Below are 57671 nucleotides of genomic sequence, written 5' to 3' on the forward strand. Positions count from 1 at the left end.
CCCGTAATCACTTTTAGAATTTAAAATATAGTCTAGATCATAATTCATTACTGAATATTTGAGGGAATATTCACTCTTGATGTGCTCTAGATTTTTTATGCTTTCGCGAAAGCGTAACACCACACAATACACGCAAACCATTAGCTTACTTGTGATACTTAACACTCACTAACCAAAAGCAAATAACTACAATTAAAGAATATATAAATATTCTCACAAAATATACACAAAGTCATATCACATTAAGTCAATCCACTGTAGATTTATACTAGGAGATCAACAACATCTTCATTAAAATCAAATATGGAACTACCTATTCTTTTAGTGTTTCTAATAATTGGAGCCACTATAATACTCTTTGTTACAGAGTTTTTCCCAATTGATAAGATTGCACTGTTTGTAGTAGTCTCACTACTACTCCTAGGACTCACTACACCAGAAGAAGCAATAAGCGGCTTTTCTAACGCCGCAACTATAACCATTTTATCACTCATGATTCTAGCTGTAGGATTAGAAGAAAATGGGGTCATACAATGGCTTACAGATGGCATTAGAAAACTCAAACTCTTGCCACTTATACTTATCACGCCAGCATTTATGATTGTATCTGCAGGCATATCTGCATTTATAAGCACTACAGCAGTGGTGATTATCTTCATAAAGATTGTTTCTCAACTTGCAGAAAAGTATAACTTTTCATCTTCAAAACTCTTAATGCCTATTTCCTTTGCTGGAATTTTAGGAGGAAGCTGTACGCTTATGGGAACTTCTACTAACCTTATCGTAAACTCCCTCGCCAAGGAAGCTGGAGCAGAAAGCTTAGGCTTTTTTGAGTTTTCCTTTATAGGTCTAGCATTTGTTCTAGTAGGTGTAATTTTTATGACTATTGCCTCGCGCTTTTTACCGAAAGACAAAAGCAAAGACCTACAGGGTGATTACGGAATTGACAAGTATGTATTCTCAATTAAAGTAAAACCAGAAGCTTCCTTTATAGGAAAGAAGATTGCAGACATAGACTTCTTAACCAACCAAAATGGGCATATTCTAAAACTCATTAGAGACCGCCAAGTCATTAATGCGCCAGGAAAATACGTAACCATACAAGAAGACGACGAACTTATTCTGCTCTCAGAAATTTCTGAGATTACTGATCTATCAGCTACCAATGAAATAAGCTTTAATGAGAAACAGGAAGAAAACAACGCCAAAATTGACAACGAAGAACAACAACAATCAGAAAATAAAAAACTCACCTATGTAGAGTTACTTATACTTCCTGGGTCCGAAATGATAGGTAAAACCATTAAAAACCTAAGAAACATGTCGCTTCAGGGCGCATTTCCTATTGCTATTAACAAACGAAAGAACATAAGAAATACTCAAGAAAGATTACTGCGAAAAAATGTTGACAACATAAGAGTAAAACCTGGAGACCGTTTACTGGTAGAAACACAAACCACTGCCATATCTAGATTAAACAGCATACAAAACATCGCTATTTTAAATGAGCATGACTACAAAATAGGAAAGACCACACTACAAAAGAGCATTGCATTAATAATTCTGTTAGGCGTAATAGGCTTAGCGGCTTCTGGAGTTCTCTCTATTTTAGGAGCTTCCCTTACTGGAGTTGCCGCCATGCTCCTCACCAACTCAATTTCACTTGAAAATGTGTATCACAAAATAAACTGGCAAATTATATTTTTACTTGCAGGCATGATTCCTCTGGGAGTTGCTATGACTAACACTGGCGCAGATACATGGCTGTCAGAAAACCTACTCACGCTTCTAGACGGTCAAACACCTACCGTTGTCATCGCCTTGCTTTTTGGCTTCACCATGTTAATAAGTGGTACCATCTCAAATAACGCCACAGCTATAATTATGACTCCTATAGCGCTATCACTAGCTGCCGGATTAAGTCTTCCAGTAAAACCATTTATTCTAGCAGTTATGTTTGCTGCAAATTTTAGTTTTTTCACCCCTGTGGGTTACCAGACCAACACTCTCATTTACGGAACAGGTATCTATAAGTTCAAACATTTTTTAATTATAGGCGGTATGCTCTCCATTATCTTATGGATACTAGCAACATTCATTCTATCAACTATGTTATAATCTCACCTTAATAAATATGTATTTACAAGCAGAAAACACAGGTACGTTTACAAAACTCACACTAAAACTTGAAGGCTGGTGGGATGCCATTATTCTCAAACTACCTAATATCGCAATTGCAATACTGGTAATGGTGCTTTCATATTTTGTAGCAAGAGGTATTAGCAATCTCTTACGCAGAATCTTGAGAAAACAAATGCAAGATAAATCTATGCGCAGGATTATCTCAAAGATAGTTTACGGTATCATTCTTCTCTTTGGATTTTTCTTAGCGCTAGGAGTTCTAGAACTAGATAAAGCGCTTACCTCCATACTTGCGGGTGCTGGCGTAGTTGCGCTAGCAATTGGACTTGCACTGCAAAGCACATTATCAAATACTTTTTCTGGTATTATGCTTTCCTTCTTGCCTCGTATCAAAATAGGAGATTATGTAGAAACGAGTGAACATGGAGGATTTGTTCATGAAATAAGCTTGCGCAACCTTGTTCTTAGAAGACCCGACAACCACTATGTAATAATGCCTAACTCGAAGTTTATAGAAGAACCTTTTGTAAACTACTCTCTAGTAAAACGCGGCAGAATCACCGTGAGTTGTGGCGTAGCCTATGGATCAAACCTACACAAGGTAAAAGAACTAGTTACCAAAGCAATTACTGATAATTTCCCACTAGAACATGGAGAACGCATAGAGTTTTATTTTACAGAATTTGGAGATAGCAGTATCAATTTTATGACCAGATTTTGGATTGATTGCGTTAAAAAAAGTCAGATGTATGCTGCTCAAGATAAAGCCATACTTCTCATCAATGACTTATTTGCTCAAGAGGACATCAACATCCCTTTCCCTATAAGAACTCTAGACATTCCTCAAGCAACCATAAATGCACTTAATAATAAAGTTAGAGATTAAATCTCTAGCTTTCCTTCTTCATTCAAGTCTTGCTGCTCCCCTGTGAGTGCCGCAAAACCTAAAGACACTAGCGAGACAAGCGCACTCTCTTTAGTATCCCAATAATGTACATGGCTCGGTATAACTTCTAGAGCACATATGTTTGGGTCTTCTTTTCCGTCAAACCATGCATCATCTGTTTTTGCATAAAGCTCTTCTATTATCTTTTGATTAGTAGTAATATTTACAGTACCATACACACTTAAAAAACTCACACTTGTTGTATCTCCATAAATTAACTGTACTCTAGCGTCTTTTTCTAGGTGTTTGTTATGAGAACTATATCTATTACTTAAAAACCAGATAGAACCCCTATCATCTACTTTCTTTGTACTCATAGGCACAATATGAAGTGGTAGTTTTTCTAGACCTGTTGCCATCATTGCAAAATCAATAGACTCTGCGAGATCTCGTAGTTTTTCTATAGCCTCTTCGCTATATAAATTTTTGTGACTCAACCCCTGCTAGTTTTAATTGTTATTGTTTTTTATTCGCTTTCGCGAAAACGTGAAATAAATCAGCGATCTTCTCTCAGAGCTTTTATCAACTCTTCCTTATCCATCTTACTTCGACCATCTATTTCCAAATCCTTAGCTTGCTCATAAAGCTCCTTCTTAGAGCGCTCTTCATAAGGTTTTGAGGCGCCTCCCTTTTTACCAGCGTCTGACGTATTTGCAATACGTGCAGCTTTCTCCTTGCTCATTCCCTTACCCTTTAATGCTTCGTATTGCTCCTCATTCATAACCGATGGTCTGTCATTCTTATCCATGATAATTTATTTTTTATCTTAAAATTAATCTTTTAACTCACTAAAACAATTGGTTTTTAGAATAGTATAACTTTTTTAAGAGACTTTATGATTTTAAATATGAGATGGATTTTGGGGTACGAATACCAGTAAATATTAATACGCAGGTATAGTTGAGCGCACATTATTATATGGAAGAATATTATTGAAACCTTAAGCGCATAAAAAAAACCCGATCTAATTAAAGATCGGGTTTCTTGTTGGCCCACTAGGTTTCGAACCTAGACTCTTCTGCACCAAAAACAGACGTGTTGCCAGTTACACCATAGGCCACTATTTTGTGATAGCGAGTGCAAATTTAAACCAAAGTTTTAGAAATCCAAACATTATTTTAAAAAAATCTCATTTTTTTAAAATAAAAATTCTTCTTGAAGCACGCTATACAATACAAGCATTTGAATTTGAATTAAATATGGCATTCCGAGACAGAAAAAATTTTTTTAAGCCCAATAATTAATGACTCTATGACGTTACCACAAATCACACGTATTGCTTAACTTCGTCCCTTTACAAAATATACAATATGACCGACTTCAATTTTGCGAAGTATAATAAGATATTAGGCTGGACAGTATTTGCCATTGCCCTTATTGTTTACTCTCTTACTGTAGAGCCTACAGCGAGTTTCTGGGATGCTGGTGAGTACATTTCTACCTCCTCAAAACTAGAAATAGGTCACCCACCTGGAGCACCCCTATATCAAATTTTAGGAGCTTTTGTTTCTATTTTTGCACCAGATGCAACCTACATAGCACTTGCTGTAAATTATCTTTCGTGCCTCACAAGTGCGTTTACCATACTTTTCATGTTTTGGTCGCTCACTTTATTGATCACGAGATCGCTTACTATTAACGCAGAACTTATTACAAAAACAAAGCAACAAGCAATTCTTGCTAGTGCTGCCATAGGTGCGCTTGCATTTGCTTTTACAGATAGCTTTTGGTTTAATGCCGTAGAAGCAGAGGTATATGCCCCAGCAGCAGTGGTACTCTCTCTTTTATTCTATCTTGGGTTATTATGGGAACGTGACATGCATGAACCTAGAGGTAATCGCTGGCTCATATTGATATCTTTTATTGTAGGTCTATCCTTTGGTATTCACTTTATGGGATTACTTACCATCCCGGCAATTGGCTTACTCTATTTCTTCAAGAACACAGAAAAAGTAACTGCCAAAAATCTCATCATAGCACTGGTTATCGTTGTAGCCATCTTGATGTTTATTTTTAAGCTACTATTACCTTATACATTATCATTATTTGGGTACTTAGAAGTATTCTTCGTAAACTCTATGGGACTACCTTTTAATAGTGGTACCATTATAGCAGGCTTACTTCTTGTAGGGTTATTTGTTTACGGATTTAAGCTTTCGCGAAAGCGTAACAAACCACTCCTTAACACCATGCTACTTTGCATGCTTTACATCTTTATAGGTTTTTCTAGCTGGATGATGTTGCCTATACGTGCAAATGCTGGTACAACTATTAATGAGAACAATCCGTCAAATGCTCGATCATTACTTGCTTATTACAACCGTGAGCAATATGCCGAAACAAAACTCTTTTATGGACCTCAATTTACCTCAGACTATTCTGGGCTAGATCCAGATACACCATATCTCGACAAACCGAAGTTATACGAGAAAGACGAAGCTCTTGGAAAATATGTAGTGGTAAATGAGTGGCGTAATGCAAAGCAAAATCTTGATGATGCGCATAATGCTATCTTACCAAGAATGTGGAGCCCAGAAAATAATGCAAATTACATGCAGTATACGGGTCCTTTAAAATTCAGTATCAAGTATGATCCTGATATGCCAGAGGAAGATCGCCAGTATCTTCAAGATGTTGTAACGCAGTTCAAGATAGATTACAGAGACGGAAAGGTAAATTATGAAGGTTATGATGCCTTTTTAAAGAGCCAGATAGGAAGTTACCTAGATGTAGAAAAACCATCCTTTGGAGCAAACATGAATTACATGTTTAGCTTCCAGTTTGGGTATATGTACTGGCGTTACTTCATGTGGAACTTTGTAGGAAGACAGAACGACATACAAGGTAAAGGCGATGACTTTAACGGAAATTGGATTTCTGGAATAGGCTTTATTGACAGTATGTTCTTAGGACCACAAGACAACCTACCGTCTGATGTTGCCGATAATAAAGCTCGCAACACCTATTTCTTCCTTCCCCTATTACTTGGATTATTAGGCCTACTTTTTCACGCAAGTAAAGACTGGAAACGTTTTGCAGTATTACTAGTCTTCTTCTTATTTACAGGTCTTGCATTAAAGGTATATCTAAATGAACGTGCTTTTGAACCTCGTGAGCGTGATTATGCGCTAGTGGGATCCTTCTATGTCTTTGCGATGTGGATAGGCTTTGGAGTGTATGCGCTATTTGATATTGTAAAAGATTTTATAAAACCTAAAATAGCAATGCCTATTGTGGCTGTTATATGTTTACTAGCTGCTCCTGTATTGCTTGCCTCACAAAACTGGGATGACCATGATCGCTCAGGAAGGAAAACGGCTCTTGCCATGGCAAAGAAGTATCTAGACTCTGTAGATGAGAATGCCATTATATTTACAATAGGTGACAACGATACGTTTGCTCTTTGGTATGCTCAAGAAATTGAAGGATATCGTACTGATGTGCGTATTGTAAATACTAGTTTGATTAATACAGATTGGTACTACGACCAGATGAAGAGAGCGGCATACAAGAGTCCACCGGTACCTAGCTCGCTTACACACGACAAGTATGCGGCAGACAATAGAGAAGCCCTGTTTTATCAAGAAACCAAAGACTCTATTATTCCTATCTCGCAATGGATGAGTTTTGTTGCTAGTGATGATCCTAGAACAAAGGTAGAATATGCAAAAGGACAGTTTTTTAACACCTTCCCTAGTAAAAAGGTGCGCATTCCAGTAAATAAGGAAACCGTACTCAAGAACAAGATTGTCCCTATGGATGATGCAGATAGCATTGTACCATACATAGACATTGAACTTAAAGGGAATGTTCTTTACAAAAATAGGCTGCTTATGCTAGACATTATTGCTAGCAATAACTGGGAACGACCTATTTACTTTACTGGAGGAAGCTTTGGTGATGATGACTACTTATGGATGAAGGACTACCTGCAACTGGATGGCGTAGCTTATAAGCTTATCCCAATAAGAACTCCTATCGATCCTCGTAATCCTTATGATATGGGTCGCGTAGATGCAGATAAGATGTATGACATCGTAAAGAAATGGTATTGGGGCAACAGCGGAAGCCCAGATATCTATCACGATCGTGAGACGCGCACTAATGCGATTACTTATAGAGGTAACATGGCACGTCTAGTGGAGCAACTTCTCGCAGAAAACAAGCCAGAAAAGGCTAAGAAAATCATGGATCTCGCGATGGAAAAAATGCCAGTAGACATCTTTGAGTTTTACACGCTTGTAGAACCATATATCACTGGATATTATGAGATAGGAGAAACGCAACGTGCTCAAGAAATATGGAAAGAAGTTGCTGCTAAGTATCAAGAGCAACTAACTTACTTTAGTAAGGTAGATGAAGAACTTCAATATAAATATTATGAAGATATCTTGACTAATATTGAGAAGTATAGAAGTCTTGTAGACCTTCTTATTATAAATGATGATAGAGAACTGTTTGAAAAAGAAGCAAAAGTCTTTGATAACTACATGCGCACGTTCCCATATTTAATGGGCGATGATGATGAAACAGAAGAAGTTCCTCAAGAATTACTTGAAACACTACCAGAACCATCTATAGAGATTCCAGCCCAAGATAGCGTAAGAGACGAAGTAATAACAGATTTAAACTAATCTCAACGATGCAGGAGAGTATTTTACCATGGGCCTTATTAATAGGCTATATAGTTATCCTACTGCTTATAGACTTTTTTGTGCTACACAAAAAAGGGACAACTATAAGCGTTAAAAAAGCTTCGTACGAGACTATCTTTTTTATCACAAACGCCCTTCTCTTTGGAGGGCTTATTTATTGGTTTTATAGCTCAGGGCTAGTAACAAATCCTTATGATTATTCTGGTACGAAAGCAGTAGTCACCTACTTAACAGGTTATCTGGTGGAACTATCGCTTAGTGTAGATAATCTTTTTGTTATTGCAGTAATCTTCACTTCTTTTAAGATACCAAGCCAGTTCCAGCATAGACTGTTGTTTTTAGGTATTTTAGGCGCCATCATATTTAGAGCATTACTTATCGGAGTAGGTATTACACTTATTAATAAAATACCTGGAATGCACTTCATTTTTGGAGGCATCCTACTCTTTACAGCATTCAAGATGCTTAAAGACGACCAAGAGCCTGTAAAAAATGAAGAGCCTAAAGGTCTTGCCAAGTGGTTTAAATTCTCAAAAATAATAGACGGAGATAATTGGGTAACTACAGTAGATGGAAAGCGCGTTTTTACAGCATTATTTGGAGCACTGGTTACCATAGAGCTTACAGATCTACTTTTTGCCTTAGATAGCATCCCTGCAATACTAGCCATTACAAAAGACCCATTTATCGTATACAGTTCAAATATATTTGCTATCATGGGCTTGAGATCACTCTATTTCTTTTTAGCGAACATGCTAGAGAGATTTAGGTATCTTAAGTATAGTGTTTTTGTAATACTTCTATTTGTCGCAGCCAAACTTATTGTAGGTCATTATTACCCATTCCCAGAATGGTTATCACTCGTTGTCATTTTTGTATGTCTAGGCGCAGGGGTTATATACTCTTTAAATAAAGATCAGACGCGACTATAGATGAGCTTTTTAAAACCATCTCGAGTACCTTCCATAGTTACCTGGTTGTATCCAAGTTGGTATTTGTGGAGCAAACCAAAAGGTAAGAAAACTATCTATCTCACTTTTGACGACGGACCTATTCCTGAGGTGACAGATTTTGTGTTGGATACGCTTTCGCGAAAGCGAGACAAACCCATTCACGCTACTTTTTTTTGCATAGGAGATAATGTGCGTAAGCACCCTGATGTGTTTAAAAGAATCCTTGCTGGAGGTCACTCCGTAGGGAATCACACCTACAATCACCTTCAGGGTTGGAAAACGGATAACGAGACGTATTTAACAAACACACAGCTCGCCGAACTTGAGATGAGCAAGCATATAGAAGGTAATCCTAATACATTATCAAGCCCCCTATTTAGACCACCATATGGAAAAGTAAAGCGTAAGCAGGCATCTGCATTGCGCAAGATGGGATATAAAATCGTAATGTATCGTATAGTTGCTTATGACTGGGAGTCAAGTATTACTCCAGAAGCATGTTTACGCAATGTAATTGATACTGCCCGGGATGGAGATATCATCGTTTTTCACGACAGTGTAAAAGCATTTAACAACTTGCAGTATGCACTTCCTAAAGTTATTGAGTATTTTGAAAATGCTGGATTTAGCTTTGGGAAATTATAGTGATATTATACTGAGTACTCTTCCATAATACCAATGATAGTATTTGCATCTAGCGCTCCGCTTTGACGCCATATCATCTCCCCGTTTTTATAAATAATTAGTGTAGGTAACGCTTTAATGCGCAATGCTTCGGCAAGCTTGTTATTCTTATCTACATCTATCTTAACCACTTTTCCTTTATCACCTATTGCGGCAGCTACTTCCCTAAGAATAGGATGCATTGCCATTGAATTTTCATTCCAGTCTGTATAAAAGTCTAACAGTATCGGAATATTTACGTCTATAAGTTCTCCAAATTTTGACATACCTATGGATTTTATTAATCAATTAAGGATTACGTGCTTAGTAAAGATAGCACTTTCTTGGTATTATGCGTTTGCACTACCTCTTTTCAACTCTATAACAGTTATCTCAGGCCAAATCCCTACCCTTCCAGGAAAAGCAAGATACCCAAAACCACGGTTTACATTTATATACTGCTTTGCATCTTCATAGATACCTGCCCAGTATTTATAGCGCCACTTTACAGGACTCCATTTAAACCAACCTGGTATCTCAATACCAAATTGCATGCCATGCGTATGACCACTAAGCGTTAAGTGAAAATGCTCTGGGTGATCCTTTACCTCAAACTCCCAGTGAGAAGGGTCATGACTCATTAGTACTTTAAACTCCTCCTTATCAAGACCGCTTATTGCTTTATTGAGATCTCCCGCTTTTTTAAATCCGCCTTCACCCCAGTTTTCTACTCCCACAATTGCAAGGCGCTCTCCATCTCTTTCAATAAAGTGGTGCTCATTAAGTAATAGCTTAAAGTCCATCTCTTTTTGGATTTCTTTGAGCCTATTGAGGTTATCAATTTTTGCTTGAGGCGTAGGCCACTCTACATAATCGCCATAGTCATGATTTCCTAAAACAGAAAACTTCCCATCTTTTGCACGCAAACGAGCAAAAGAGTCTTGCCATTGATCCATCTCGCTCGCCTCATTATTTACCATATCACCAGTAAATAAGATAGCATCACTCGCCTGCTCATTGATAAGATCTATGGCATAATTTACCTTCTCCTTATTATCGAAACTTCCACTATGTATGTCACTTATTTGTGTAATCTTATAACCATCAAAGGCAGCTGGAAGATCATCAAACGTGAGCGTATACTTAAGGACTTTAAAGTTATAACGCCCTTTTATAACACCATATAATATAGATGCAAACGGAATTGCTGCTAACCCTAATGCAATCTGACTTACAAATTTACGGCGGGAGGGGATTGCTTTCCCTTCTGAGCTTGTCGAGATTTTATTCACACCACCGCGTATGAGCCTAAAGATATCTTCACCAAACATAGTTGCAATAATTACTAGCTTGCAAACAATGAGAATGATAAATGACACCACAAAAAATTGTGTCAACGCACTCATATTGCGTCGTCCACCAGTTGAGAATTGATAAATCATCCCTCCTATAATAAAAACGGTAATAAGAAAGTATAAAATGGTTCCCCAGCGGCCTTTCACAAGAAATCTAAATGCTTGGTAGGCATATATATCTAAGGCAATCACAAATAGGATAATAAAAATAAATCTGAGCACAGTTTATGAATTTAGGCAAAAATAGAGGGTGAACTATTAGTAGAGTACCGTTTCACGTTTCTTTAACTATAAAGGTATTATTTACATACGCTTTCGCGAAGGCGTACCTATCAAACAGTAACTTCTAGAATTTTTGCATGACTACTTGCAAATGAAAGTTCATTTACAACCGCCGGCAGCACTACTGTTTGTCCTTTTTTAAATGCATACACCTCATCATCACATGAGAACGTTGCACTACCATCTACACACATAAGGATTGTAAAAGAATCCTTATTACTGTAATCCCGTGTTGCTTCTCCTTCTAGGGCTAATAATGTTGTCTGGAAGTATGGTGTTTCCATGATAGACACAGCAGTGTTTACCTCCGTTTTATAAGGAGTATTGTAAGTGTCATATCCTTTTAAGTCTACCACATCGATAGCTTCCTCACTATGGAGATCACGCACTGCTCCAGTTTTTGCATCTATTCTGTTATAATCAAATATGCGGTAAGTAACATCAGATGTTTGCTGGATCTCGGCAAGTAATACTCCTGCACCTATAGCATGTACTCTACCTGTAGGTATATGGAAGATATCGCCCTCTTTTATGTATTCTGTATGTAAAAGATCTACAATATTTCCATCCTTTACAGATTCTTCATATTGTTCTTTTGAAGTATCCTCTTCAAATCCAACGATAATACTCGCATCATGATCTGCTTGCATGATATACCACATCTCATTTTTCCCAAAAGAGTTATGGCGCTCCTTTGCTACTTTATCATCAGGGTGCACCTGTATAGAAAGCGGAGTTTTGGCATCTAGAAATTTAATTAGTAACGGGAAGTTTGTACCAAATCGCTCAAGGACCGATACTCCTAAAAATTGCGCTCCATAAGTGGTAATGAGATCATGTAACGTATTTCCAGCAAGCGCTCCATTTGACACTTGTGTCTCGCTGCCTTCTACATCAGAAACCTCCCAAGATTCACCTATCTGATCCCCACTAAATTCTTTATTGAGCTCTGTGCGCAACTTATCACCACCCCATAGGCGGTATTTAAAGTGTGGAGTAAAAAATAGGGGATATAGTTTCATAGTCTAAATAGGTCACAAATATACAGCTTACCTTAAATTTTTCTATCACTTCTATTTCTTGATTCGCTATCTGTATTTTTGTAAACACTATGCTTGAATTAAAAGATGTACTATTTCATATTTCTAACCGATTTACAATAGGGCCTATCAACCTGTCTATCAGCCAAGGTGATCATATCGCGCTCATAGGAGAAAGTGGTTGTGGTAAGACTACCTTACTTAAAATGATTTATGGACTTTATGACCTAGATGAAGGATTTATCACGTGGAATGAAGAAAAAATCACAGGCCCAGAGGATCATCTCATACCAGGAATGCCTTTTATTAAATATCTTTCTCAGGATTTTGACCTCATGCCTTTCACCTCGGTAGCAGAAAATATTAATAAATATTTAAGCCGACTAGAGCCTGAAGCGAGTAAGGCGCGTACGAATGAACTTATGGAAGTGGTAGAAATGACAGCGTATGCAAACGCACACGTAAAAACACTCTCTGGCGGTCAAAAACAACGAGTAGCACTTGCTCAAACGCTAGCCAAAGAACCAGAATTACTCCTGTTAGACGAGCCGTTCTCACATATAGACAACTTTAGAAAAAACAAATTACGTCGTAGATTATTTAGTTATCTAAAAAAACAACAAATTACCTGCCTAGTTGCAACGCATGATAGTACAGATGTACTAGCTTTTATGGATAAAACCGTAGTGATGAAAGGTGGAAAAGTAATCGCCCATGATGAGACACTAGCATTGTATAAAAACCCTCCTAGCTATTATGTTGGTTCGCTTTTTGGAGATATTAATGAACTACCTAAAACTTGGTTTTTTAAAGATTATCAAGGTGATGCTACCCTCTTACTACATCCTCACGAGATTACTACAGTTCCAGATGGAAAAATAGCAACAGTTACAGATTGCTATTTTATGGGTTCGCACTATTTGGTAACTGCTATGGTAGGAGATAAAATTGTTCTCTTTAATACATCAGTTCCATATCCTATACATACAGATGTTATACTAGGCCTGAAAATTAATACACCGAAGTAATGGTAATATCGCTTTCGCGAAAGCGTACTACGTCACCTTTTTTCTTACTCAGTAATAATTGCCCCATAGGCGATGCAAGGGCTATCGCATAATAAGGTCTTCCTTCTATTTTTATTTCTCCTGCCGAAACTGAGATAAAGAAACGATTTGTAGAGGTATGCACTACACTACCTAGACGCACGTAATCACTCTTTACTTTGATATCAACTTTGGATAAGGCATCTTCTATCTTCCCTATTTCTTTAAGTTGCTCGCCCGCTTGCTCGCGATCAATCTGTAGCATCGCTCGTCCTGTCTCATGCTTATCTCCCGCCGAACTTTTAGTCTCGTCTTCTAGCGATTCCATAATATCTGCAATCACAGTTTCTACTTTATTGCGACGGTTTACAATCCACTGCGTGCACTTTGTAAAGAGTTCTAACTTTATTTCTTGATGATTCATAAATTACCTGCCTATAGTTATGTGACAATAAACTTATTATACGTGTAAACACATAAAAGGTTACAATTGCTAGCTATAAAATTCTAAATTAAATCTGCGAGATTCTTACCTATGGTACTTCCTATAGCAACTCCCATTCCTCCTAGTCGTACTCCGCAATAAGTATGTTGAGATATTTTCTTAACGATGGGCTTTTTTTGAATACCCACACCCATGATACCACTCCATCTGTGATCTATAGTATGAGGGGTATTAGGTAAAATCACCTCAGCGAGCAGTCGTTCTAATTCATTTTGAATAAGTGCTGTTTGAGACATCACCATCGTTTCCTCTCCTTGTATATCTAGATTTCTCCCTCCGCCTAGAAGAATTCTGTTATTTATATTTCTAAAGTAATAGTATCCTTTATCGAGATGAAAAGTGCCTTTCACTTTGAGTTCTGGAATAGGATGTGTGATTAACACCTGTGCTCTCGCTGGTTTTACTTCGCTAAGTCCAAGCGTGCTTGCAAAACCATTAGTAGCAATAAAGAGCTTTTTTGTATAAAATGTATTATGAGCAGCTACAACTGCTACGCTCTCGGCTTCTTCTTTATAAGAGTTTACGGTCATACTATTTAATATGAGTATCCCTTTAGCATGTGCGAGTTTGAGAAGTGCACTCATCATCATTCCCGTGTCTATCTGGCCTTCGCAATTATTAAAAATCACCTTATTTTCTATACCATCAAAACCAAATGCATCATCCTGCAGCGTGTACACTTCTTTATTAAAGATAGGAAATAGCAACTTATTTATGTGAGCTAGATTCTGTACACATTCCTCATACAGCACGGTATCATTTGAAGTGAAAAGCTCATAACCTCCATGCTCTTGATAGTCTATTTGTTCATCTCCAAGCATACTTCTCAACAGTTGTAAACCTTCCACACGTTGTTTAACTAGAGAGATCACCTCTTCTTCTGAGTGTGTTTTGAGATCTTCTAGTAATTCTGAAATACTTCCAAAGCACGCAAAACCAGCATTTTTTGTACTCGCCCCATTAGGAAGTAAACCTTTTTCTAGAATAACTATTTTTGAGTTGGCATCTTTTTCGCGTAAGCGTATTGCACACATTAATCCCACGATACCGCTACCTATAATGGTGTAGTCTACATTATTAAACCACGATTCTCGCTCCCAAAAACTTAGATTCATTAGATATTTTTCATTAAAAATACGTGTTCTATGTTAGTGCCTCAAATTTCTCTCGTCTAACACTCGTATGACAGCGCAGGCAATTAGTACGATCTTACTAGCTTTTATAGCATTTTCACTCCCAGAGCCGAGAATGTATAGCAAGCAATATCATGATGATGGCACCATTAAAGCAGAAGGATGGATCATGGGAGAGCAAAAGGTAAAATACTGGAAATTTTATCACGAGAATGGAACCATCGCCGCCGAGGGACACTATCAAACCAATAAGAAATCAAAATACTGGCATTATTATGATAATCAAGGAAAACTAACCAAGGAAGGGCATTATGAGGACGGAATTGCCCAAAATTGGTGGATTTTTTACGACCTTGCGCGCCAAGAAACTAGAAAAAGCCAGTACGTTGACAATCATTTACATGGTTTCTGTCTCGTATATAAAAACAAAAAACTTTTTAAGGTAGAAAAATACGAGAAGAATCAATTAAAAGGCGCGTGGACAAGCATACGTGATTTCCGCCGCGATAATCCTGATGTATCACTCTACTAGCGTTATGACTCCCCTTATTAAAGTAATAATACCAGCTTACAACGAGCAAGACTCCATTGGTCATGTGCTACGAGACATTCCTCATACAGTGAGCGAAGTAATTGTAGTAAGCAATGCATCTACAGATAATACAGAACAAGTTGCTAGAGATAATGGTGCTACTGTATTAAGAGAAGAACGCAAAGGATATGGATACGCTTGCCTCAAGGGCATGGAATACATTGCAACCACGGGTATTGATGACCCTACCAAACGCCCAGATATCGTTGTCTTTTTAGACGGAGATTATAGTGACTACCCAGAAGAGCTTACTAAGATAGTTGCTCCTATTATCAATGGAGATTACGACATGGTTATAGGTGCTAGAGATAAACGCTTTCGCGAAAGCGGATCAATGACCACTCCTCAGATTTTTGGAAATTGGCTTGCTACTTCATTAATGACGCTATTCTTTGGAGCAAACTTTACAGATCTGGGTCCTTTTAGAGCTATGAAATATGATAGCTTACTCGCCTTACAGATGGAAGATAAAACCTATGGTTGGACGGTTGAAATGCAACTCAAGGTTTTAAAGAAAAAGATGAATTATATAGAAGTCCCGGTAACTTATCGCAATCGCATAGGTGTTTCTAAAGTCTCTGGTACCGTAAAAGGTGCAGTAATGGCTGGAGTTAAAATACTAGGATGGATTTTTAAATACAGTTTTAAGAAATGATATTAGAAACCGTTATTATTGTTATTTACACGATTTCGCTTATTATCATATTTGCGTATAGCTTATCCCAGCTCAACTTACTTTTTAATTACTTGCGCGCACAGCGCAAGAAAGATGACGCTGTCTTATTTAATTTTAAAGATCCTGCACAAATTCCATTTGTAACGATACAGCTTCCAGTATATAATGAACTGTATGTCATGGAGCGTCTATTAGATAATATTGCGCTCTTAGACTACCCTGCAAATAAGCTTGAAATCCAAGTACTAGATGATAGTACAGATGAGTCTTTTGAAACTACAAGAAATCACATAAAACGCCTTAGCGATAAAGGACTAGACATAAAACATGTTACTCGTACAGACCGTTCAGGTTTTAAAGCCGGTGCTTTAAAGGAAGGACTTAAAGTTGCAAAAGGCGAATTTATTGCCATATTTGATGCAGATTTTCTTCCAGAACCTAACTGGCTGCAGCGCACCGTTCCTTATTTTAAGGATCGTAACATAGGCGTTGTACAAACTCGCTGGGGACATATAAATAGAGATTATTCTTTGCTTACAAAAGTGCAGGCTTTTGCACTTGACGCACACTTTACACTAGAACAAGTAGGTAGAAATAGTAAAGGACATTTTATAAACTTTAATGGAACTGCTGGCTTATGGCGCAAGCAATGTATTGAAGATGCTGGAAACTGGGAAGGTGATACCCTTACCGAAGATCTAGACTTGAGCTACCGAGCACAACTCAAAAACTGGAAATTTAAATATCTTGAAGATGTAGAAACTCCTGCAGAGCTTCCAGTAGTAATAAGTGCTGCACGCTCTCAACAGTTTCGATGGAATAAAGGTGGAGCAGAGAACTTCCAGAAAATGTCTAGAAAGGTATTAGCAAGCAAGAGTATTTCTCCAAAAACAAAATTGCATGGCTTACTACACCTTTTAAATAGTACCATGTTTTTAAATGTTCTTATTGTAGCGATATTGAGTATCCCAATGCTCTATATCAAAAACGAATATGCACACCTAAAGCCATACTTTTATGTGATGTCTTTCTTTGTAATAAGTAGTGTGATTTTCTTTATCTGCTACTGGTTTATGTTTAAAAGTATATATGGTGGAGGTTTCAAGCAATTTTTAAAATACACGGGGATGTTCTTTGTATTTTTTAGTATTGCCATGGGATTCTCACTTCATAATTCTATTGCAGTAATAGAAGGTCACCTAGGTAAACGAAGTGATTTTATACGTACGCCTAAGTTTAATATAAGCGAACTCAAAGACTCTTGGAAAGGCAATAAATACCTCAAAAAGAACATATCAATCAATGTAATTTTTGAAGGACTTTTGATGCTGTACTTTGGTTTTGGGATGTACTATGCATCTGTCGTAGGTGATCAAGGTGGTGACTTTGGATTGTTCCCTTTTCACTTTATGTTATTCATGGGATTTGGTTTTGTGTTTTTTAAATCACTTACGAGTAAAGCGTGATAGAACGTCTTTGGAAATATCAAAAAACTCCTATCGCACTAGCGATTGTTTCCTTAGTTACCTATTACGTCTTTGCTTTTCAACTAGAAAGAGCTAACACCGCACTCCTACTAAGTCTGTACAGCATACTTTTTGCTTGCTTTTACTTCATAGTAAGCAAAGGCAAAAATGACTTCTCTTTGCTACTCGTTTTTGCAGTAGCATTAAGACTCATATTTATACCTGTAATCCCAAATCTCTCTCAAGATTTTTATCGCTTTATATGGGACGGACGCATGTTTGTACAAGGTCTTAATCCGTACCTAACGACTCCACAAAGCTATATAGAAGTAGGTAATCTCCAGATTGTAGCGCAAGCAAGACAGCTCTATGAGGGAATGGGAGCACTTAACGGAAGTCACTTTACAAATTACCCGCCCGTAAACCAACTTATATTTGCAATTGCTGGATTATTCTCAGACAATAGCATCATTGGCGCAGCTATCGTTTTTAGAATTACTATTATTCTAGCAGATGTTGGGATTATCATTTACGGCAAAAAATTATTGCAAAAACTAGGATTACCCATCCATAATATCTTCTGGTACGGGCTCAATCCATTTATCATTATTGAGATGACAGGCAATCTGCATTTTGAGTCTGTAATGTTGTTTTTTGTAGTCCTGTCGTTGTATTTGCTGGCTCAAGGTAAGTGGATATTAAGTGCTGTGATGATTGCATTATCTATATCAACTAAGTTATTACCGCTACTCTTTCTGCCACTTTTCATGCAATACTTCTTAACTCGTGGTGATAGAAAAACAACCCACTTTAGAAGCTCTTATCCTTGGAAAGTCCGCTTTCGCGAAATAACAAAAAACCTACCTCGTCTCGTTTATTTCTATTTGATTGTGATTGGAGTAGTCATATTAACCTTCTTACCATTTCTCACAAATGAGTTTGCCGAAAACTTTGGAGCATCCATTGCGTTATGGTTTAAGAAATTTGAATTTAACGCTAGCGTCTACTATATCATTAGATACATAGGTTATCAAACGATAGGCTGGAATATCATAGGAGATGTAGGCCCTTTACTTCCTAAGATTGTGTTAGGTTTTCTGATAGTTATAGCCTTTTTTAGAAATAACAGATCATTACAAGCAACTATTACCGCTATACTTATTGGTATCTCCTTTTACTTTTTAATGTCTACCACAGTTCACCCTTGGTATGTGGCTACTCCTTTACTTTTGTGTGTGTTTACACGCTATCGCTTTCCACTAGTATGGAGTGCAACCGTGATGCTAAGCTATGCCGCATACGGCGCAAATGGATTTAATGAAAACTTATGCCTAGTGGCAATAGAGTATGTTGTGGTAATCGTATTTTTTATCTGGGAAATTTATAGACCTTCTAAGGTTACTGTAATGGCAAAGACCGCCATTGAGAGTTGAACTATTTTCCCACCTTAATCATTTCATACACTTTTCCAGACTTTCTACCTTTATAAGCTCTACTGCCGCTTGCGTTATAATTAAAATCAAAGTCTTGAATATACGTTGCTTGATAGCCATTAAACTTCTCTGCAAGAACAGTTTCACAATCTGAACATAATAACAAGTAGAATCTTTCATCTACCAGTACAGGCTCTTCAGAGTCAAGCATAACTATTTTCCTTTCAGCTCCCCAGAACACCTCAGGAGCGCCCATTTCAAAACTATAAAGTGGTGTGCTACTTTCGAGAACCTCATCGATAAATGCGCTGTAATATTCATTAAACAGGTTGTTTTTAAGAACAGAAAGACTTCCTATGGCCGTACAAATAACAGCGAGGACAATAAGCAGGAAAACATGGTATATATTTCCACGCATCAAAGCACGTATAATATATAGTGCAACTATAAGAACTACCATAAAAGCAATTACGCCAATAGCATTTACAGCTATTGAGTGTGATATAGCTAGGTAAATAAATGCAATAGGAGCAGCTATAAATATTAAAAGCAATAAGCCCACATTGAAATACACGGGAACAATCTCTTTTCTACTTTTTAATTCTTTAAAACGTTTTACGAGATACGTGATATAAAAACCAACATTCATGGCTAGTGGTATCAGTACAGGCATCAAGTATCGAGATTTTTTCTCTGGAATGACAGAAAGTAGTACGACAGCGATAATGGTCCACAAAAATGTAAAACGATATGCTTTTCTATTTGAAACCCTAGTCTTCAGATAAGGATACAATAGACTTATAAAGGCTGGAATTGTCCATAATCCGCTTTGTACAAAGAAGCTCCAGTAGTAGTAAAATGGCCTCACATTATAACTCGTCCAGTTTCCTGTTTCTTTTGATGCTATCGCTGCAAAAGTTTCCGGATCTATAGCACGTACATAACCGTACCAACTAAAACCTAATAATAACCCTCCTAGCAAAACAAGCGTTACTGGCAACCACTTTCTACGTTCTGTTTCTCTTCTATAGATTACGACATAAGCAATCAGAAATGGCAAGAACAGTACGTATAAAGAAACAGGCCCTTTGCTCAATATAGACGCTCCTATACATATAGCAGCGATGAGCCAAGTCGATATATTCCCGCGTGATGTATCTTCACTCAATCCCTTAAAAATGCAATAAATTGCCGTGAGCATAAATGCATGTGCATATATATCCCACGGTGCTTCAAAAACTATAAGAATAACATATAATGACGTTATACTTACGAGTGCATTAATAAGACTATTGCGTTTAGTAAGAGTCAGCTTTCGCGAAAGCGTATATATCATACTCCCCAGCAACATCACCATTAATACGGCTGGAAAACGCATTGCCCAGACACTATTTACACCAAAAATAGCTCCAGAAATTGCCGATAGCCAAGTGGGCAGAGGCGGTTTTTCATAACGTGGCTCACCATTCATGGTGGTGAGTATCCAGTTACCATCTGTAAGCATTTCTCTCGCTGTCACAAAGTTGCGAGCTTCCATGATCGTCACTTCTAGTACATCAAGAAAAGGCAATAACAAAACTCCAACCACGATAATGATTGTGAGAACAGGCCGCTTTTCTATGAGTTTGATCAAGCCTTTTGAGATTTATAATAAAGATAAATATTGCGCGCGTAGATAAACGTTCCCAGCCCATAAGAGAGCACCATTACATAATCTACACGGTATAAGAAATACAGCAACGAGAGTAGTCCTCCCGTAAATGAAAACAACCAGAACCCAAGAGGTAATGTTGCTTCTTTATTCTTTTCCGCATGAAACCACTGGTATACAAAACGAAGTGTAAATAAGACTTGTGCAACGATTCCAAGGGTAAGCAGCCAAGTGCTCATCTCCTCTTTTGAGAATAATGCTGCAAGGTCAAATTTCCCATTATTCCACCCGTATGCAATAATCCCGACAGGAATGGCAATGATTAAAAACTGAGACCATTTGGGTAACAATTTCCACTGCTTTTGGATTTGTAAATTTCTTATGTAAATGATGTATCCCAGCACTTGACCCAGCATAAGCGGGAAGTCCGTACGGAAATATCCGTAAATAAAAAGTACAAAAGATCCAGAAAGACTAAGCCACCAGAACGTAAGCGGTGTTACTACTTTTTTACTCTTTTCTGAAAGTAACCACTGCGATAACATACGCCCTCCAAAGAGAAGCTGCGCAAGTACGGCAAGTAGCGACAGACTATCCACGGCTTGTACTACCTACTTTATAATTGATGTACTTTTTCTTCATCCAGAGATAGGCAAAGCAATCCATAAGTGGACCCAATAATCTATTCCAAACACCAAATTTTGCCTCTCCAGCAATACGCGGGAAGTGTCTTACAGGTACTTGTTTTACTTTCCCATGTTGCAATAAAATCATTGCAGGAAGAAAACGGTGTAGACCTTTAAACATAGGTATGCGCTGGGCGTACTCCGTTTTTATAATTTTAAGCGGACAACCAGTGTCATCCATCCCATCATGTGTAAACGAACGGCGTATTCCATTTGCGATCTTAGAAGACATGTTTTTTACAAACTTATCCTTACGATCTGCACGCACGCCAGTCACAAGATCATAGGGTCCTATTTCTTTAATAAGCACATTAAAATCTTCTGGAGACGTCTGTAAGTCACTATCTATATAACCTACGAGTTCTGTATCTGCGTGATCAAATCCGGCTTTAATTGCGGCACTTAGTCCGCAATTTTCTGTAAATGCGATGTACTCAAAATCAGTATTTCTAGCGCAAATTTCCTTGATGATATCAAGACTCGCATCCTTAGAACCATCGTTCACAAACAGCACCTTACTCTTTGCTGTAGCAGTTTGAAAATAAGCTACAAATTCAGACTCTACCCTTGCGAGGTTATCTTCTTCATTATAAACTGGGACTACGATGGTAAGACGATACTCCATAAAAACCTATCCGTTTTTAAGATTTACAACCTCTTGTTTCGTTAAGTGTCTCCAGTGACCTCTAGGTAAATCTTTCTTTGTAAGTCCCGCTATAGTCACACAGTCTACACGTACCACCTCGTAGTTAAGGTGTTCAAAAATAGTACGTATCACACTGTTACCAGTATTTCTAATACGAAGACCTACTTCCTTTTTTGGTGCTCCATCTACATAGCTTATTTCGTCTACGGTAATTGTTTTGCCATCGATCTTAAGACCCTCATTGATTCGCTCAATATCTGCACCTTTCAAGTTGTTAGAAAGCTCTACGTGGTATAACTTATCTACTCCTTTTTTAGAATTTGTAAATTTCTGTACAAGTTCATCATCATTAGTAAAAAGTAATAATCCCATCGCATTACGGCCTAATCTTCCTATAGGTTGAATACGAGATTTAGTAGAACCTGCTACGAGATCCATTACGGTATTTCCTTTATCATTACTTGTTGTAGTTGCAAAGCCTTTAGGCTTGTTAAGCAACACATAAGCTTTTGCCTCAGGATTGATACGACGTCCATCAAAACGAACATCATCCTCTAGTTTTACTTGGTAACCCATCTCATTAACCACCTTACCATTTACGGTAACTTGACCTATAGAGATATACATATCTGCCTCACGACGAGAACATATCCCTGAGTTTGCTATATACTTATTAAGGCGCATCGTTCCATCATCCTTCTTTCTAGGCGCTTGTTTTTTTTGTGCATCAAAGGCTTTATCCTTAGGTTTTCCTACTGGTTTATTCGCTTGTTTACGCACGGGTTGTGTCCCTCTAGAACCACTCTTTTGCTTTCCGCCAGCGCCACTACGCCCAGATGGTTTTCCTTTTCCTCTATTATCTGCTCCTCTGCTCATTACATTATTGTTTAAGCTGCAAAGGTAAGATTTACTCCGTACTCTTTTACTACCTAGTGAGCATAATAATAAGTTGCTCGCTTTCGCGAAAATTTGACCGCATTACAAAGAAGCTTTTATGAAGTAAAATAAGCCCAACATACTACTCTCATTACATCTAAAACCATATAAACGTCTGGATAAATACTGACAATTAAAATCCTAAAGCTGCTTATAAAACACACTCGCTAAGAGCTTAGACATTCTCCATTTTCAAAAAACAGCCTACTGGCACAGAACTTGATTCCCACATCCTGTTCAACATTTTAAAACTTTATACATTATGAGAAGACGCACTACTCCCGAAGTAAATGCAGGATCTATGGCAGACATTGCCTTCCTCTTGCTTATTTTTTTCTTGGTTACCACAACTATAGAAAAGGACAAAGGCATCGCACGGCAGCTTCCGCCAGCGATTAAAGACAACACCGAAGTTCTTATCAAAAACAAGAACCTCTTTGAAATTATTGTGAACGCAGATAATATGCTGCTGGTAGAAAATGAACGTGTACCGCTTGAAGCTTTAAGACAATTAACCATTGACTTTCTTGATAACGGCGGCATTCCATCAGATCAAGATGGATATTGTGATTACTGCGAAGGCAGTAGAGATCTACTCTCGTCAGATAATCCTCAGAAAGCTGTAATCTCTATTTCGCCAGATAGACTTACAAACTACAATACGTATATCACGGTACAGAATGAGATTTCAAGTGCTTATGAGTTTTTAAGAAATAGAGAAGCACAACGGTTATTTGCGATTGACTTTACAGCTACAGATAAGGATATAAAGAATGGTACTTACAAAGGAGATGTATTAAAAAGAACAGCACAATTAAAACAAGTGCGAGCTATGTTCCCAATGCTTATCTCTGAGGCAGAGACTTCAAAAGAATTAAGGATTTAATATACCTATTCAAACAATAAAAAGCGGCAGAAATCTTCAAGTGATTTCTGCCGCTATTCAATTAGTCATTAAAGGTTACCGTGCTCTGACGTTCTCTGTTAACTGTGAGCTTTGTTACATCTGGACGAGAATAATGCCCAGAAGGATCAAAATTCTGACGTTCCTCATACACCCTATTAAAATCTAAGGTGTGATATATATTTCCTTCTGTTTCAATATCTGGAGGTAGGATGAATTCGCCATCTGGTCCTGCAATGCAAGAACCACCGTTTGATGAACGCTCTGGAGCCCATTTTAAAATTTCATTGAGGTGAGGAGTATCTTCCGGAAAGTCCGTAGCAATTGCCATTCTGCTTGATACAGAGATTACATAACTACGAGATTCTCTGGCAATAAATCGTGTAATATCTTTCGTATTGTAATCACTCCCTGGCCATACGGCAATATGCAAATTTTCACCTTGTGCATACATAGCAGCACGTGGCAAAGGCATCCAGTTCTCCCAGCAATTAAGACCGCCCACTGTAAATTGTTTAAGAGGATGCACTTTTAGACCGTGACCATCTCCTGGCGCCCAAGTTAATCGCTCATCATATGTAGGTTGTAATTTGCGGTGAACAGATTGTATTTCTCCATTTTGATTGATATACACTAAGGAGCAATATAAACTTGCTCCTCCTCTATCCATTGGTTTTTCTATTATTCCGAGATATATTGCAATATTGAAATGTTTCGATAATGAACATATTTCATCTATATCGCCTCGTTCTACTTCAACCGCATTTCTTGCGTAGTGCGCATGTAATTCCTTCACCACTTTTGTATCCCATGCCGCACCATCTGTGAGTGATAACCAATATGGATATCCAGGCAACAACCCTTCTCCAAAGACAATGAGTTCTGCCTCATTTTCGGCGGCTTCTTGAATGGCGATTTTTATTTTTTTAATCGTCTCTTCCCTATTCCCCCAAACTGGAGCGATTTGAGCAAGAGCAACTTTTAAATGATTAGGCTGTGACATATATATAGTTTAAAAAAGTGATGATGTTAAAAGTAATAAATAGTAGTCGGCTTCATGGGGTTACGCTTTCGCGAAAGCGTACTTATTTCTTTCAATACCATTCACAAAATTTGCGTTACAATCCATATATTAGGAATTATGCCATAATTTTGACATAAATCCTATTGCTATGAATTTTGAACGTATTAAAGAAAAGCTCAACATCCTCGCAGATGCTGCAAAATATGATGTGTCTTGCTCTTCTAGCGGCAGTAAGCGTGCAAATAAAAATAAAGGCCTAGGAGATTCTAGTGGGATGGGAATTTGCCATACCTATACAGAAGATGGACGATGTGTATCGTTATTGAAAATCTTACTTACTAATCATTGCATTTTTGACTGTGCATATTGTGTAACTCGCAAAAGTAATGATGTAAAACGTGCCGCTTTCAAAGTACAAGAGGTAGTGAATCTCACCATCAACTTTTACCGTAGAAATTATATTGAAGGCCTATTTTTAAGTAGTGGTATTTTTAAAAATGCCGACTATACCATGGAGCGCCTGGTTCTTGTTGCCAAGAAACTACGCCTTGAAGAAAATTTTAATGGGTATATCCATCTCAAATCTATTCCTGGAGCGAGCGACGAATTAATGAGAGAAGCAGGACTTTATGCCGATAGACTTTCGGTAAATATTGAAATACCCACGGAGCAAGGTCTTAAATTACTTGCTCCAGATAAAAAGCGTGAAGACTTTATCAAGCCTATGCGCAAAGTGAAGAATGAGATCATTCAATACAAAAGCGAGAAAAAGCTTATAAAAAGTACTCCTATATATGCACCTGCTGGACAGAGTACACAGATGATCATAGGCGCTACGGGTGAGACAGATGCTCAGATTATGTACACAAGTGCATACTTTTACAAAGAATTCCAAATGAAAAGGGTGTACTACTCTGGATACATCCCTATAAGTCATGACGAGCGATTGCCTTCTATAGGTACAGATGTGCCTATGTTACGAGAAAATAGATTGTATCAGACAGACTGGCTATTGCGTTTTTATGGATTTAGCATACAAGAATTACTTAACAAAGAACACCCTAATCTTGAAACAGATATCGACCCAAAATTAAGTTGGGCACTACGCAACTTACAGCACTTCCCTGTAGATGTAAATTATGCAGACCGCAGATTGCTCGCTCGCATTCCTGGTGTAGGAATGCGCTCTGTAGATAAAATTATTAACGCTCGTAGATATAGAAAACTAGGTTGGGAACATCTAAAAGCTATAGGCATCTCTATGAATCGCGCTCAGTATTTTCTTGTTTGCGCTTCTTCACAATTTGAAACAAAAGACCGCACCGCTGCACAACTCAAAAGCTTAATCATGGGAACCTCTTCTAGTAAATGGCGAGGTGCTTACAGCAGCCAGCTTAACCTTTTTGAGTCTAATGCAAATGTAACTGTGTCGTAAGATGGGAATGATAGATCAATATATCTATGATGGGACCTTCGAAGGTTTTCTCACTGCAGTATTTGAGGTTTATGACCGTAAACCTACACGAGTAAAAATTGTAAGCGAGCGACTAGTCACCGTAAATTTCTTTGATGAGGAGCATACAATATATACAGATCAAGCAAAATCTGATCGTGTATGGAAAGGCATTGAAGATAGAATAGGAAAGAAAGCCGGTAATCTCATCTATAAAGCATTTTTAAGTGAGCAATCAGATAGAGAGCAAGTACTCTTACGAATAATTAAAAAAGGATTTAAAGGTGAAAATGTCACTGATAATTTTGCAGATATCGATGTGTTGAGACTTACCAATTTGGTTAAAATTGTAGGGCGTGAAAAACATAGAATGGATGCCTTTATCAGGTTTAGACTTACTAAGGACAATGTATATTTTGCAGAGGTAGAACCAGATTTTGACACCTTACCTCTTAATGCCATTCACTTTAAAAATAGATATGCAGATCAAAAATGGCTCATCTATGATCGCTGCAGGAATTATGGGATTTTCTATGATCTAAAGACTGTCAACTATGTACAGCTTGAAATCTCAAATGATATTAATAGTAGCCTAGCTGCGCCATTTTACTTCACGCATGATGAAATGCATTATCAAGACTTATGGAAAAACTATTTTAAAAGCACCAATATTCCGTCTCGTAAAAACATGAGACTACACTTACAGCATGTACCCAAGAGATACTGGAAGTATTTAAGTGAAAAGCAGCCGTAAAATGCAAGTTTACGCTTTCGCGAAAGCGTAATTAAGAGTTATAAAAGGTAAAGTATTATTAATTAAGATTGCGCTTATCTACAAAAAAGCGCTTCATGATACTTTCACACTCTTGTGCGAGCACTCCGCTTTCTACCTTTGTCTTAGGATGCAAGATGGTACCCATCACATCATAACCACGCCTCAAATCTTTTGCTCCATAAACGATCCTACCTATTTGACTCCAGTAGAGAGCGCCAGCACACATTTGGCACGGCTCTAAAGTAACATACAACGTACATTGCTGAAGGTATTTGCCACCTATAAAATTAGAAGCACTTGTAATCGCCTGCATCTCTGCATGTGCGGTTACATCCGTTAAACGCTCTGTAAGATTGTGTGCCCTGGCAATAATCATATTATCAATTACGACTACGGCACCAACAGGAATTTCACCTTGATCAAAAGCAGCTTGCGCTTCTTGCAAAGCCTTCTTCATAAAGTAAGCATCATCATAAGGTTCTAGCATGTATCCTGTTTTTAATGATATAAAAATACATATTCAAGATGTACCTTTGTAACATGCCAGAGAGTATTCTTGATACTATAAAAACACCAAGCGATTTGCGCCTATTGACGCAAGAGCAACTACCCCAACTTGCGGTAGAGCTTCGTCGTTTTATTATTAATATTATTGCAACTAAGGAAGGACATCTAGGCGCTAGTTTAGGAGTTGTTGAAATTACAATTGCCCTACACTATATATTTAACACGCCAGAAGATAATCTTATCTGGGACGTCGGTCACCAGGCTTATGGACATAAAATATTAACGGGACGTAAAGATATTTTCCATACTAACAGGCAAAAAGGTGGCATAAGTGGTTTTCCTAATCGTATGGAGAGTGTGTATGACACCTTTGGCACAGGTCACAGTAGCACTTCTATCTCTGCAGCATTAGGTATGGCGATGGCTGCAACATTAAAAGGACAAAAAGATAGACATCACATCGCAGTAATAGGAGATGCCTCTATAGCGAGCGGAATGGCTTTTGAAGGACTCAATCATGCCGGAGTCACTAATGCAAATTTGCTCGTCATTCTTAACGACAATGCCATAGGAATTGACCCAAGTGTGGGAGCTCTTAAAAAATATCTAACTAACGTAAAAAAAGGCACTGCTAGGGAAGACAACATCTTTGAAGCTCTTAATTTTAAATATTTTGGCCCGATAGACGGTCACGATTTACCTAAACTACTAGGGACCTTAGAAGCTCTCAAAAAAGTAGAAGGTCCAAAATTCTTACATGTAATTACCACCAAAGGAAAGGGACTAGCCCTCGCCGAACAAGAACAGATCACCTATCACGCACCTGGGAAATTTGACGCCATTACTGGCATTAGAGTAAAAAAAGAAGAAATACCAGAGCCTCCAAAATATCAAGATGTTTTTGGGCACACTATCGTGGAGCTCGCTACACTTAATAAGAAAATAATAGGGATTACACCTGCCATGCCTACGGGAAGTTCCCTTAAGTACATGATTGCTGCTTTTCCAGATCGTGCCTTTGACGTAGGCATCGCAGAGCAGCATGCCGTAACGCTTTCGGCAGGTATGACTACAGAGGGAATGGTTGTGTATTGCAACATCTATTCTACTTTTTTACAACGCGCATACGACCAAATTATTCATGATGTTGCGCTTCAAAACTTACCTGTGATTTTCTGTTTAGATAGAGCAGGACTGGTGGGGCAAGACGGCGGCACTCATCAGGGTGTCTTTGATTTGGCCTATCTCAATTGTATTCCTAATCTCATTATATATGCCCCAAGTGATGAGATTGCACTTCGTAATATTTTGTACACAGCACAACTTGGATTAGACAACCCTATTGCGATACGTTACCCTCGTGGTCGCGGTATTCATATAATCTGGCAACTTCCTTTTAAAAAGATTGAAATAGGTAAAGGACGTTGTATTCAGGGAGGTAAAGATGTTGCCATTATAAGTATAGGAAACATTTTAAAGAATGTTTTGACAGCGGTAAAACAATCTAAAAATGAATGCGGTATTTATGATATTGGCTTTTTAAAACCAATTGACACCGACTTATTAGATGAGGTTTTTAAAACCTATAAACATATCATCACTGTAGAAGATGGCTCAAAAATAGGTGGACTGGGAAGTGTTGTGGGTGATTACGCTTTCGCGAAAGCGTACAAAGGCAAACTTACCGTACTAGGAGTACCAGACGCGTTTATAGAACATGCCACGGTTGAGGAGCAGTATGAAGAAGCTGGAATATCTGTAAACGCAATTACTAGCCTTCTTAAAAATCTTGCATAAAAAAATCGGCAGACTTATGAGTCTGCCGATTCTTATTTGATTCAATATCTAATATTACTCGATGATAATCTTAATAGTTTCAGTAGCATTAGCACTCTGTACCTGTAGTAAGTAAATACCTGCTGCAAGTCCTTCTGCTTGTAATTTTAAAGAACCCTCAAGAACAGCATCTTTTGTATAAACTACACGTCCATTTATATCAATAATTTTTACAGTTCCTCGACCTTGAGGTGTGTTTACTGCAATATTGATATTACCGTTACTAGGGTTAGGAAATACGCTAAACACTCCAGCTGCCGCAACTCGTTCTACAGAAAGAGGTCCTAAACAAGGGTTAAGATTATCTGGTGGTAGATCTGTAGCTGAAGTTCCGTCCTCTCGCTCTCTCCAATCACCTTGATCTGCAGAAAAACCTAATCCTCTTTTTGCAAATGCTGTCCAAATAATACATCCAGCTGTGGCTTTCGTATCCTCATCTGTAAAGTATGGGCTCATTTCTACAGCCGCTAGTATAGCATCTCTACCGTCTACAAAACCTGGATTACACGGTTGTAATTTAAGACCATCCATTACTAATTGAAGTGCTATATTATTACCTCCTGTACCATTATATATATCTGCGTCAAAACCAAACTCATCAATGAATCCCCATGTCATATCCCAAATCATTGTTGCCCAAACATACCCTACTGGGTGTGGTGCCGTCGTGCTTTCGAATTCTGCAACAGAATCGTATGAAGAATTGTTTATCGCAAAATCCGTACTATAAGCTGTTGGGCGTATACCAACACCATCTGTAGGCTGTCCTATTGCATAAGTTCCAATACCTCTTAAATCTTCTCCCGTATCACCTTCCCTCATTGTAAGCATGAGTCCAAAATAATCTGACCATCCTTCACTCATTACTTCTGTAGCCCTACCTGGAACACAACCATCTGCATTAAATTGTACACAAGTCCTCATACAATTAGAATTATTTGCCCCTCCAGTTAGTCTATTTGATACGCCGTGGCCATATTCATGAGCGACAATCCCATTATCTAAATTACCATCAATCTGGAATGGACCGTCGTTAAGAAGAGATCCATTTATCACCTCTCCGTTCTGTAACGCTGAGATTAAAGCTTCTCCATCTTCTTGTGAGACCATTACGCTAGGTATCGTGACCTGATCACCTGTTGCTCCTGGAGCCATTCCAATTGGTGCATCAGGAACATTATTTACTACAATTACTGCAATTGCCCCAGCTTGTTCTGCTGATAATACTTTAGTTCCAAACTCACATGCACCTCTTCTCAATAGGGCAATCTTCCCAGCTACATCAGCAGCATTTGTCACATTATCACAACCATCAAGCTCATCTGTTGACTCTCCCGCGTTATCATCTAACAGTATAACAAGTTCTCCCTGTAGTGCGGTTTCCTCTGGAAGAGGAGCTCCAAATCCAGCAGGAATTCCAATATATGAACCTGCTAAAGACCCATCAAGAATCGTAACAGCTTCTCCTGGAGGTCCACTCGCAGTCCAAAGGAACATTTGCATTCTTGGATTGTTACCATCTGGTGGAGTTGCAAAGTTTGCGTTGTTAAGTCCAGATCCGTCTTGAGAATCTGCAATTACAAAATCATTCCCTATTCCTAAATTGGAATAGTTAGTCTGTTGAAAATTCCCACTCTCCTCATCGAAACCATAAAGAAAGAGAACATCATGCATGATATTGTTCCAGTAAAATAAATTTGTTGTGGACGCTTCTAACATATTTACTGGATCTGTGTCAAATGCGTATGGAAAATCAAAGTTCAAAGCATCACCGCCATCTGGCGAAGTACCTCCTGTATCCTCATTATCTCCTAATATATCATCCCATGCAAGTACGTTATTACCACGAGTTATTGTAAACTCGGCTCCTTCTGCACCATCTGTATCATGCCATCCAAATGGAGAAGCATCAAGATTTTGTGGGTCTACCACTAGTGAAGCATTACCATGATTAGGACTCTCTAATGGAAGGGCGTATACGTTATACTGCTCCCCAGCAAAAGCTGCACTAGATTCCTCTGTTTTAAATAAACTAAAGTTTTTCTTAGATGAATTGTTGTTCTCGTTTATTGATTGGTGATTATGAGTGCTAAATGAACAAGAAACCACCCAATCGTTCTGATTGATAATTTCTCCTGTTTGAGCATCTATGCGCACACTCCACCAATGCTTTCCATCTAGAGTATGAAGATTAAGATCCCACGCAAGTTTTAAGTCCTCATCCACGGGCACATAAACTAATTCTACAGGCACATCTTCTAAAGAAACACCACCATTAGTTAGTAAAAATTCTTTAGTTGTTACTGTCTCTATTAAGGAGAAGCTTCCAGAGCCCAGACCTAATTCAACTGCTGCTGCTGTTGCTGCTTGTAAAGGATTTAATTGTGGCGTTGTTGTATTTACACGAGCAGATATGTTTGCTTCAAGAGTGTTTGAGAAATAAACTAATTCTTGTCCTTTAAACGCTCCATTTACCGTAGCATTAAATATCGAAATATCATTATACTTTTGTCCTGCATATACATGCATTACATCAGTTTTTTGAGTTTTGCTCTTACTATAAATATATAGTTCATTTATATCTTGAGACCCAATTCCTAATTGGCTCCTCTGTGAGGTAATTTCCTGCTTGAGCAGTGATAAATAATCCTGTGCCTGAACACCCATCGAGGTGACAAACAACAAAATCATTAAAATCTTAACGTAATTTTTTTTCATAGGAATATAGGATTTAATTTAAATTATGCAATAAAATTAAACGAAAGCCACTAACCCCACAATGAATGTACGTTCATTAACATAATTGTTTACCCATTAATGTTCATTCCTTGAAGCTGTTGAAATATTTTAACAGACTTACTATCTGTCATCACAGATACTTGATTGCAAATTTCTAAGAGTTCTTGATACAAAGTATAATCACCGTCTGATCTTGTATTAAATAATTTTAGAACTAGCTTATCGTAATGTGTAGGATAGGCTGTTATTGCATTGCACCTTGAAGATAATAAGGTGTTTAAAATTTCATAACCCGCTATTTCTTTTGAAATAACCTCGTCACTCTCATAAATATTTGAAACACTTATTTTGAGAACATCGTTGATTTGCGCTTCATATTTAGATTTATCTAGCAATGCCTTATCAAATACTCCCTCGAGAATGGCCTCTTCGTTTTTCATAAAAATAGAAACAGCCTCTTCTATGAGCGTTCCTATTGCGAGTGCTCTCAGATAACCCACTCTTGCCGCCTTATCTGTAAGTGTTGAATATTTAGATCTATTTATATGTGGAACGAGTTTTATAAGATATTCTAAAGCATATTCTTCTGGGATAAGCCCTAAATTAATGCCATCTTCAAAGTCTATAATAGTATAGCAAATATCATCTGCTGCTTCTACTAAGAAAGTAAGCGGGTGTCTCGCATAACTTATATCCTTCCCATGTCTAGTCTGGATAAGACCTAGTTCTTCGGCTACATCTTGAAAAGAGGCTTTATCATCTTGAAAGAAACCATATTTCTTATCTGCAATATGCTTTGTAGGTTTATGTGGGAGCGATTCTTTTGGGTACTTCATAAAAGTACCTAAAGTAGCATATGAAAGTCTTAAACCTCCATCTGCACCAGGACGGGATTCCGTGAGTATTTTAAACCCGTTTGCATTTCCTTCAAAAGTGCATAGATCTTGATATTCTTTATCTGTGAGCTCAGCTTCAAATCGCTTACCTCCACCATTTTTGAAATAATCACCTATAGATTTTTCTCCAGAATGACCAAAAGGAGGATTCCCAATGTCGTGTGCCAGCGCAGCAGCAGCTACAATTGCCCCAAAATCATTCATCTTATAGCCATGTACCTCAGAAAGGTGAGGATATTTTTCTAGAATTTGTTTCCCTACTTGCCTACCTAATGACCTTCCCACAACAGCAACCTCTAGACTATGCGTTAATCGTGTATGAACAAAATCTGTTTTGGACAAAGGGATTACCTGCGTCTTATCTTGTAGGCTTCTAAAAGCCGACGAAAAGATTATACGATCGTAATCTACTTCAAAGCCTAAACGGGTTTCATCTTGCTCTGCTCGTAATCTCTTATTTGTATCTCCTTGCCTCTTAAGTGAAAGCAGTCGTTCCCATTGCATCATTTTTTCAATCCTTTGTTAGCAAGGGGAAAGATAGTCTTTTTCTACTTTTTTTTGATTGATTTACGCTTTCGCGAAAGCGTAAAAAACATAACATTTAAGGAATTGCATAACATTCTTAACCTTCAGATAACACTAAAATTACAAGAAGCTAATACAACTATAACAATGAGGTAACTTCAAAAAAAGATAATGCTAGCATCTTTGCATCGAAGATTTTAAATGACAATCAAATCGAAAACCAAGATGAAAAAATTAATTTTTAGTTTAGCCTTATTAGGTGGAATTTTAGCAGGATGTTCAAGTGATGATGATCAACCTATCGTAATAACTGAAGTTCCTGGAACTGGAGGTGGTGATGATACAGATAGCGTAGATACTACACTTTCTGGAAATATCACCGAAGACATTACATTAACAAATGATGCTATCTGGCAGTTAGATGGTCGTGTGATTGTAACAGCTGGAAACACTCTTACTATAGAGCCAGGAACAATCATTAAAGCATTTGCAGGACAAGAGGCAAACGCTTCTGTTTTAATCATTGCACGTGATGCAAAAATAGAGGCAAACGGAACGGCTGCTGCTCCAATTATAATGACTTCTAGTGCAGATGGTATACAACTAGGACAAACAGAAGGAACTCTTGATGAAAATACTCGTGGTTTATGGGGAGGACTTATCGTATTAGGTAACGCACCTATCTCTGAGGATGGTGACGTAGAAGCATCTCAAATTGAAGGAATACCTGCTAGTGACACTAACGGTCTTTATGGAGGTACTGATGCAGCAGATGACTCAGGAACTATAACTTATGTTTCAATACGTCATGGCGGAACACTCATAGGTGAGGGTAACGAAATTAACGGACTTACTTTAGGTGGTGTAGGAACAGGAACTACTATCGATCATGTAGAGGTTGTAGGAAATGTAGATGATGGTATCGAATTTTTTGGAGGTACTGTGAATGCATCAAATCTTTTAGTGTGGGCTCAAGGTGATGATGGTCTTGACATCGATCAAGCATACTCAGGAACTGTAACAAACGCAGTTGTAATTGCTGGAGACATCTCTGATCACGCTTTAGAAATAGATGGTCCAGAAGGATCTTTAAACGGTGCTTTTACTCTTAATAACATTACACTTATAGGAAGCGCAACTGCTCCAAATGGAGAACATGCAGACTACAGAGATGGTGCTCAAGGAGCAACCAACAATGTATTTGTAACAGGATTCCAAGATGGTAAGGATGTTGAATTAGATAACAATGGGGTTTCTCAAAACTACATTGATGGATTAATTTCTTTCACAAACTGGATCGTAGAAGGAGTTACTCCTGCAAATTCAATTTTTGTTGAAAAAACTGGAGATGGTGAGTCTACTATTATATCTCCATCATTTACAGATCAAGCTGCAGATTGGACAACAGCTGGAACATCTGGAGGTGCAGATCTTACAGTGTTTGGATGGACATTTGCAGCAGCAAGTACATCTGGTGTAATTGACTAAATAACAAAAGGGGCTTTAACATCCCACACGCATACAAACTATACAATAATATAGATTGCCCGCCATTAATGGTGGGCAATCTTATGAATTATAACATAATGAAAACCGTTTTATATTCACTCTTACTTTTACTGTCTGCAATAACTGCAAATTCTCAAACGGGAATTATCGCTGGTACTATTAACGATGGGCAGCTCAATGACATATTGCCATTTGCAAATGTTATTGTTCAAGGAACAACAAAGGGTACTACATCAGACTTTGATGGAAAATACACACTAGAAATTGCTCCTGGAACCTATGTAATAGAATTTTCTTTTGTTGGATATAATACACAGCAAATTTCTGAAGTAGTTGTTACAGAAAATAATACTACAAATCTTGATGTAACACTATCGGGAGCATCACTAGACGAAGTTATCATCACATCGACTAGTCGTCAAAATACAGAGCAATCAGTTTTAAATCTTCAAAAAAAATCGGTTCAATTGCTCGATGGATTATCATTAGAAAGCATTAAGAAAAGTGGTGCTAGTAATGTTGCTGCTGCAGTGAAGAACATTCCTGGAGTATCTGTTCAGGGTGGAAAATACGTATATGTAAGAGGCTTAGGTGATCGTTATACAAAAACTATACTCAATGGTGTAGATGTACCTGGACTTGATCCAGATAGAAATACATTGCAACTTGACATTTTCCCTTCATCAATTTTGGAAAATATCATAGTTGTAAAATCCTCTACTGCAGATCAACCAGCAGATTTTACTGGAGGTGTAGTTGATATAGTTACTAAAGACATCCCTAACGGAAAAGAAACTAGTGCTTCTATAGGCCTTGGCTATAACCCTAATTTTCACTTTAACGATAGCTACATAAGCAACGAATCTAGCGGTACAGATTTTCTAGGTTATGATGATGGACAGCGAACTAACCCTTTTAATGAGAATCAAGTATTTGATTTCCCTACAAACACGCCTAATACCGCGTCTTTTTTAGCGGGCAGACTCAATCCTGTACTAGCTGCACAGAGAGAAAACAGTGGTGCAGATTTCAACTTATCGTTTACAACAGGAAACTCTTATGATGTAGGTGATAATAAATTGGGATATCTTGCTTCTGTTTCTTACCGTAATGAAACCACATATTATGATGATTACGTAGATGGACAACGTTTTAGAAAAGATACCGATGCAAGTATTTTTGAACTAAACACAGACAGAACACAACAAGGTGAAAGAGGAGAAAATAATGTTCTTATCAGCGCACTAGGAGGGTTATCTTATAAAACTAGCAACTCTAAATATCGTCTTAACGTACTACACATACAAAATGGTGAATCTGGCGCTTCATTACTTAGTCAAACTAACAGAATAGACAACAGTAACACCATTAAAAAGGACATCTTAATTTATACAGAACGTGCTCTTACAAATGTACTTTTGAGTGGAAAACACACTAATGAAGATGCCTCATGGACAACGGAGTGGAAATTGTCTCCTACTTTTTCAAGAGTAGATGATAAGGACTTCCGTACTACTCCATTTCTAGTTAATGATGAAGATGGAAGCTTTACAATAAGCCCAAGTGAATCTGGTGATGCTTCCCGTTTTTTCAGAAATCTTGATGAGATAAACCTAGCTGGTAAATTAGATATGACTCGCAAGCATGAATTATTTGCAAAGGATGCAAAATTTAAATTTGGTGCAGCATATACTTATAAGCAACGTGATTTCAAAACAATACGTTTTGCAACACCTTTTAGAAACTTTAATAGCGCTCTTTTAAACGGAGACCCTAATGCAATTTTAGGGCAAAACGTATATAATCCTGATACTGACAGCGGCTTCTTTGTAAGAAGAGACTCTAATGATAATGACCAGTATGATTCAAATATCAATGTAGGAGCTTTATATGCGTCTGAAGAACTTAGACCAGCTTCGTGGTTCACAGCAATTGTAGGATTACGATTTGAAAAATTTGACCTTATCTACACTGGACAAGATCAACAAGGAAATGTTTTTAATGATGAAAGAATATTAGACAAAGCTGATTTATTTCCTTCTGCAAATTTAATATTTGATCTAAATGAGGATGGAAATAAAAAGATTAGAGCATCATACTCTAGAACTACAGCCCGTCCTTCATTTAAGGAGGCATCGCTTGCACAAATATTTAACCCAATTGAAAACGAACTTTTTATAGGTAATATAAATTTACAGCCTACTTACATTAACAACTTAGATCTAAGATATGAGATTTACGGTGCTAGTGAAAAGAAATTTGGAATAGGCGATTTTGCTGCATTCAGTGGTTTTTACAAAAGCTTCAAAGACCCTATCGAACTTACATTTTTTGCCGAAGCAACTGGACAAGTAACACCGCGTAACCTAGGAGATGCAAATGTAATAGGAGCAGAAATTGAGCTACGAAAAAATTTAGATTTCATAGGTCTCAACAATTTCTCTTTAAACGTAAACTACTCAATTATCGAGTCTGATGAAACTTATAATGAAGATGAAAGATTATTAAGAGAAAACTTACTTAGAGATGGAGAAACTCTTGACTCTGGAAGAGTTTTACAAGGACAATCGCCATTTCTATTAAATGCTGGTATTGCTTTCGAATCTGAAGATTCTGCATGGAAATCAAGTCTGTCCTACAATGTTCAAGGTAAAACACTTCAAATTGTAGGAGCTGGAGAAATAGCAGATGTATACACACTTCCTTTTAATGACCTGAAATTCAATATTTCAAAGTCATTTGGAGAAGATCAAAATCAAACAATCACATTTAAGGCAGGAAACTTACTTAATGATGACCGCGAGAGTGTTTTTCAATCTTACAAAGCAGAAGACCAGTTATACTCTAAGTGGAGCCCTGGACAAGATTTTAGCTTGAGCTATAGCTTTAAGTTCTAATCAACCGTTATTTAAATTAGCCACAAAAAAAGGTCTCCATGATGGAGACCTTTTTTATTTGTATCGTTTTACGCTTTCGCGAAAGCGTTATTATCTATTACTAGCAACTTTTGAACCTTCATTCTTCCAAGTATTAACAGAAGCTACTCGTGAATCTTGATAGTCTACCTCAGTAAGTTTATCACTTGACCAAAAGAACCAAGTACCTACTTTAGTTCCATTGTCATATTGAGCTTTGGCAGTTTTATCTCCGTCACGGTTATAACTAATCCATTGTCCAGTAACCTGTCCCTCCTTAGTATAAAAACCTGTTTGACTTACTTCACCATTATCAAAATATAAAGTTGCCTTAACTAAGTCTCCTACTTCTACATATGTAGGCTTATTATTTTTTTCTTGAGCTTGCATTGAAACAACCATTAAAAATGCAACTGCTATCATCATTATCTTTTTCATAATTTGGGATTTTAATTTTTCTATGATATAAATGTAACATAAAATTTACATAAAACAAACTTTTAAATAACATTTTGTTTACATTGAATTAACATTGAATTCTCAAAATACTGTTTTTTAGACTTTTAAAGATTTTTGAGATTATATTTTAAACTACCTCTCTTTATGGTTCACAGGCTGCTAGTGTACTGCGAATACTATAAATTTGCATTATGGTTCGATGTAAAAAGTTATTATCTTTCGCTCGATATAACCTTTACATAACGCTTAATCTTTTTTTAATTAAGATTTTTGCCACCTTGGCTTTTCAGCTTACATTTTATGGAAAATATTTACATTTTTATGATTGCTGCGTTGGCAATTCTCGCAATTGCAGATTTGGTAGTCGGAGTGAGTAATGACGCAGTAAACTTTCTAAATTCCGCAATAGGATCTAAGGCGGTTACTTTTAAAACAGTGATGGTTGTGGCTAGTGTGGGTATCGCTTTTGGGGCGCTTTCCTCTAGTGGGATGATGGAGGTTGCAAGGAAAGGAATTTTTGATCCTAGTCAGTTTTATTTTGATGAAATCATGATCATTTTCATGGCCGTCATGATTACGGATATTATACTACTTGATATTTTTAACAGTCTGGGTATGCCTACCTCTACAACGGTCTCTATAGTATTTGAACTACTAGGAGCTTCTGTGGTTATGTCCATTATTAAAATATCAAACAATAGTGATTCTCTTGCACAGATAGGTGAATATATAAATACAGATAAAGCAACGGAGATTATATTAGGTATACTACTCTCTGTTTTTATCGCTTTCACTATAGGAGCTATTATACAGTTTTTAACAAGATTCCTTTTGACTTTTAATTTTGAGAAAAAGCCATCTTGGATAGCTGCTGTTTTTGGAGGTTTTGCAGTTTCATCTATTTCCTACTTTATCATTATTAAAGGATTAAAGGGAGCAAATATTTTACCGCCTGAGTTTAGTAGCTGGGCAAACGATAATTTAATTCAATTTCTAGGCGCTAATTTTATTATTTGGACTGCAGTCTCTTGGGTGTTTCATGCAATTCTCAAACAGAATATATACAAACTTGTGATCATCTTAGGAACCTTTGCACTCGCAATGGCCTTTGCTGGCAATGACTTAGTAAACTTTATAGGAGTTCCTATGGCTGCCTATAATTCATTTATAGCCTGGTCTGGTTCTGGAATACTACCAAGTGCATTCAGCATGGAGCAGCTTGCCGAAAAAGTACCTACACAACCTATTTTACTTCTGGTTGCTGGTTTAATCATGGTTCTTACATTGTGGTTTAGTAAAAAAGCAAGACGCGTTGTAAAAACCTCTGTAGATTTATCACGTCAAGATGAGGTAAAAGAGCGATTTAAGCCTAACTGGGTTTCACAACACTTAGTACGGGGAGTTATCATTGCAAATAATGGTGTTAATAAAATATTACCTGCAAAGCTGCGCCAAAGCATTAACAAAAGTTTTGAACCATCTACTGTAATCCACACAAAAGCATCAGAAGCACCAGCGTTTGATATGGTGAGAGCTGCCGTAAACCTTGTAATTGCAAGTGTTCTTATATCAGTAGCTACTGGACTTAAGCTTCCACTATCTACAACTTATGTTACATTTATGGTCGCTATGGGTACTTCCCTAGCAGATCGTGCTTGGGGAGCAGAAAGCGCTGTATATAGAGTTGCTGGTGTTCTTAATGTAATAAGCGGATGGTTCTTAACAGCATTTAGCGCATTTACTGCGGCAGGTATTCTAGCATACTTAATGTATCTAGGAGGAAATATTGCCATCATAGGTTTATTCTTCCTTGCTATTGCCATGCTAGTAAGAAATTATTTATCTACTAAAAAGAAAAATAAGGAAGCAAAAATTGAGGAAGATCTTCGTAAAGCAGAGAGTAAAACCATTTCTGGTATCATCGAAGAAAGCGCAGATAACATTGCAAAAACGATTATTCGTACCGATAAAATTTATACAGGAACTCTAAAGGGTCTTGCTAAAAATAAGGTAGGAAGCCTCAGAAAGAGCAGAGCCACTGTCGAAAAACTCAATGAAGAGATAGATGAACTGCGCAATAATATTTTCTATTTCATTAAAAACCTAGAGGAAACTAGTGTAAGAGGATCAAATTTTTACATAGAGATATTGGGATATCTTGAAGATATCACTCAATCCCTTGAGTACATAGCAAAAGTGAGCTACAAGCACGTTAACAACAATCACAAACCTTTACGTTTTAATCAAATTAGAGATTTACAAGAAATAGACAACAAGCTGTGCGACTTCTTACAAGAAACAGCTCAAGCTTTTAAAGATCGTAATTATAATAAGATAGAGAAGCTTTTAGGGAGAAAACAAGAGCTTTATGGTCACGTGACAGATAAGATTCAAAAGCAAGTAGAACGTACACGTTCTGAAGAGTCTAGTCCTAAAAATACCACCTTGTACTTTGGTCTATTATTAGAAACTAAAGATCTTATAGAAGAGATTATGAACTTACTTGAACTCTATAACACAGAGCACAAAAGATCAAAATAAAGTGTATCACTTATGTGTACGAAAATGCCAGAAACGTTATTTGTTTCTGGCATTTTTTATTTGTGATGTAGTTACGCTTTCGCGAAAATGTAATTATGTATTGCAAAAGACTTTATCGAATGATTTTAAGCTTGTTTGTTAGTAAAGTATTATTTAGTCAGGTAACACCTTAAAAGTAGCCTAAAGCGTTAAAGCTTACTAAAAACGTCTGTTAATCTTACTTAAGACAAAATGAAATAGCAGCAGTAATCCTTAATATTATAATCTAACCAAAAATTAATAACATGGCAGATATAGTTAAGGACGAAAAAGATCCTACAGATGAGTATTTACTTCAAGATAATAAGAAGACACGCTTTGGAGCGACTTTTATAATTATAACATTAGTAATCCTAATAATTGCAGTGGTAGCAACCTACTTTGCATTAGGATTATAATATTTTTAAACCGAAATCTTAAGGTATAAACGCGATTGCTATAAGAACACACACGATAATGATGATTGTAATTTTCATAATTATTATTTTGAGGATTTATACCTAGCAAATATGCACATCATTTATTAAAAAATAGCGGGGTATTTACCCCCAATCCTATCGCAATCCAACCTTATCAACAAGAATTTAAAACACGAAAAAGCCCGAATTCCATGTGGAATTTGGGCTTTTTATTATCTATAACTTTTTCGCGAAAGCGAATATAAATTATCCTTTTAGTGAAGCAGAAAGGTACTCACGGTTCATACGTGCGATGTTCTCTAAAGATATTCCTTTAGGACACTCAACCTCACAAGCACCGGTGTTTGTACAGTTACCGAAACCTTCCTCGTCCATTTGCTTTACCATGTTAAGAACACGAGTAGTTGCCTCTACCTCTCCTTGCGGAAGTAATGCAAACTGACTCACCTTAGCTCCTACAAATAGCATAGCACTAGAGTTTTTACAACTTGCAACACAAGCTCCACAACCGATACATGTAGCCGCTGCAAAAGCGTCATCTGCATTTTCCTTTTCAATAGGAATCGAGTTTGCATCTTGTGTATTACCAGAAGTATTAACAGATATAAATCCTCCTGCATGCTGTATACGGTCAAAAGCAGAGCGATCTACCATAAGATCTTTTATCACTGGGAATCCCGCAGCTCTAAAAGGCTCTATAGTAATTGTATCTCCATCCTTAAATTTACGCATGTGTAACTGACACGTTGTTACAAGTCTATCTGGACCGTGTGCTTCACCGTTGATAAACATAGAACATGAACCACAAATACCCTCACGACAATCATGATCAAATGTTACGGGTTCATCTCCTTCACTGATGAGCTTATTATTAAGCACATCCATCATTTCTAAGAAAGACATATCACCATCGATACCATCGATTGGGTACGTTACTATGCTTCCTTTAGCTGTGGCGTTTTTCTGGCGCCATACCTTTAGCGTTAGTTTCATCGTCTTCTTATTTATAGCTTCTTTGTTTTAACTCAATATTCTCAAAAATCAATTCTTCTTTATGTAGAACTGCGTCTTTAGGCGCACCTTTATGCTCCCAAGCAGATACAAAAGTATAATTCTCGTCATCACGTAGTGCCTCACCTTTTTGAGGACCATCTAGCTCTACAGACTCTTCTCTAAAGTGCCCACCAGCAGATTCGTTACGAGTTAATGCATCCTTTGCAAATAACTCACCTAGCTCCAAGAAATCCGCTACACGAAGTGCTTTTGCAAGTTCTTCGTTAAATTCATTCTGTCCTCCAGGTACACGCACTTCTTTATAGAAATCATTACGTAGTTCTGCAATTTCATCAATGGCACTCTGTAGGTCTGTCGCATTACGGGACATACCACACTTGTTCCACATGATTTTACCTAACTTCTTGTGGAAGTAGTCTACAGATTTTGTTCCGTTGTTATTTACTAAAGCATCTACTTGCTTGCGTACGTTTTGCTCTGCTTCTTCAAATTCTGGAGTATCTGTTGATATAGGTCCTGTACGTATATCATGAGATAAGTAGTCACCTATTGTATATGGTAATACAAAGTATCCATCTGCAAGACCTTGCATAAGCGCCGAAGCTCCTAAACGGTTTGCACCGTGATCTGAGAAGTTTGCTTCTCCTATCGCATATAATCCCTCTACAGAAGTCTGTAAGTTATAATCTACCCATAATCCTCCCATTGTGTAATGTACCGCTGGGTAAATCATCATAGGTGTTTTGTAAGGGTTTTGATCTACAATCTTCTCGTACATCTGGAATAAATTTCCATATTTATTACGTACTACCTCTGTTCCTAATGCTGTTACGACTGCTTTATCATTTGCATCTTTATGCTGTACATACGCTTGTTCTTTACCGTAACGCTCGATTGCGCTTGCAAAGTCCAAGTATACTGCTTCTCCAGTTTTGTTTACTCCAAAACCTGCATCACAACGCTCTTTTGCAGCTCTTGATGCTACATCACGTGGCACTAGGTTACCAAAGGCTGGGTAGCGACGCTCTAGATAATAATCTCTCTCGTCTTCGCTAAGCTCTGTAGGCTTCTTCTTCCCTTCGCGTATTGCAATCGCATCTTCTTTTTTCTTAGGCACCCAAATACGGCCATCATTACGTAGTGATTCAGACATAAGTGTTAACTTAGACTGGTGATCACCAGAAACCGGTATACATGTAGGGTGTATTTGCGTATAACAAGGGTTTGCAAAATAAGCACCTCGTTTGTGAGCTTTCCAAGCTGCCGTTACGTTTGAGCCCATTGCGTTTGTAGAAAGGTAAAATACGTTTCCATATCCTCCCGTTCCTAGTACAACCGCGTGTGCAGAGTGACGTTCTATTTCTCCTGTAACAAGGTTACGAGTGATAATACCACGAGCTTTACCGTCTACCTTAACGACATCTAGCATCTCGTGACGGTTATACATTTTTATCTTACCACGACCTATCTGACGATTCATAGCAGAGTATGCTCCTAGTAGTAATTGTTGTCCTGTTTGTCCTTTTGCATAAAAAGTACGACTTACAAGTACACCACCAAAAGAACGGTTATCTAGCAACCCACCATAATCACGTGCAAAAGGAACCCCTTGTGCTACACACTGATCAATAATGTTTGTAGAAACCTCAGCAAGACGATAAACGTTTGCCTCACGTGAGCGGTAATCACCACCTTTTACCGTATCATAAAATAAACGGTAGGTAGAGTCACCATCTCCTTGGTAGTTTTTGGCTGCGTTAATACCTCCTTGTGCTGCAATAGAGTGCGCACGACGTGGAGAATCTTGAAAGCAAAAAGCCTTTACGTTATAGCCTAGTTCTGCAAGCGTTGCTGCTGCAGATCCCCCGGCAAGACCTGTACCTACAACAATTACATCAATAAGACGTTTGTTTGCAGGATTTACAAGGTTAATTTCATTTTTATAATTAGTCCACTTATCAGCTAGTGGTCCTTGAGGTATTTTAGAATCTAATGCCATAGCTTTATTTTTTTAGTGAGGAATTTGATTAAAGTGCAGGTATACTGCAATTATTATAAATCCTACAGGTATTGTAATTGCCCAAACTTTAGCAAACTTTGAAAGTCCAGCAGAGTATTTATTATTAAATCCTACAGACTGGAATGTTGATGCAAATCCGTGCCATAAGTGAAGTGCTAGTAATACAAAAGAAATCACATATAGTATTACACGTACAGGGCTTTCAAATTTGTGAACAGTCTCTGCATAATATCTTGTAGGATCTTCTGGATGCGTCTCTACATACTTATGAATCATTTCTGGAATCCAGAAATCATAAAAGTGAAGTCCTAAGAAGGCAAGCACTACAAGCCCAGATAGGATCATATTACGTGATGTCCAAGGTGCATTTGCACTTCCTTTATACTGCGCATATCCTACTGGACGTGCTTTTCTATTTTGTAGTTCTAACACAAACCCCATAACAAAGTGAAAAACCACTCCGAAAATAAGAATAGGTTGCAATCCATATTGTACTACTGGGTTCGTACCCATAAAATGCGACCACGCATTAAATGTATCTGGCGCAATAACCGCTGTACTGTTAATTACAAAGTGCTGTGTTAAAAAGACAACTAGAAAAAGACCTGATAGCGCCATGGCTACCTTTCGGCCAATCGAAGATTTTAATAATCCGCTCATTTAATTTTTGGTTTGGAATAATCTCTACAAAAATACGGCGCAAACGTTGTTTTGGCAACTATACAAGGAAAGCATTGTTATTATTTAGAATGATTATAAGAAAAATCACAACTATGTTGAACACTAAAAGGTAGACATTGCAAAAACTTCATTTTACGTTCAACATTTTCAATATTATTGAAAACTTTTAAGAGAGATTTATAATTTTTCACACTTTCGCGAAAGCGTAATTTGAACCTAAAACACTATTGTAAACCATCATACTGTGACTACTCAATTACATAAAGTCAGATGTTAAACTATTAAGCATTAAATCATCACCTAGACACTTAGTGGTATTCAAGAGCAAAAAACCCTGTACGATGTGTACAGGGTTTTAATAAGCATTTTGTCTAAAGATTTATTTAATCTCTAAGGTAGTTTGCGCTGCATTACTATTGCCTCCACCACCATCAAGGGAAACTGTATAAGTCCCTTTGGGGAGGTAATACTTACCACTTTTGGCTTTTTGTATATCTAATGAAGAATTTGCCTTCTCAAGTATCTTCTTTCCTTTTTCTGTTATAGAAAGGTCGTAATTAAACACATTAAGTCCCGCCGAAGGTACTAACGATACTCTTTGCACTTCTTTTCCCTCTGCTTCTTTAATAACTATAGCGTATTTACCTGCATTACTTGTGTAGTAATTGATTACAACATTTGGCTCGTTTGGCTCAGACCAGCTGCTCCAACTATTACCCCATCTCCCGCTTGATCTTACACTAGCTATGTCAAATATTTGAGCATTTACACCTGCATCCACTTGCTGTATAGGTGTTAGATCTGCTCTATAGATACTTCGGCCGTGCGTTCCTAGCAATAAGTGATTTGCCTTTTTCTGGATTTTCATATCATGAACTGCTACTGCTGGTAGCGGCGCAGTGGTTTTATCTGATACCGCTTTCGCGAAAGCGTTATAACTTTCACCACCATTCATACTAACATAAGCACCATTATCTGTACCTACATAAATGATATTTTCTTTACTAGGATCTTCGATGATCACATTTACAGGCGATATAGGAATCCCTGCCGAAATATTTTTCCATGTTTGTCCGTAATTATCAGAAACATAGATATATGTTGCAAAATCATCCCAGCGATATCCATTTAAGGTAGCATACACTCGCTCCTTCTTATGCTCTGAGGCAACAATGCGAGATACCCACAAATCTTTAGGTAAGGAATTGCTTATCACTTGCCAGTCGCTACCACCATTTTTTGTAACAGCAATCTTGCCATCATCACTTCCTGTGTATATCAAACCAAATTGAAAAGGAGACTCAGAAACTGTAGTAAGGGTTCCATAAGCAACATTACCAGGCTTGCCACCATGCGTAAGGTCTGGGCTTATTGCAGTCCAGCTATCGCCTTGATCCATAGACCTCATAAGTTTATTACCTCCTAGATATAAAATATCTTGGTTATGAGAACTCAGCAAAATAGGCGTTTGCCAGTTAAAACGATATGGCTTCTCACCTAAGGTATGCTTTATATCAAATCGCTTGTTTTCTCCAGTCTCGCGATTAATCCTAAAGTAGTTGCCAAACTGAAATCCTGTGTACACAATATTTGCATCACGACTATCTACTTGTACTTGCATACCGTCACCACCCATGATACTTTCCCAAGGGTACTGACCGCTTTGCAACCAGCCTCTACTTTCTTGTGCAGTGCTAGGAGCTACCCACACACCATTATCTTGTAATCCTCCATATATATTATAAGGCTCCTCATTATCTACTTGAATAAAGTAAAACTGACCAACCGATGGATCATTTGCTTTTATCCAGCTAGCACCATCATCGTATGAAATATTAATACCTCCATCGTTTCCATTAATAAGATGATTTTCATTTTTAGGATTAATCCACAGCGCGTGATGATCCGAGTGCACGTTAGGAGCATTGATACTCGCAAATGTCTTTCCTCCATCCTTAGACTTCACAATAGGCACACCGTAAATGTAAATATCTTGAGCATCTGATGGATTTACATTAATCTCCCCAAAATAATACCCGTAGCTATAATATAAATCATCTATATAGCCTTTGTGAGTTTTTTTCCATGTGGCCCCACCATCATTAGATCTATACACCTCTGCCCCTACTACAGGCGTATCAAACATTTGTGTATTTGCAGTTTCTAAGTACGTGGCAAGATCTACTGGCTGTACATCTCCTTGACGTACCATAGATTTTACGTTTGCAGCACGATATTTTTCTTGAAAACCATTGCGCTTTAGGTAATCATCTAGTTTCTTGTCATCAAGAGCTAGTAGTGCCTCTTTAGACATTGTTTTAAAATCGTCTTTTTCTAACTTATTTGAAGATGATTTTTTTCCCTCGCCCTCACGTCGAAATTGGCTATCATGCACAGCATACACCGTATTCTCGTCATACACCGCAATACCTATTCTACCCACACCATCACCAGATGGAAAATTAGTAAGTTGTTGCCAAGTATCTCCACCATCTGTACTCTTATAGATTCCAGATCCAGCGCCCGCTCCTTCAAAGTTCCACGCTTTGCGATCCTTTTGCCATGCCGAGGCATACATCAAATTAAAATTTGTAGGATCATTATCTATATCTATAATTCCCGTTTTATTATCAATAAACAAGGTTTTCTTCCATGTCTTACCGCCATCTGTTGTTTTATAAACTCCGCGCTCTTCATTATCTGAATATAGATGACCCAATGCTCCTACGACAACCTCATCTGGATTAGACGGGTTTATTAAAATACGCCCTATGTGATGACTATCTATAAGTCCCATATTTTGCCATGTCGCTCCTTTATCTGTAGATTTTAATAACCCGATACCCGCATAACTAGATCTAGAGGCGTTATTCTCTCCCGTACCTACCCATATGGTTCCGCTTTTCCAGTCTACGGTCACTTCTCCTACGTTCTGCGTAGGTGCATTATCCATTACTGGTGTAAATGTGGTTCCATTATTATTAGTGTACCATAAACCACCACTTGCATAGCCTGCATAAAATTCTGAAGACATTTCTGGATTTACTGCAATATCTACAATACGACCACTCATTACCGAAGGCCCTATATTTTCAAAAGGGATATTTTTTACAATACTGTTACTAAGCGACTGCTCTTTTTGAAGCACTGCCTGTTCTTGTAATTGTATAGAGGTCGCTGGTTGTTGTGACTGCCCTTTTGTAAGTGCAAAAAAAACCGCACTCGAGGCAAGGAAATAACGTAATTTCATTTGGTTTGGATTTTATAAGGCAATGAAAATACGGAAAGGACTTATTTTAAGAAAACTTTTGGTTTTTGTTTAACACGTCATTACGAATAGTAGGCATTATTAAGGGAATAGATAGGAAGTATTGATAGCATGTTTCCGCGAAAGCGTATCCAAATTTGTACTTTTACAATAGTAGATTAAAGAATAATAGATACACCCGCATAAAAAGTCACAATTATGAAATACGACTTAATAGACAACACCCTTTTTATAAAAAACCGCAAAAACTTTATGGCGCAAATGAAACCTAAGAGTCTTGCTGTTTTTAATAGTAATGACACTTACCCAGTAAGCGCAGACTCTACTCTTCCTTTTGAGCAACATCGTGATATTTTTTATTTAAGCGGCGTTGATCAAGAAGAGTCTATCCTTGTTTTATTTCCAGACTGTCCAAAAGAGCAATATCGTGAGATCCTTTTCTTAACAGAAACTAACGATCACATCGCAGTTTGGGAAGGAGAAAAACTTACAAAGGAAAAAGCATTAGAAACTTCAGGAATCAAAACAGTTTTTTGGCTTCAAGACTTAGAGAAAGTGTTTGCAGAGCTTATGACGTATGCAGATACTGTATATGTAAACACTAATGAACACTATCGCCAGTCTGTAGCACTTGAGACTAGAGAAGATCGTTTTACAAAATGGTGGAAAGCAAAATATCCAGCGCACAGTGTTGCAAAAAGTAACCCAATCCTACAGCGCTTACGTTCTGTAAAAGATCCTATCGAGTTAGATCTAATGCAGAAGGCTTGTGATATTACTAATAAAGGTTTCCGTCGCGTGCTTGGGTTTGTAAAACCTGGAGTTTGGGAGTATGAGATTGAAGCAGAGTACATGCATGAATTCTTACGCAATCGCTCTAAGAAGTTTGCATACACACCAATCATAGCTTCTGGTAATAGCGCAAACGTACTTCACTACATTGAAAACAACAATCAGTGTAAAGATGGAGAACTTATATTAATGGATGTAGGAGCAGAGTATGCAAACTACTCAAGTGACATGACAAGAACCATTCCTGTTAATGGAAGGTTTACAGACAGACAAAAAGATGTTTATAACGCAGTATTACGCGTAAAGGATGACGCTACAAAAATGTTAGTACCTGGCACTATGTGGGAACAATATCACGTAGAAGTGGGTAAACTGATGACTTCTGAGTTACTAGGCCTAGGGTTACTTGACAAAGCAGATGTGCAGAATGAGAATCCAGACTGGCCTGCTTATAAGAAGTATTTTATGCACGGTACTTCTCACCATATTGGACTTGATACTCATGATTACGGATTGCTACATGAACCTATGCAAGCCAACAATGTGTTTACTGTAGAGCCTGGAATATACATTCCTAAAGAAGGTTTTGGGATACGTCTAGAGGATGATCTAGTCATCCAAGAAAATGGAGCTCCTGTAAATCTTATGGGTGACATTCCTATCACAGTTGAGGAGATTGAAGATCTTATGAATAAATAAAATAAGTACGCTTTCGCGAAAGCTATCAAACTATAAAAGCCCGTTTTCACATTGAAAACGGGCTTTTATAGTTATAAGAACTTCTTAGTTTGCTACAGGAAGAGAAAATACATAACGCTGTAATAGCTCTAGAGCACTACGTTTATCCTCCGTTGCGACTAGCAATGATATGTTATGATCACTTCCTCCGTAAGAAATCATGCGCACTTGCACGTCTTGGAGCACTTGGAATAACTTGTGTGTATCTGCATGGCGATTTACCTCATTACCTACAAGACAGATAATAGTCTGATTTTTATCTACCACCACTTGCGCAAATTGTAACAACTCTGCTTGTATAGCATCAAGATGTGTTGTGTCATCAATCGTGAGTGACACCGCAATTTCTGAAGTGGTAATCATATCTATGGAAGTCTCATAGCGCTGGAAGATTGCAAATACTTTACTTAAAAATCCATGTGCTAGTAGCATCTTACTAGATTTTATTTTCAGTGCTGTAATCCCATCTTTGGCAGCGATTGCTTTTATCCCTTCCCCTTCTGATCTATGAGTTATTACTGTTCCAGGAGCATCTGGCTCCATCGTATTTTTAAGTCTTAACGGTATACGATCCTCACGTAGCGGCTGCACTGTTTGAGGATGCAAAATTTTGGCTCCAAAATAAGCCAACTCTGCCGCCTCATCATAACAGAGTGCACTAATCGCTTTTGTTTTTTCAACTTCTCTAGGGTCATTATTGTGAAAGCCATCTATGTCTGTCCAGATTTGCACCTCACTTGCCTGTATTGCAGCCCCTATTATAGTTGCTGTATAATCACTTCCTCCACGTTGTAAGTTTGAAATCTGACCATAATAATTACGGCATATAAAACCTTGGGTGATATACACCACACTATCATCAGTCTGCTCAATTACTCGACGTAAGTTTTGCGCGATGTAAAATTGATCTGGCTCATGCTCTTTATCAATTCGCATGAATTCTAGCGCAGGTAACAAGACAGCTTTAAGCCCTTCTTGCTCTAGAAAATTACAAAATATAAAAGTAGAAAGTAATTCTCCTTGCGCTACAATTGCCTCGGCTTTTTGATCACTAAAATCTTCAGATGAAAGTCGTTCTATCTCTGCAAAAATCTCATCCACATATCCTATTACAAGAGGCTTTAACCTTTTATCTGTAATCAAGTGCTCCACTACATCGTCATATCTAGACTGCAGGCTGCTACGTAGCTGGTTTGCTTCTGCAAGATTTGAAGCTCTTGCGGCATTTGCGATTTGGACTAAGGCATTAGTAGTACCAGACATTGCAGAAAGCACTACTATTTTAGGAGTTGGCGTGTCAATAATATGTCTTACTGAAATCATATTTTCTATAGACCCAACGGAGGTACCCCCAAATTTTAAAACTTGCATACGTGATATTTTTAAACAAAAGTATTTCAGAGTTAGATTACCACCACATAAATGAAGAAAATAGACTAATTTTGAACAAAATGTTAACTATATAACGATTTGAATACTATATCCGACTGCGTATCAGAGATTATCGCACAGCAACCTTACCTAGAAGAGGCATTATCACAGAAGATTATTAATTATGCGGCTCTCGCTGAGAACCTTAACCCTCAAGTCTCACAGCTCCTTAAGAAACCTGTAAAAGATGGAGCTATCTTAATGGCGTTGCGTCGTTATGCATCACCTACAGATACGCAGAAGTCGCTGCGCTTAAAGGAGGTACTTAGTACGCTAGGTGATATCACAGTACGTTCTAAGCTTATTGTGTTTACCTTTCAAAATTCTGGTACACTTATCCAGAATCATGCTCAGATATTAAGCACTATTGCTACAAACACACAGGTGTTTTATACGTTTACACGTGGTATTCATGAAAGCACGCTCATAAGCTCTTCTAGTGAGGAGGAGAACATTCGTAATCATTTTGAGACAGAAAGTATTCTTGGATTCCAAGGCAACTTATCGGCTATAAGCATAAGACTTCCACAGGGGAACACTGCTGTTGCAGGTTTATACTACCAGATATTTAAGCGTTTGGCTTGGGAGGGTATATCATTGCAAGAGGTGATTTCTACCACAAATGAATTTATTATCCTAGTAGAAGACCACCTTGTTGATCGTGCGTTTTCTACTATTAAGAAGTTACAGTCTTAGATGGTACGCTTTCGCGAAAGCGTAATAGCACTCACCATTATATAAGTCACCACAGCAGGTAATAACCAACCTAAACTTACGGTGCCTAGCGGAATCATTTCCTGCAGCACTTTCATCTGGTCACCAAAACCTACAGAGGCCCAAAAATCTGGTGCGCTAAAGAGTATAGTAGCAATTACTACTGCTCTAAACACAACTGGTGCCGTCCACCTTCTAGGCATTGCGTTAAGTAATATTAACACGATAGTGATAGGGTAAATAAACATAAGTGCTGGTACAGCAACTATAATGATAGAATTTACATCTAGTTGCCCCATTACAACACCAAGTATGGCTCCTAGAATTGCTGTGATGGTATAAGCTACTTGCGAGTTCCCTAGGATTCCTTTTACAAAATCTGCAGTTCCTGTTACGATTCCTACGGCTGTAGTAAAACAAGCTAAACTCACTAAAACAGCAAGCACCTTTGTCCCTATCACTCCTAGTGTATCTGTACTTAGAAGGTTGAGAAGTGCCGTACGATCTGTCATCTCTATACCGCCACTTCTTAGAGCACCTAGATAGATAAGTCCTCCATATATTAGTAACAATCCTATACCTGCAATGATTCCTGCTCTAGTTAATAAACGTTGCTTTGCTCTACTGGAGCCCTCTTTAAAACCAAGAGAAATCACGATCACTCCTCCTACAACCACTCCACCTATGGCATCAAAAGTTTGATAACCTTCTAAGATTCCGCTAGTGAGCGTACTATCAAAAATTGATGCACGCATAGGCTCATACTCTCCAAATATCCCAATACCAATCACCAATGCCAAAATAATGAGAATAGCAGGAGTAAGATATTTACCTACTAGATCCATCATCTTAGATCTATTAAGCACAAATAACAGGACTAATCCAAAGTATATCGTACTCCACAGCCAACTAGAAATTTCAAAATAGGGAGCAATTGCCATCTCATAAGTCACAGAGGCAGTACGCGGGCCTGGCAATGCGATAGAAATAGCATAAACAACAATTGTATATAGAAGCGCAAAGAGTGGTGAAACTTTTTTTGCAAAATCAATCAACGTTCCTTGCAGTCTTGCATGGCCGTAAATTGCAAGAATAGGCACTACCACCGCCGAAATAAGAAAACCTGCCAGCACAAATAACCAAGAGCTCCCGGCATTATAACCTAGAAAGGATGGCAAGATTAAGTTACCTGCACCGAAAAAAAGAGAAAATAAAGCAAAGGCTGTGATGAAGGTTTGTTTGGTCATTCTCATAGGTTGCGTGATATTTGCCCTCCAATATAGAACTAATGACTATTAACCACAAAGGTGCTTCCATATTTTATACAGATCAAGGAAAAGGAACACCCGTAATCTTACTACACGGATTCTTAGAAAATCACATGATGTGGGATCATTTCCTTAGCGTTTTGTGTGATCACCACCGCGTCATCTGCATTGACTTATTAGGCCATGGATTTTCAGAGTCTGTAGGTTATGTTCATAGTATGGAAGAAATGGCTGCTGCAGTTGCTGCTGTCGCAAATCAGCTAGCGCTTAAAAAAATTACGATAATAGGACACTCCATGGGAGGTTATGTGGGTATCGCTTTCGCGAAAGCGTATCCAGAATTTGTATCAAAATTATGTCTTCTTAACTCCACTCCAGAAGCAGATGACGAGGCTCGAAAAAAATTGAGATCACGGGCGAATGTGATGGCAAAAAAACAATATGAGCAACTTGTAAGAATGTCATTTATAAATCTTTTTGACAAAAAAGCAAGTACAAGTCATACGGCAGAAATAAACGATGCTCTTAAACAAGCGCTTAATACACCTGTGCAAGGATATATTGCTGCAAATTCTGGAATGAAAGATAGACCAGACAGTTCTGAGTTTTGGAAAACAACCTCTATAACAACTGGAATGATTTTAGGTAATTCTGATTTGCTCATTGATGCAGAAACTCATAAAATAAGTTATAAGAAGTCTACAAATTTCTTTTCTATCATAGAAAGCGGACATATGTCACATATTACTAATGCTACAGAGACTATTAATAATATACTTGACTTTCTATCTGCCTCAGGATCATCTAGCATATCAAAAGCTAGTTATCAAGCTTCTTAGATGTTGAAAATAATTTTTAACGTTGATTATATCTCAAATTAAAATGTTAAAATTTTAAGTATTTAATCGGTAAATTTGTGTATTTCATAGATGATTCCTTTATTTGTGTATCCCAAATCAACCCCTGAATGAAAACAATCAACCTTAAATCAGAAAAACAAAGTATCAACCCACTCACTACTGTAGGCTGTAAATTATTTGGACATAAGTATAGAATTACAAAGCGTTACGAGTCCAATCTGAAAGAATTTGAATGCTCACAGTGTAAAAAACAATACACGTTAGATGGATATGGTCATTACACACCATTGACACCTAAGTTACGTCGTATTAATGAGGTATACGAAGAGTTTTACACGCGCAAACTCGCTCGTACCTCTTAATCTTCTTTTTGAAGTGCATTCCATCCACGAGCAACTAATGGTATTTTAGTATTTGCTCGTGTGATGAGGTGTATACCTTCTTTCTCTTCTGTCATATGACCTATAATAGAAAAATTAGGGTTTGCTTTTATTTTTGGAAAGTCATCTTGACTAATTGTAAATAAAAGCTCATAATCCTCTCCTCCGCTTAATGCTATAGTAGTACTATCTAGTTCAAACTCCTCACAACTACTTATAACTTGAGGATCAAGCGGGATTTTATCTTCATATAGATTACATCCTACACCAGAATTTTTACATATATGCAGTACTTCTGATGATAGTCCGTCACTTACATCAATCATTGATGTAGGCTGTACTTCTAGAGATTCTAGAATTCCCTTAACATCTTTACGTGCTTCTGGTTTAAGTTGGCGTTCAATAAGGTAACTATACTGCTCAAGATCTGGCTGGCTGTTAGGATTTACTTTAAAAACTGCCTTCTCTCTCTCTAGGATTTGTAAACCCATATATGCTGCACCTATATCTCCTGTTACCACAAGTAAATCTCCAGCTTTGGCAGTAGATCTCTTTGCAATTTTTTTAGGTGCTGCGTGGCCTATTGCCGTTACACTTATTACTAAACCTACATTAGACGATGTAGTATCCCCACCTATAAGATCCACTTTATAGTTAGTACATGCAGTTTGAATGCCTGCATATAATTCTTCTAGTGCCTCTAGTGGGAAACGATTTGAAACCGCGATTGAAACTGTAATCTGAGTAGCCTCTGCATTCATAGCGTACACGTCAGATAGATTTGCCATCACTGATTTATATCCTAAATGTTTTAATGGCACGTAACTTAAATCAAAATGTACACCCTCTACAAGAAGGTCTGTAGTAACAATAACCTGACTCTTAGGAAACTTCAACACTGCAGCATCATCACCCACGCTAACTACCGTGCTTTTATGATGGATTTTAAAGTGCTTTGTTAAGTGGTCAATAAGACCAAATTCTCCTAATTCTGATAGCGAAGTGCGCTCTTGATTTTTATCTTCTAACATAGGTGCAAAGATACTTAAACATCTTCTTTTATTACTTTCAAAATAGGATAGCTAGTTTTAGAAAAAATTGAAATACTTCCTCCCAATTCAACTTAAACAGAATTAAAGATCTCCTTCATTGTTTAGATTTAAGAGAGAAAAAAGAGCAAAAACTAGTAAATTATAAGCAAATCAGCCATATTTTCATAAAGTATTCTTAAAAGCCAGCTATTGCGTTGGTTAGTCAAAATTGTTTAAGTAATTTAACCTAAAATTAAACAATTTACTATGGACCTCTTACAACAAGCAGAAGTATATGAAAATAGAACGATGAGTCATATGTCTACTAGTGATCGAGTAGCAGCATCACGTGAAGGCAAAAAATTGATTCTTGCTATTAATGAAATATACAAGAAAACAAAAGACAGTAAACTCATGGACGTTATGAAACGTCTTACTGTTAAAAAGAAAAAAATTGAAAAACGTATTAAGGGCAGATTAGCCGCATAATACCTTAACCATATAATTATCTCCAAGAGCGCTTTACGGCGCTCTTTTTTGTTGGGAAATCACTTGGCACTTCTCGTGTTACTCTCCCAGTGGCTGCCCACTCTGCTCCTCGCTGCAAGGTCGTAATAAAGCCGACACTCTCCATAGAAATATCCATATGTCCTAAGGCAGTATGGAATACACGTCCTTTCTCATAATTTACAGTCATAATAAGAGGTTCTCCTCTACCTGACCCTTTATTTTCTGGAGCCCAAGGTTGTGCGTTTCCCTCTACGTCTGAATATGCGTAGTATAACACATTTACATTTTCGGCAGGGCCGCGTAAACGATCGTAGAGCTCATCTTTAGTATGCATCCATTGCTTAGGTAATCCGCGCATGATAGGGTGTAATGTATCCCAGGCTGTTAGTACAAATTCGGTTTCTGGACCGTGTGAAGATTCCTCACCATTACTTGGTTCAATCTTAAGTTGTTCTTCTTCGTTAATGTAAATCTGATTAAGTCCATCGTGTGGGCGATTTCCCCAGCCACCTACACCTATCATCTTATTAAATGCAGGCCAGTCTCCCCAAGAATTATTTGCTCCATGCACAACCACAAGACCGCCACCATTCTTCATATAAGATTCAAAATCTTCTTTTGTCTCCGCTGGCCAATGTGCAGTTTTGTCACCAAAGTTTGATAAGATCACATCATATGTATCAAATTCGGGCTTAAAAGAAGCATCGGCTATGATGCTGTCTTTCACTTCATGTATTCGCGCATCATCCACTCGATACTTTTCGACTAATTGTGTGATACTATCATGATTGAGTCCGTCTACAATACCGTGATGTGGACCTTGATAAGTATAAGCGGTTCTATAAACATCAACCTGAAAAAGACCTGTTTCTTCCAGATATGATTTCATCATCATTGTTGTCTTAGGCCATACTCCATGATTGTTTTGACCGTCTATAATGAGCGCTCTAAGTTGCTTAACTGGTTCGTCTATAACCTGCTTCTTATCTTCAGACTGATTGCAACTAGTAATAAATAGTATACAGAAAATTATGTTGAGTAACATTTTGACACGCATAATATCTTATTTAGATTCCTAAAAATACTTACAAAATAATTAAGTGGATAAGCACGCTTTCGCGAAAGCGGACTTTTAAAACAAAAACATCTTTGCAATAGCACCTATGAGCACAATAATAAGAACGTAGTATGCTACTTGATCTGCCCATTTATTCTTACTAGCGAAACGAGCAGTAAGAAACCCACCTGTAGTCTGCCCTATCGCCATAATGCCACCCAGCTTCCAGTCAATGAGCCCTTGGTAGTGAAAAATTGCAATTACAAAGAGCGTATAAAGTCCTATTACAAAACTTTTGAGCGCATTACTTTCTATGATGTTAAAGCGCATTCCTAACACCATGATTATAAGGAAAAACACGCCCATACCCATCTGGATAAACCCTCCATAGAACCCAAGTGCAAAAAGCAATGGGATATAAATGTACCATTTAGGTTTAAACGTAAGATCTGTTTCTCTGAGCCAGCGCTTAGGCTTCACCAATACAGCTAGCAGCATGAACACCATCATAAATTTAAACACTGCTCTAAACTGCTCATTACTTACATTTATGGCAAGAA

At 37.7% G+C, this 57671-nt stretch carries 49 protein-coding genes and 1 tRNA gene (2 of these 50 cut by a window edge); 24 read left to right on the forward strand and 26 right to left on the reverse strand.

The genetic code is table 11. The features are described from left to right. From JM84_RS00520 to JM84_RS00530, 3 genes are all read left to right on the forward strand, one after another. A protein-coding gene (locus tag JM84_RS00520) for a universal stress protein (protein ID WP_013751041.1) crosses the window boundary here: on the forward strand, positions 1-24 show its 3' portion. Its footprint begins 810 nt before the window's first position; only the last 24 of its 834 coding nucleotides appear in the window; the start codon falls outside the window, past its left edge; its stop codon occupies positions 22-24. Between the two features lie 279 nt (positions 25-303). Then, on the forward strand, positions 304-2118 hold the full coding sequence (locus JM84_RS00525; RefSeq protein ID WP_013751040.1) for an SLC13 family permease: 1815 nt from the start codon (positions 304-306) through the stop codon (positions 2116-2118). Between the two features lie 16 nt (positions 2119-2134). Beyond that, entirely contained in the window at positions 2135-3028 is an 894-nt protein-coding gene (locus tag JM84_RS00530; protein ID WP_013751039.1) for a mechanosensitive ion channel family protein, read from the forward strand. On the opposite strand, the gene JM84_RS00535 is transcribed toward JM84_RS00530, so the two are convergent. The 3 genes from JM84_RS00535 to JM84_RS00545 form a co-directional block, all read right to left on the reverse strand. Next, entirely contained in the window at positions 3025-3525 is a 501-nt protein-coding gene (locus JM84_RS00535; RefSeq protein WP_013751038.1) for a pyridoxamine 5'-phosphate oxidase family protein, read from the reverse strand. The two genes, JM84_RS00530 and JM84_RS00535, sit on opposite strands and share 4 nt — an antisense overlap. Positions 3526-3584: 59 nt before the next feature. After that, positions 3585-3836: a Rho termination factor gene (locus tag JM84_RS00540; RefSeq protein WP_144782273.1), complete on the reverse strand. Its 252-nt coding sequence runs from the start codon at positions 3834-3836 to the stop codon at positions 3585-3587. Positions 3837-4075: 239 nt separating this feature from the next. Beyond that, positions 4076-4148: transfer RNA gene (locus JM84_RS00545), tRNA-Gln, on the reverse strand. Positions 4149-4398: 250 nt separating this feature from the next. Here JM84_RS00545 and JM84_RS00550 point away from each other — a divergent pair. From JM84_RS00550 to JM84_RS00560, 3 genes are read left to right on the forward strand one after another with little or no spacing between them, the layout of a single operon-like run. Further along, positions 4399-7722, forward strand: coding sequence for a DUF2723 domain-containing protein (locus JM84_RS00550; RefSeq protein WP_013751036.1), 3324 nt, complete (start codon positions 4399-4401; stop codon positions 7720-7722). Positions 7723-7730: 8 nt separating this feature from the next. Next, positions 7731-8675, forward strand: a complete 945-nt coding sequence (locus JM84_RS00555) for a TerC/Alx family metal homeostasis membrane protein (RefSeq protein WP_013751035.1) — start codon at positions 7731-7733, stop codon at positions 8673-8675. After that, complete coding sequence (locus tag JM84_RS00560; RefSeq protein WP_013751034.1) at positions 8676-9341, forward strand: polysaccharide deacetylase family protein; 666 nt, start codon at positions 8676-8678, stop codon at positions 9339-9341. Positions 9342-9346: 5 nt separating this feature from the next. Here the strand turns inward: JM84_RS00560 and JM84_RS00565 are convergent, their stop codons facing one another. The 3 genes from JM84_RS00565 to JM84_RS00575 all read right to left on the reverse strand — a co-directional run bounded on the left by JM84_RS00565 (position 9347) and on the right by JM84_RS00575 (position 12018). After that, positions 9347-9646, reverse strand: coding sequence for a thioredoxin family protein (locus JM84_RS00565; protein ID WP_013751033.1), 300 nt, complete (start codon positions 9644-9646; stop codon positions 9347-9349). A gap of 63 nt (positions 9647-9709) precedes the next feature. After that, positions 9710-10936, reverse strand: coding sequence for a metallophosphoesterase (locus JM84_RS00570; RefSeq protein WP_013751032.1), 1227 nt, complete (start codon positions 10934-10936; stop codon positions 9710-9712). A gap of 110 nt (positions 10937-11046) precedes the next feature. Beyond that, on the reverse strand, positions 11047-12018 hold the full coding sequence (locus JM84_RS00575; protein WP_013751031.1) for a type I phosphomannose isomerase catalytic subunit: 972 nt from the start codon (positions 12016-12018) through the stop codon (positions 11047-11049). Positions 12019-12107: 89 nt separating this feature from the next. Here JM84_RS00575 and JM84_RS00580 point away from each other — a divergent pair, with 89 nt between their 5' ends. Beyond that, complete coding sequence (locus JM84_RS00580) at positions 12108-13064, forward strand: ABC transporter ATP-binding protein (protein WP_013751030.1); 957 nt, start codon at positions 12108-12110, stop codon at positions 13062-13064. On the opposite strand, the gene JM84_RS00585 is transcribed toward JM84_RS00580, so the two are convergent. Further along, a complete protein-coding gene (locus tag JM84_RS00585) occupies positions 13048-13506 on the reverse strand; it encodes a hypothetical protein (protein ID WP_013751029.1) in 459 nt (152 codons plus the stop codon). The genes JM84_RS00580 and JM84_RS00585 overlap by 17 nt on opposite strands. 83 nt (positions 13507-13589) lie before the next feature. Further along, entirely contained in the window at positions 13590-14702 is a 1113-nt protein-coding gene (locus JM84_RS00590) for an NAD(P)/FAD-dependent oxidoreductase (protein WP_013751028.1), read from the reverse strand. A gap of 67 nt (positions 14703-14769) precedes the next feature. On the opposite strand from JM84_RS00590, the gene JM84_RS00595 reads away from it, so the two are divergent. From JM84_RS00595 to JM84_RS00610, 4 genes are read left to right on the forward strand one after another with little or no spacing between them, the layout of a single operon-like run. Further along, complete coding sequence (locus JM84_RS00595; RefSeq protein WP_013751027.1) at positions 14770-15252, forward strand: toxin-antitoxin system YwqK family antitoxin; 483 nt, start codon at positions 14770-14772, stop codon at positions 15250-15252. Positions 15253-15256: 4 nt separating this feature from the next. Continuing rightward, positions 15257-15967, forward strand: a complete 711-nt coding sequence (locus tag JM84_RS00600; RefSeq protein ID WP_013751026.1) for a glycosyltransferase family 2 protein — start codon at positions 15257-15259, stop codon at positions 15965-15967. Then, a complete protein-coding gene (locus JM84_RS00605) occupies positions 15964-17454 on the forward strand; it encodes a cellulose synthase family protein (protein WP_013751025.1) in 1491 nt (496 codons plus the stop codon). Before JM84_RS00600 ends, JM84_RS00605 begins: the two co-directional genes overlap by 4 nt. Next, positions 17451-18887, forward strand: coding sequence for a mannosyltransferase (locus JM84_RS00610; protein WP_013751024.1), 1437 nt, complete (start codon positions 17451-17453; stop codon positions 18885-18887). The genes JM84_RS00605 and JM84_RS00610 overlap by 4 nt, the downstream gene beginning before the upstream one ends. A 1-nt stretch (position 18888) precedes the next feature. Here the strand turns inward: JM84_RS00610 and JM84_RS00615 are convergent, their stop codons facing one another. Genes JM84_RS00615 through JM84_RS00630 form a run of 4 tightly spaced genes read right to left on the reverse strand, consistent with a single transcriptional unit; the run spans position 18889 to position 22746 of the window. Then, complete coding sequence (locus tag JM84_RS00615) at positions 18889-20520, reverse strand: ArnT family glycosyltransferase (RefSeq protein ID WP_013751023.1); 1632 nt, start codon at positions 20518-20520, stop codon at positions 18889-18891. Next, positions 20517-21137 (reverse strand): lipid-A-disaccharide synthase N-terminal domain-containing protein, encoded by a 621-nt coding sequence (locus JM84_RS00620; protein ID WP_013751022.1) that lies wholly within the window; start codon positions 21135-21137, stop codon positions 20517-20519. Before JM84_RS00620 ends, JM84_RS00615 begins: the two co-directional genes overlap by 4 nt. Then, on the reverse strand, positions 21130-21849 hold the full coding sequence (locus JM84_RS00625; protein ID WP_013751021.1) for a glycosyltransferase family 2 protein: 720 nt from the start codon (positions 21847-21849) through the stop codon (positions 21130-21132). Before JM84_RS00625 ends, JM84_RS00620 begins: the two co-directional genes overlap by 8 nt. Positions 21850-21855: 6 nt before the next feature. Next, complete coding sequence (locus JM84_RS00630; protein WP_144782275.1) at positions 21856-22746, reverse strand: pseudouridine synthase; 891 nt, start codon at positions 22744-22746, stop codon at positions 21856-21858. Between the two features lie 322 nt (positions 22747-23068). On the opposite strand from JM84_RS00630, the gene JM84_RS00635 reads away from it, so the two are divergent. Next, positions 23069-23692, forward strand: coding sequence for an ExbD/TolR family protein (locus JM84_RS00635; protein ID WP_013751019.1), 624 nt, complete (start codon positions 23069-23071; stop codon positions 23690-23692). A gap of 61 nt (positions 23693-23753) precedes the next feature. Here JM84_RS00635 and JM84_RS00640 read toward each other — a convergent pair whose 3' ends face one another. After that, positions 23754-24713 (reverse strand): carbon-nitrogen hydrolase family protein, encoded by a 960-nt coding sequence (locus JM84_RS00640; RefSeq protein WP_013751018.1) that lies wholly within the window; start codon positions 24711-24713, stop codon positions 23754-23756. Positions 24714-24882: 169 nt separating this feature from the next. Between JM84_RS00640 and JM84_RS00645 the strand changes: the two genes are divergently transcribed. Both JM84_RS00645 and JM84_RS00650 read left to right on the forward strand, forming a co-directional pair. Further along, entirely contained in the window at positions 24883-26169 is a 1287-nt protein-coding gene (locus JM84_RS00645; protein ID WP_013751017.1) for a putative DNA modification/repair radical SAM protein, read from the forward strand. Between the two features lie 7 nt (positions 26170-26176). Further along, the gene (locus JM84_RS00650; protein WP_315897926.1) at positions 26177-26941 is read left to right on the forward strand and encodes a TIGR03915 family putative DNA repair protein; all 765 of its coding nucleotides are present in this window, start codon (positions 26177-26179) and stop codon (positions 26939-26941) included. Positions 26942-26999: 58 nt separating this feature from the next. Here JM84_RS00650 and JM84_RS00655 read toward each other — a convergent pair whose 3' ends face one another. After that, positions 27000-27449 (reverse strand): nucleoside deaminase, encoded by a 450-nt coding sequence (locus tag JM84_RS00655; protein ID WP_013751015.1) that lies wholly within the window; start codon positions 27447-27449, stop codon positions 27000-27002. Between the two features lie 53 nt (positions 27450-27502). Between JM84_RS00655 and JM84_RS00660 the strand changes: the two genes are divergently transcribed. Next, entirely contained in the window at positions 27503-29266 is a 1764-nt protein-coding gene (locus JM84_RS00660) for a 1-deoxy-D-xylulose-5-phosphate synthase (RefSeq protein ID WP_186439087.1), read from the forward strand. 54 nt (positions 29267-29320) lie between these two features. Here the strand turns inward: JM84_RS00660 and JM84_RS00665 are convergent, their stop codons facing one another. Together JM84_RS00665 and dgt are read right to left on the reverse strand one after the other, a co-directional pair. Next, complete coding sequence (locus tag JM84_RS00665) at positions 29321-32023, reverse strand: T9SS-dependent M36 family metallopeptidase (RefSeq protein WP_144782280.1); 2703 nt, start codon at positions 32021-32023, stop codon at positions 29321-29323. An 89-nt stretch (positions 32024-32112) separates the two neighbouring features. Then, positions 32113-33444, reverse strand: a complete 1332-nt coding sequence (dgt, locus tag JM84_RS00670) for a dGTP triphosphohydrolase (RefSeq protein ID WP_144785109.1) — start codon at positions 33442-33444, stop codon at positions 32113-32115. A 246-nt stretch (positions 33445-33690) separates the two neighbouring features. Here dgt and JM84_RS00675 point away from each other — a divergent pair, with 246 nt between their 5' ends. Both JM84_RS00675 and JM84_RS00680 read left to right on the forward strand, forming a co-directional pair. Continuing rightward, positions 33691-34953 (forward strand): hypothetical protein, encoded by a 1263-nt coding sequence (locus JM84_RS00675; protein WP_013751011.1) that lies wholly within the window; start codon positions 33691-33693, stop codon positions 34951-34953. A gap of 83 nt (positions 34954-35036) precedes the next feature. Continuing rightward, positions 35037-37871, forward strand: a complete 2835-nt coding sequence (locus JM84_RS00680) for a TonB-dependent receptor (protein ID WP_261375677.1) — start codon at positions 35037-35039, stop codon at positions 37869-37871. A 90-nt stretch (positions 37872-37961) separates the two neighbouring features. Here JM84_RS00680 and JM84_RS00685 read toward each other — a convergent pair whose 3' ends face one another. Further along, positions 37962-38327, reverse strand: coding sequence for a toxin-antitoxin system YwqK family antitoxin (locus JM84_RS00685; RefSeq protein WP_041295652.1), 366 nt, complete (start codon positions 38325-38327; stop codon positions 37962-37964). Positions 38328-38648: 321 nt separating this feature from the next. Between JM84_RS00685 and JM84_RS00690 the strand changes: the two genes are divergently transcribed. Both JM84_RS00690 and JM84_RS15320 read left to right on the forward strand, forming a co-directional pair. Then, positions 38649-40889, forward strand: a complete 2241-nt coding sequence (locus JM84_RS00690; RefSeq protein WP_144782284.1) for an inorganic phosphate transporter — start codon at positions 38649-38651, stop codon at positions 40887-40889. Between the two features lie 284 nt (positions 40890-41173). Further along, positions 41174-41326 carry a hypothetical protein gene (locus JM84_RS15320; protein ID WP_013751007.1) on the forward strand — a complete coding sequence of 51 codons (153 nt, stop codon included), beginning with the start codon at positions 41174-41176 and terminating at the stop codon, positions 41324-41326. 267 nt (positions 41327-41593) lie between these two features. On the opposite strand, the gene JM84_RS00695 is transcribed toward JM84_RS15320, so the two are convergent. The 4 genes from JM84_RS00695 to JM84_RS00710 form a co-directional block, all read right to left on the reverse strand. Further along, positions 41594-42340, reverse strand: coding sequence for a succinate dehydrogenase/fumarate reductase iron-sulfur subunit (locus JM84_RS00695; RefSeq protein ID WP_013751006.1), 747 nt, complete (start codon positions 42338-42340; stop codon positions 41594-41596). A gap of 7 nt (positions 42341-42347) precedes the next feature. Further along, positions 42348-44360, reverse strand: coding sequence for a fumarate reductase/succinate dehydrogenase flavoprotein subunit (locus JM84_RS00700; protein ID WP_144782286.1), 2013 nt, complete (start codon positions 44358-44360; stop codon positions 42348-42350). A gap of 12 nt (positions 44361-44372) precedes the next feature. Next, complete coding sequence (locus JM84_RS00705; RefSeq protein WP_144782288.1) at positions 44373-45041, reverse strand: succinate dehydrogenase cytochrome b subunit; 669 nt, start codon at positions 45039-45041, stop codon at positions 44373-44375. Positions 45042-45441: 400 nt separating this feature from the next. Continuing rightward, positions 45442-48312, reverse strand: a complete 2871-nt coding sequence (locus JM84_RS00710) for a WD40/YVTN/BNR-like repeat-containing protein (RefSeq protein WP_144782290.1) — start codon at positions 48310-48312, stop codon at positions 45442-45444. A gap of 216 nt (positions 48313-48528) precedes the next feature. On the opposite strand from JM84_RS00710, the gene JM84_RS00715 reads away from it, so the two are divergent. Next, positions 48529-49821, forward strand: a complete 1293-nt coding sequence (locus JM84_RS00715) for an aminopeptidase P family protein (protein ID WP_144782292.1) — start codon at positions 48529-48531, stop codon at positions 49819-49821. Positions 49822-49905: 84 nt separating this feature from the next. Here the strand turns inward: JM84_RS00715 and JM84_RS00720 are convergent, their stop codons facing one another. Then, positions 49906-51231 carry an aspartate kinase gene (locus JM84_RS00720; protein ID WP_144782294.1) on the reverse strand — a complete coding sequence of 442 codons (1326 nt, stop codon included), beginning with the start codon at positions 51229-51231 and terminating at the stop codon, positions 49906-49908. A gap of 99 nt (positions 51232-51330) precedes the next feature. Here JM84_RS00720 and JM84_RS00725 point away from each other — a divergent pair, with 99 nt between their 5' ends. Further along, positions 51331-51987, forward strand: a complete 657-nt coding sequence (locus tag JM84_RS00725; protein ID WP_108877166.1) for a hypothetical protein — start codon at positions 51331-51333, stop codon at positions 51985-51987. On the opposite strand, the gene brnQ is transcribed toward JM84_RS00725, so the two are convergent. Continuing rightward, positions 51984-53258: a branched-chain amino acid transport system II carrier protein gene (gene brnQ, locus JM84_RS00730; protein ID WP_013750998.1), complete on the reverse strand. Its 1275-nt coding sequence runs from the start codon at positions 53256-53258 to the stop codon at positions 51984-51986. The genes JM84_RS00725 and brnQ overlap by 4 nt on opposite strands. Positions 53259-53293: 35 nt before the next feature. Here brnQ and JM84_RS00735 point away from each other — a divergent pair, with 35 nt between their 5' ends. Next, the gene (locus JM84_RS00735) at positions 53294-54112 is read left to right on the forward strand and encodes an alpha/beta fold hydrolase (protein ID WP_144782296.1); all 819 of its coding nucleotides are present in this window, start codon (positions 53294-53296) and stop codon (positions 54110-54112) included. 128 nt (positions 54113-54240) lie between these two features. Beyond that, positions 54241-54495 (forward strand): hypothetical protein, encoded by a 255-nt coding sequence (locus JM84_RS00740; RefSeq protein ID WP_013750996.1) that lies wholly within the window; start codon positions 54241-54243, stop codon positions 54493-54495. Here the strand turns inward: JM84_RS00740 and thiL are convergent. Beyond that, positions 54492-55544, reverse strand: a complete 1053-nt coding sequence (thiL, locus tag JM84_RS00745; protein WP_013750995.1) for a thiamine-phosphate kinase — start codon at positions 55542-55544, stop codon at positions 54492-54494. The two genes, JM84_RS00740 and thiL, sit on opposite strands and share 4 nt — an antisense overlap. Positions 55545-55811: 267 nt before the next feature. Between thiL and JM84_RS00750 the strand changes: the two genes are divergently transcribed. Further along, positions 55812-56033 (forward strand): hypothetical protein, encoded by a 222-nt coding sequence (locus tag JM84_RS00750; RefSeq protein ID WP_013750994.1) that lies wholly within the window; start codon positions 55812-55814, stop codon positions 56031-56033. A gap of 16 nt (positions 56034-56049) precedes the next feature. On the opposite strand, the gene JM84_RS00755 is transcribed toward JM84_RS00750, so the two are convergent. Together JM84_RS00755 and JM84_RS00760 are read right to left on the reverse strand one after the other, a co-directional pair. After that, positions 56050-57099: a ThuA domain-containing protein gene (locus tag JM84_RS00755; protein ID WP_261375678.1), complete on the reverse strand. Its 1050-nt coding sequence runs from the start codon at positions 57097-57099 to the stop codon at positions 56050-56052. Between the two features lie 87 nt (positions 57100-57186). Next, positions 57187-57671, reverse strand: partial view of a sulfite exporter TauE/SafE family protein gene (locus JM84_RS00760; RefSeq protein ID WP_144782300.1) — the 3' portion only. It continues 274 nt past the right edge of the window; 485 of the gene's 759 nt are visible here — the last part of the coding sequence; its start codon lies off the right edge, out of view; the stop codon is at positions 57187-57189.

Source organism: Dokdonia sp. Hel_I_63 (assembly GCF_007827285.1).
Taxonomy (GTDB): Bacteria; Bacteroidota; Bacteroidia; order Flavobacteriales; family Flavobacteriaceae; genus Dokdonia.

Excerpts from the sequence above, each read along its gene's own strand:
- JM84_RS00525 (WP_013751040.1), top strand. The coding sequence starts at position 304 with ATGGAACTACCTATTCTTTTAGTGTTTCTAATAATTGGAGCCACTATA.
- JM84_RS00530 (WP_013751039.1), top strand. The coding sequence starts at position 2,135 with ATGTATTTACAAGCAGAAAACACAGGTACGTTTACAAAACTCACACTA.
- JM84_RS00540 (WP_144782273.1), bottom strand. The coding sequence starts at position 3,836 with ATGGATAAGAATGACAGACCATCGGTTATGAATGAGGAGCAATACGAA.
- JM84_RS00550 (WP_013751036.1), top strand. The coding sequence starts at position 4,399 with ATGACCGACTTCAATTTTGCGAAGTATAATAAGATATTAGGCTGGACA.
- JM84_RS00555 (WP_013751035.1), top strand. The coding sequence starts at position 7,731 with ATGCAGGAGAGTATTTTACCATGGGCCTTATTAATAGGCTATATAGTT.
- JM84_RS00560 (WP_013751034.1), top strand. The coding sequence starts at position 8,676 with ATGAGCTTTTTAAAACCATCTCGAGTACCTTCCATAGTTACCTGGTTG.
- JM84_RS00565 (WP_013751033.1), bottom strand. The coding sequence starts at position 9,646 with ATGTCAAAATTTGGAGAACTTATAGACGTAAATATTCCGATACTGTTA.
- JM84_RS00575 (WP_013751031.1), bottom strand. The coding sequence starts at position 12,018 with ATGAAACTATATCCCCTATTTTTTACTCCACACTTTAAATACCGCCTA.
- JM84_RS00580 (WP_013751030.1), top strand. The coding sequence starts at position 12,108 with ATGCTTGAATTAAAAGATGTACTATTTCATATTTCTAACCGATTTACA.
- JM84_RS00585 (WP_013751029.1), bottom strand. The coding sequence starts at position 13,506 with ATGAATCATCAAGAAATAAAGTTAGAACTCTTTACAAAGTGCACGCAG.
- JM84_RS00590 (WP_013751028.1), bottom strand. The coding sequence starts at position 14,702 with ATGAATCTAAGTTTTTGGGAGCGAGAATCGTGGTTTAATAATGTAGAC.
- JM84_RS00595 (WP_013751027.1), top strand. The coding sequence starts at position 14,770 with ATGACAGCGCAGGCAATTAGTACGATCTTACTAGCTTTTATAGCATTT.
- JM84_RS00600 (WP_013751026.1), top strand. The coding sequence starts at position 15,257 with ATGACTCCCCTTATTAAAGTAATAATACCAGCTTACAACGAGCAAGAC.
- JM84_RS00605 (WP_013751025.1), top strand. The coding sequence starts at position 15,964 with ATGATATTAGAAACCGTTATTATTGTTATTTACACGATTTCGCTTATT.
- JM84_RS00625 (WP_013751021.1), bottom strand. The coding sequence starts at position 21,849 with ATGGAGTATCGTCTTACCATCGTAGTCCCAGTTTATAATGAAGAAGAT.
- JM84_RS00630 (WP_144782275.1), bottom strand. The coding sequence starts at position 22,746 with ATGAGCAGAGGAGCAGATAATAGAGGAAAAGGAAAACCATCTGGGCGT.
- JM84_RS00635 (WP_013751019.1), top strand. The coding sequence starts at position 23,069 with ATGAGAAGACGCACTACTCCCGAAGTAAATGCAGGATCTATGGCAGAC.
- JM84_RS00640 (WP_013751018.1), bottom strand. The coding sequence starts at position 24,713 with ATGTCACAGCCTAATCATTTAAAAGTTGCTCTTGCTCAAATCGCTCCA.
- JM84_RS00645 (WP_013751017.1), top strand. The coding sequence starts at position 24,883 with ATGAATTTTGAACGTATTAAAGAAAAGCTCAACATCCTCGCAGATGCT.
- JM84_RS00650 (WP_315897926.1), top strand. The coding sequence starts at position 26,177 with ATGATAGATCAATATATCTATGATGGGACCTTCGAAGGTTTTCTCACT.
- JM84_RS00655 (WP_013751015.1), bottom strand. The coding sequence starts at position 27,449 with ATGCTAGAACCTTATGATGATGCTTACTTTATGAAGAAGGCTTTGCAA.
- JM84_RS00660 (WP_186439087.1), top strand. The coding sequence starts at position 27,503 with ATGCCAGAGAGTATTCTTGATACTATAAAAACACCAAGCGATTTGCGC.
- JM84_RS00665 (WP_144782280.1), bottom strand. The coding sequence starts at position 32,023 with ATGAAAAAAAATTACGTTAAGATTTTAATGATTTTGTTGTTTGTCACC.
- dgt (WP_144785109.1), bottom strand. The coding sequence starts at position 33,444 with ATGCAATGGGAACGACTGCTTTCACTTAAGAGGCAAGGAGATACAAAT.
- JM84_RS00675 (WP_013751011.1), top strand. The coding sequence starts at position 33,691 with ATGAAAAAATTAATTTTTAGTTTAGCCTTATTAGGTGGAATTTTAGCA.
- JM84_RS00680 (WP_261375677.1), top strand. The coding sequence starts at position 35,037 with ATGAATTATAACATAATGAAAACCGTTTTATATTCACTCTTACTTTTA.
- JM84_RS00685 (WP_041295652.1), bottom strand. The coding sequence starts at position 38,327 with ATGAAAAAGATAATGATGATAGCAGTTGCATTTTTAATGGTTGTTTCA.
- JM84_RS00690 (WP_144782284.1), top strand. The coding sequence starts at position 38,649 with ATGGAAAATATTTACATTTTTATGATTGCTGCGTTGGCAATTCTCGCA.
- JM84_RS15320 (WP_013751007.1), top strand. The coding sequence starts at position 41,174 with ATGGCAGATATAGTTAAGGACGAAAAAGATCCTACAGATGAGTATTTA.
- JM84_RS00695 (WP_013751006.1), bottom strand. The coding sequence starts at position 42,340 with ATGAAACTAACGCTAAAGGTATGGCGCCAGAAAAACGCCACAGCTAAA.
- JM84_RS00700 (WP_144782286.1), bottom strand. The coding sequence starts at position 44,360 with ATGGCATTAGATTCTAAAATACCTCAAGGACCACTAGCTGATAAGTGG.
- JM84_RS00705 (WP_144782288.1), bottom strand. The coding sequence starts at position 45,041 with ATGAGCGGATTATTAAAATCTTCGATTGGCCGAAAGGTAGCCATGGCG.
- JM84_RS00710 (WP_144782290.1), bottom strand. The coding sequence starts at position 48,312 with ATGAAATTACGTTATTTCCTTGCCTCGAGTGCGGTTTTTTTTGCACTT.
- JM84_RS00715 (WP_144782292.1), top strand. The coding sequence starts at position 48,529 with ATGAAATACGACTTAATAGACAACACCCTTTTTATAAAAAACCGCAAA.
- JM84_RS00720 (WP_144782294.1), bottom strand. The coding sequence starts at position 51,231 with ATGCAAGTTTTAAAATTTGGGGGTACCTCCGTTGGGTCTATAGAAAAT.
- brnQ (WP_013750998.1), bottom strand. The coding sequence starts at position 53,258 with ATGAGAATGACCAAACAAACCTTCATCACAGCCTTTGCTTTATTTTCT.
- JM84_RS00735 (WP_144782296.1), top strand. The coding sequence starts at position 53,294 with ATGACTATTAACCACAAAGGTGCTTCCATATTTTATACAGATCAAGGA.
- JM84_RS00740 (WP_013750996.1), top strand. The coding sequence starts at position 54,241 with ATGAAAACAATCAACCTTAAATCAGAAAAACAAAGTATCAACCCACTC.
- thiL (WP_013750995.1), bottom strand. The coding sequence starts at position 55,544 with ATGTTAGAAGATAAAAATCAAGAGCGCACTTCGCTATCAGAATTAGGA.
- JM84_RS00750 (WP_013750994.1), top strand. The coding sequence starts at position 55,812 with ATGGACCTCTTACAACAAGCAGAAGTATATGAAAATAGAACGATGAGT.
- JM84_RS00755 (WP_261375678.1), bottom strand. The coding sequence starts at position 57,099 with ATGTTACTCAACATAATTTTCTGTATACTATTTATTACTAGTTGCAAT.